General features: G+C 70.9%; 36 protein-coding genes and 3 pseudogenes. 13 read left to right on the plus strand and 26 right to left on the minus strand.

The features are described 5' to 3' along the window. Positions 1-584: 584 nt before the first annotated feature. Positions 585-848 (minus strand): hypothetical protein, encoded by a 264-nt coding sequence (locus tag K7G59_RS32960; RefSeq protein ID WP_225840370.1) that lies wholly within the window; start codon positions 846-848, stop codon positions 585-587. 276 nt (positions 849-1,124) lie between these two features. On the opposite strand from K7G59_RS32960, the gene K7G59_RS32965 reads away from it, so the two are divergent. Continuing rightward, positions 1,125-2,624 carry a S1 RNA-binding domain-containing protein gene (locus K7G59_RS32965; RefSeq protein ID WP_225840371.1) on the plus strand — a complete coding sequence of 500 codons (1,500 nt, stop codon included), beginning with the start codon at positions 1,125-1,127 and terminating at the stop codon, positions 2,622-2,624. 9 nt (positions 2,625-2,633) lie between these two features. On the opposite strand, the pseudogene K7G59_RS32970 reads toward K7G59_RS32965, so the two are convergent. From K7G59_RS32970 to K7G59_RS32980, 3 genes and pseudogenes are all read right to left on the minus strand, one after another. Beyond that, positions 2,634-3,065: pseudogene (locus tag K7G59_RS32970) on the minus strand (3'-5' exonuclease); the annotation flags it as partial. Between the two features lie 133 nt (positions 3,066-3,198). Then, positions 3,199-4,104 (minus strand): hypothetical protein, encoded by a 906-nt coding sequence (locus K7G59_RS32975; protein ID WP_225840372.1) that lies wholly within the window; start codon positions 4,102-4,104, stop codon positions 3,199-3,201. Positions 4,105-4,230: 126 nt separating this feature from the next. After that, positions 4,231-4,671 (minus strand): hypothetical protein, encoded by a 441-nt coding sequence (locus K7G59_RS32980; protein WP_225840373.1) that lies wholly within the window; start codon positions 4,669-4,671, stop codon positions 4,231-4,233. Between the two features lie 362 nt (positions 4,672-5,033). Between K7G59_RS32980 and K7G59_RS32990 the strand changes: the two are divergent. Continuing rightward, positions 5,034-6,066, plus strand: a pseudogene (locus K7G59_RS32990) (FtsX-like permease family protein); the annotation flags it as partial. 212 nt (positions 6,067-6,278) lie between these two features. Here K7G59_RS32990 and K7G59_RS32995 read toward each other — a convergent pair. Both K7G59_RS32995 and K7G59_RS33000 read right to left on the minus strand, forming a co-directional pair. Next, positions 6,279-6,581, minus strand: coding sequence for a hypothetical protein (locus K7G59_RS32995; protein WP_225840374.1), 303 nt, complete (start codon positions 6,579-6,581; stop codon positions 6,279-6,281). 70 nt (positions 6,582-6,651) lie between these two features. Next, the gene (locus K7G59_RS33000) at positions 6,652-8,094 is read right to left on the minus strand and encodes a PLP-dependent aminotransferase family protein (protein ID WP_225840375.1); all 1,443 of its coding nucleotides are present in this window, start codon (positions 8,092-8,094) and stop codon (positions 6,652-6,654) included. Between the two features lie 46 nt (positions 8,095-8,140). Between K7G59_RS33000 and K7G59_RS33005 the strand changes: the two genes are divergently transcribed. From K7G59_RS33005 to K7G59_RS33020, 5 genes and pseudogenes are all read left to right on the plus strand, one after another. Further along, a complete protein-coding gene (locus K7G59_RS33005; protein WP_225840376.1) occupies positions 8,141-9,331 on the plus strand; it encodes an MFS transporter in 1,191 nt (396 codons plus the stop codon). A 503-nt stretch (positions 9,332-9,834) separates the two neighbouring features. After that, positions 9,835-9,933: pseudogene (locus K7G59_RS35175) on the plus strand (GNAT family N-acetyltransferase); the annotation flags it as partial. Positions 9,934-9,936: 3 nt separating this feature from the next. Beyond that, the gene (locus K7G59_RS35180; protein ID WP_308295118.1) at positions 9,937-10,059 is read left to right on the plus strand and encodes a hypothetical protein; all 123 of its coding nucleotides are present in this window, start codon (positions 9,937-9,939) and stop codon (positions 10,057-10,059) included. A 162-nt stretch (positions 10,060-10,221) separates the two neighbouring features. Then, the gene (locus K7G59_RS35185) at positions 10,222-12,486 is read left to right on the plus strand and encodes a VCBS repeat-containing protein (RefSeq protein ID WP_308295119.1); all 2,265 of its coding nucleotides are present in this window, start codon (positions 10,222-10,224) and stop codon (positions 12,484-12,486) included. A 1,006-nt stretch (positions 12,487-13,492) separates the two neighbouring features. Continuing rightward, entirely contained in the window at positions 13,493-14,425 is a 933-nt protein-coding gene (locus K7G59_RS33020; protein ID WP_225840377.1) for a sigma-70 family RNA polymerase sigma factor, read from the plus strand. 94 nt (positions 14,426-14,519) lie between these two features. Here K7G59_RS33020 and K7G59_RS33025 read toward each other — a convergent pair whose 3' ends face one another. Both K7G59_RS33025 and K7G59_RS33035 read right to left on the minus strand, forming a co-directional pair. Then, complete coding sequence (locus tag K7G59_RS33025) at positions 14,520-14,699, minus strand: hypothetical protein (RefSeq protein WP_225840378.1); 180 nt, start codon at positions 14,697-14,699, stop codon at positions 14,520-14,522. A 783-nt stretch (positions 14,700-15,482) separates the two neighbouring features. Then, positions 15,483-16,400, minus strand: a complete 918-nt coding sequence (locus K7G59_RS33035; protein ID WP_225840379.1) for an aromatic prenyltransferase — start codon at positions 16,398-16,400, stop codon at positions 15,483-15,485. A 513-nt stretch (positions 16,401-16,913) separates the two neighbouring features. Between K7G59_RS33035 and K7G59_RS33040 the strand changes: the two genes are divergently transcribed. The 3 genes from K7G59_RS33040 (at position 16,914) to K7G59_RS33050 (ending at position 21,592) form a co-directional block, all read left to right on the plus strand. After that, positions 16,914-17,888, plus strand: a complete 975-nt coding sequence (locus K7G59_RS33040) for an AfsR/SARP family transcriptional regulator (RefSeq protein ID WP_225840380.1) — start codon at positions 16,914-16,916, stop codon at positions 17,886-17,888. Positions 17,889-18,213: 325 nt separating this feature from the next. Beyond that, positions 18,214-19,983 (plus strand): FAD-dependent monooxygenase, encoded by a 1,770-nt coding sequence (locus K7G59_RS33045; RefSeq protein ID WP_225840381.1) that lies wholly within the window; start codon positions 18,214-18,216, stop codon positions 19,981-19,983. A gap of 109 nt (positions 19,984-20,092) precedes the next feature. Continuing rightward, positions 20,093-21,592, plus strand: coding sequence for an MFS transporter (locus tag K7G59_RS33050; protein WP_225840382.1), 1,500 nt, complete (start codon positions 20,093-20,095; stop codon positions 21,590-21,592). Between the two features lie 550 nt (positions 21,593-22,142). On the opposite strand, the gene K7G59_RS33055 is transcribed toward K7G59_RS33050, so the two are convergent. Together K7G59_RS33055 and K7G59_RS33060 are read right to left on the minus strand one after the other, a co-directional pair. After that, on the minus strand, positions 22,143-23,423 hold the full coding sequence (locus K7G59_RS33055) for an MFS transporter (protein WP_225840383.1): 1,281 nt from the start codon (positions 23,421-23,423) through the stop codon (positions 22,143-22,145). Between the two features lie 49 nt (positions 23,424-23,472). Beyond that, positions 23,473-24,027, minus strand: coding sequence for an XRE family transcriptional regulator (locus tag K7G59_RS33060; protein WP_225840384.1), 555 nt, complete (start codon positions 24,025-24,027; stop codon positions 23,473-23,475). Positions 24,028-24,209: 182 nt separating this feature from the next. On the opposite strand from K7G59_RS33060, the gene K7G59_RS33065 reads away from it, so the two are divergent. Further along, a complete protein-coding gene (locus tag K7G59_RS33065) occupies positions 24,210-24,395 on the plus strand; it encodes a DUF6059 family protein (protein ID WP_225840385.1) in 186 nt (61 codons plus the stop codon). 130 nt (positions 24,396-24,525) lie between these two features. Here K7G59_RS33065 and K7G59_RS33070 read toward each other — a convergent pair whose 3' ends face one another. The 3 genes from K7G59_RS33070 to K7G59_RS33080 all read right to left on the minus strand — a co-directional run bounded on the left by K7G59_RS33070 (position 24,526) and on the right by K7G59_RS33080 (position 29,452). After that, positions 24,526-26,226 (minus strand): cytochrome bc complex cytochrome b subunit, encoded by a 1,701-nt coding sequence (locus K7G59_RS33070; RefSeq protein ID WP_225840386.1) that lies wholly within the window; start codon positions 26,224-26,226, stop codon positions 24,526-24,528. Between the two features lie 298 nt (positions 26,227-26,524). Continuing rightward, on the minus strand, positions 26,525-28,048 hold the full coding sequence (locus K7G59_RS33075; protein WP_225840387.1) for an NAD(P)/FAD-dependent oxidoreductase: 1,524 nt from the start codon (positions 28,046-28,048) through the stop codon (positions 26,525-26,527). Between the two features lie 336 nt (positions 28,049-28,384). After that, entirely contained in the window at positions 28,385-29,452 is a 1,068-nt protein-coding gene (locus K7G59_RS33080) for a polyprenyl synthetase family protein (protein ID WP_225840388.1), read from the minus strand. 650 nt (positions 29,453-30,102) lie between these two features. Between K7G59_RS33080 and K7G59_RS33085 the strand changes: the two genes are divergently transcribed. Both K7G59_RS33085 and K7G59_RS33090 read left to right on the plus strand, forming a co-directional pair. Then, a complete protein-coding gene (locus K7G59_RS33085; RefSeq protein WP_225840389.1) occupies positions 30,103-30,522 on the plus strand; it encodes a hypothetical protein in 420 nt (139 codons plus the stop codon). After that, positions 30,519-30,698: a hypothetical protein gene (locus K7G59_RS33090; protein ID WP_225840390.1), complete on the plus strand. Its 180-nt coding sequence runs from the start codon at positions 30,519-30,521 to the stop codon at positions 30,696-30,698. Before K7G59_RS33085 ends, K7G59_RS33090 begins: the two co-directional genes overlap by 4 nt. Before the next feature lie 118 nt (positions 30,699-30,816). Here K7G59_RS33090 and pcaB read toward each other — a convergent pair whose 3' ends face one another. The 13 genes from pcaB to K7G59_RS33155 all read right to left on the minus strand — a co-directional run. Beyond that, positions 30,817-32,256: a 3-carboxy-cis,cis-muconate cycloisomerase gene (gene pcaB, locus K7G59_RS33095; protein ID WP_225840391.1), complete on the minus strand. Its 1,440-nt coding sequence runs from the start codon at positions 32,254-32,256 to the stop codon at positions 30,817-30,819. After that, complete coding sequence (locus tag K7G59_RS33100) at positions 32,246-34,231, minus strand: FAD/NAD(P)-binding domain-containing protein (protein WP_225840392.1); 1,986 nt, start codon at positions 34,229-34,231, stop codon at positions 32,246-32,248. Before K7G59_RS33100 ends, pcaB begins: the two co-directional genes overlap by 11 nt. Before the next feature lie 91 nt (positions 34,232-34,322). Beyond that, positions 34,323-35,294, minus strand: coding sequence for a 3-oxoacyl-ACP synthase III family protein (locus K7G59_RS33105; RefSeq protein ID WP_225840393.1), 972 nt, complete (start codon positions 35,292-35,294; stop codon positions 34,323-34,325). A gap of 372 nt (positions 35,295-35,666) precedes the next feature. Then, a complete protein-coding gene (locus tag K7G59_RS33110; protein ID WP_225840394.1) occupies positions 35,667-36,842 on the minus strand; it encodes a hydroxymethylglutaryl-CoA synthase in 1,176 nt (391 codons plus the stop codon). A gap of 4 nt (positions 36,843-36,846) precedes the next feature. Further along, positions 36,847-37,908, minus strand: a complete 1,062-nt coding sequence (locus K7G59_RS33115; protein ID WP_225840395.1) for a hydroxymethylglutaryl-CoA reductase — start codon at positions 37,906-37,908, stop codon at positions 36,847-36,849. Then, positions 37,905-38,996 carry a type 2 isopentenyl-diphosphate Delta-isomerase gene (gene fni, locus K7G59_RS33120; RefSeq protein WP_225840396.1) on the minus strand — a complete coding sequence of 364 codons (1,092 nt, stop codon included), beginning with the start codon at positions 38,994-38,996 and terminating at the stop codon, positions 37,905-37,907. Before fni ends, K7G59_RS33115 begins: the two co-directional genes overlap by 4 nt. Continuing rightward, a complete protein-coding gene (locus K7G59_RS33125) occupies positions 38,993-40,111 on the minus strand; it encodes a phosphomevalonate kinase (protein WP_225840397.1) in 1,119 nt (372 codons plus the stop codon). The genes fni and K7G59_RS33125 overlap by 4 nt, the downstream gene beginning before the upstream one ends. Then, on the minus strand, positions 40,111-41,163 hold the full coding sequence (mvaD, locus tag K7G59_RS33130) for a diphosphomevalonate decarboxylase (protein WP_225840398.1): 1,053 nt from the start codon (positions 41,161-41,163) through the stop codon (positions 40,111-40,113). Before mvaD ends, K7G59_RS33125 begins: the two co-directional genes overlap by 1 nt. After that, positions 41,153-42,133 (minus strand): mevalonate kinase, encoded by a 981-nt coding sequence (gene mvk / locus K7G59_RS33135; protein ID WP_225840399.1) that lies wholly within the window; start codon positions 42,131-42,133, stop codon positions 41,153-41,155. The genes mvaD and mvk overlap by 11 nt, the downstream gene beginning before the upstream one ends. A 573-nt stretch (positions 42,134-42,706) precedes the next feature. Beyond that, positions 42,707-43,168, minus strand: coding sequence for a hypothetical protein (locus tag K7G59_RS33140; protein ID WP_225840400.1), 462 nt, complete (start codon positions 43,166-43,168; stop codon positions 42,707-42,709). A 170-nt stretch (positions 43,169-43,338) separates the two neighbouring features. After that, positions 43,339-44,349 (minus strand): methyltransferase, encoded by a 1,011-nt coding sequence (locus K7G59_RS33145; RefSeq protein ID WP_225840401.1) that lies wholly within the window; start codon positions 44,347-44,349, stop codon positions 43,339-43,341. A 189-nt stretch (positions 44,350-44,538) separates the two neighbouring features. Further along, the gene (gene metF, locus K7G59_RS33150) at positions 44,539-45,405 is read right to left on the minus strand and encodes a methylenetetrahydrofolate reductase [NAD(P)H] (protein ID WP_225840402.1); all 867 of its coding nucleotides are present in this window, start codon (positions 45,403-45,405) and stop codon (positions 44,539-44,541) included. Beyond that, positions 45,402-45,657 (minus strand): vitamin B12 dependent-methionine synthase activation domain-containing protein (locus K7G59_RS33155; RefSeq protein ID WP_225840403.1); only part of this gene is annotated, 256 nt, incomplete at its 5' end. The genes metF and K7G59_RS33155, both read right to left, overlap by 4 nt.

Consider the following 45,657-nt stretch of genomic DNA (forward strand, 5'->3'; position numbering starts at 1 on the left):
GTCGTACGCCTGTGGTCCATCCCCGCCGCCGTGGCCCTGTGGGGGTACCATCGCGCTGCGCGCGATGCAAGCGAACTCGGGTGCTGCGCACCCGAGTTGCGCTCCCGCTCCGCGGGAGCGTTGACGGTTCGCTGCGCTCTCCGCTCAATTCACGGGCGCAGCCCGTGAATTGCCACTCCTTCCGCTTTGCTCCAGGAGTGGCCGGCCCGCAATGCGGGCCGGAGCCCGGGCTGCGCCCGGCTGATGGCTTCCGCTGCGCTCCAGCCATCCCGCGCTACCGCGCGGGTGACGGGCCTTCGGCCCGCGCGGCGGCTGGAGAAGTGGGATGGGTTGCTCGCCTTGCCTAGTACGAGCAGATCTGAGGCTGAGTCAGAGGCGGCTCTTCGGGATGCGGTGTGACTGTGAAGGGGCTGGGGTTGTGCTCTCTCCGGTACGGTGGAGATCCGAGCGGGCACTCTCGGCTGGCGCTTCAAAATGACATCTGGATCGATTCTGGATCAGGGCTTCCTTGCCTCTACCCTGGCGCGCTGCTGTCGCCGACCGCTGAATCCGGGTGACGCCTTGCTGCTCGCTTGCCGGGGGTGTCAGCTGCCCAGCCTGCTGAAGGCCCAGCGGAGCATTTCCTGGTCCTGGTGGTCTCGGCCTGTTCGTTCAAGTGCGGTCATGGTGTGGGCGGTGAGCCGGGCCCAGTTGCGGAAGTTGCCGTGTGCCGCGTGGCGGTCGGCAAAGGCGATGTCCGCCGGATCGGTTCTCGCCCAGATCGGATGGTAGAGCGGGATGACCTGCTGAACTTCCTCCAGGTGGAGCTTGGTGATGTGCTGCCAGATGAAGATGCGGGAGGAGGGCATCTGCTCCTTCCGCAACACGGTGTGTGCTCCCTCGCCGCCTGCGAAGATAATCGCGATCTGCGTGTACGGGTCATCAGGTCGATCGATCAGCGACGGTCGATGCGAGTGACGCGATCGCACTGGTCGGCTGCCTTGGATAGACCAGCCCGGTATCCCGCTTGCAGAAGGTGATCTCGATGGCCATCCTCGAAGGCGGCGATGCGCCGCCCCCGCCCTACGCTCCCGATCACGAGATCGGCCGCTGAGCGAGCATCGTCAACAACCACGGGGAGCAACGTGCCGCCTTTCATCTACCGGATCACCAAGTACGACCCTGCCGACCGCGACGAGCACGGCAGCTACGTCGGCGCCGAAGCCTCGACCAGCGACCACGGACCGGTCGAGGCTGCATATCTGCAAGCGATTGCCGCCTTCGCCGAGGACACCGGCATCGACCACCTGGCCATTCGCGAACCGGGGATCTCCGGCCTTGCCCACTTCGGCCTGGAGCCGACGGTCGACGGCCACGGCCTTGCCGGGCTCTTCCCACCCGACCTCAGCGGGTTCCACGATGGTGCAGAGGTGCCCGTCTCCCTCGGCCTGGAGCTGGTCAGGAGCATGCTCCGCGACAACGGTGCCTGGTGCCGTCTGGCGGTGGAGGACAAGTTCGACGTACAGGTCGGTTGGGACCAGTACGTCTACATCAGCAGCGACAAGCCCTGCGAGCGCGCCCTTGCCCGCACCCGTGCTCTCGGTCTCTTCCCGGAGCGGCTGGAGGCCTCGCCCTACGACACGGACTTCGACGAGCCCGGCGTGCAGCGACCCGCCGACGAGGACTTCTGGGCCAGTCTGCGCTGGTCCATCGCCATGCGGCAGGCAGCGATATTGGAGGAGGGGTACCTCCACAATGCCTCCCGCTGGCATCGCCTCACCGAGGGCACCCTCGATGCTGTACGCGCCCGGCTCACCCCTCGTGCCCGGTTGACCATCTGGCCGGACCTGTCCACCGATGTCGACGCGGTCCTTGCCTCGCTCCCCGAGGAAGGTCCGGTGGAGTTCGTATGGGAGGACGAGAACGGGGTTGTCTCCAGCACAATGGCCGACGAGTCCGAGTACCGGGAACTGGTTGCCCAGGTGGCTGGCGCCCGTGCGGCTATGGCCCTCCCCTTGGCACTCGACGACCGCCACCCGCTGTTCACCGCGGTCCTGCCCGACAGCGACGGCGTCCTGCGCGCGCGGTGGCAGACCGAGCCGACGCCGAGTGACCGGAACTGGGCCTTTCTGAAGAGTCTCCGCCGTGGACAGACCATCACCGGCACAGTCACGGAGATCGCCAGCTTCGGTGTGACCTTTGTGGACATCGGCGGATTCACGGCGATGATCAACATCCCCGAGCTGTCCTGGCGCCGTTTCGATCACCCTTCCGACGTCGTCGCCGTCGGCCAGGAGATCTCGGCCGAGATCCTCGACGTCGACCTGGTGCGCGAGCGTGTGCCGCTGTCCTTGAAGGCACTGCAAGAGGACCCGATGCCGCCGTTCGTACAGCAGGTCGGCCAGACGGTGACCGGCGTCGTGACCAAACTCGTACCGTTCGGCGCCTTCGTCCGCATTGAAGACAGGGAGGACGGCCTCGAAGGCCTGGTGCACCTCTCCGAGCTGGCCGAAGGACACGTGGTTCGGCCCGAGGACGTGGTCCAGGTCGGAGACACACTCACGGTGAAAGTCGTGGAGGTCGACCTTCCACGGCGTCGGATCACCCTCTCCCACCTACAGGCGCTCGCCCCCGGAGAGCGCTGACCGCCGCGGTCATCGCCTCCGGGGAATGAGCGGCCAGGCCGGCTCGACGACTGCCGTCGGATCCGCGGTACGCCGCAGATAGGCCTGCAAAGAGGCCGACTGTTCAGCCGCCGCACGCACCTGAAGGCCGTGCAGATCCGCCAATGGCATCAGGCCGACGGGCTGGTGCTTCACACCTCTGCGTCGCACCACGCGGGCGGCAGCCACGGCATCTGCCCTCGCATCGTGCGCATCATCGAGCGACACCCCGTAGTGAGCACACAACGCGTGGAGGGCCCGCTTGCCCTTCCGGTACTCATCGATGTGCTTGTCGATCACGAGCAGACCGATGACGGGCGAAGGCACCCTGCCCATCCGCTCGCTGATCGACTCGATCTCGTAGCGTCGACACTCACGGTCCAGCAGCGACAGGTCGTAGCGCGCGTTCATCACCACCAGAGGCGGGGGCCTCCCCCTGAGTGGTGGACACGCTGATACTGGATGGCACCGCCTTGGCCGACACCAACAACCGCGCACTGGCGGAGTACGCCGGGGAGTGAGGGCACAGGACCGCAGCGCGGCCCGCCAGATGCGGTCAGCGGCTGGCCAGCTTGGTGACGAGCTGCTCGATCTGGGCGGCCTGCGCGTCACGCTCCGCCTTGAGCTTGGCGAACGCCTGCGGATGCTGGGCGATCGCGGCCTTTTGGTAGTCGGCTTCGACGGCGAACCAGATCCCGACCAGGTTGGTGCGCGTCTTGCAGTTCACATCGGCCTGCGCCATGCGGATCTCAGCGGCGTCCGGCTTGGGCTTCTTCACGGACGGCAGATCCGCTCCGGCCTCCATCGGGTTCGGCGCGCTGAACCCGTCGCCGCGCATGCACTCCGACCAGCGCCCGAAAACCTCCTGCACGCGCGGATCAGCCATCGAGTGAGCGAAACTCTCTCCCTTGGTCCGCGCGGCGAGTTGGGACGTGCCGCCGCTTGAGCCCTGCCCGCCCGTATGAAGTGAGCTGAGCTCAGAGTTGACCTTGCCCTGGCATCCTCCGGTCGGCACCGCCTGCCCGTTCGATCTGGTCATCGGCTTGCCGACGGCGTCCCGGCCTAGCAGCACGGCGTTCTCCGCCGGGGAGAGCGTGGCTTGCGGGGCAGCAGTGCCGCGTCTGGGCAGGTGGTATCCCCAGGTGCTGACGCTTGCCGGATCGGTCACGCCGTAGCGACGGAACATGATGGAGTCGGAGGGCGAGACGACCGGACTCGGCGCGACTGGCAGGTCGAAGCCGTACTGCTTCATGCACACAGCGACCTTCTCGGCGTTCAGCCACTTCAGTTCGGCCGCCTGCTGGGGTGTGAGCATGTAGTCCGCGATCGGCAACCGGAGCGTGGCAACCTGCTTGGGGCCGGGAGTGGGCGTCGGTACCGCAGCGGGTGGCAGCGCGGAGGCGGGCGGCGACACCGCCTTCTCGGCGGAGCACCCACTTGCCGCCAAGGCGATCAGCGCCATCGCCAGGAGCCGCCTTCGGCGGACTCTCGCTGCGGCAGTCACGGTTCTTCTTCTCCTCCGAGTCGCGAGGCGCCCTGCCCGCCGGTGTCAGCCGACGGGCAGGTCTTGGGCATGGGACGGGGACCGTCAGACGGTGGGGCAGTAGGAGCGCGAGGCATCGTCCATGGCGATCGACGCTTCGTTGTTTCTCAGCCACGAGTTGAGGTTGCCGCCCATGTCGGGGCTCAACCAGTTCTCGTCTCCCACGTAGTTGGGGTAGACCCAAATGCCCACGTCGCAGGCGCTCGCGTTCTCGGCGGATGCGGCGTCGTTCCTCACGGGGTTACCGTCACTGAAGTTACCGGACAGCGTGGGAACGCCCAGGGCGCTGCTGGACCAAATGCCGCCGCCAGCATTGGGGCTGTAGTAGAGACAATAGTAGGCCCCCGGCCTGTTGTAGCAGGTGTACGTGTGCCAGCTGTCGATGTTGACGTAGCTGGCGTTGGCCTGCCCGGCCAGGCCGCCGAGCGCAAGCATGGCGGCCGCGCCGACCACGGCGACGCGTGACCCTGTCTTTTTCACGGACATTTCGAGTTCTCCTCCGTTGGGCAGGTCGGGTGGTGCGGCGTCCGGTTCCTGGGCTCAAGAGGGCAGGCTGAAGCGGCCCCCCTCGGTGGGAACAGTAGATCTTGAATCGAACCGGTGTATGTACGGTTTCGGCCAATCCGGTGGCCGATCCGATGGTCAGCGCGGTCCCCGGCGCCGAGGCAGAATTGCTGCTCCCGATGTGCCTCACCGGGCAGCGTCAGGACCGCTGACGGGCGGAGGCGATGCTCGCGCAGGTCGGCCTCGCCGACAAGGCGAAGCGCCGGCCCAGCGAACTCTCCGGCGGCCAGCAGTAGCGCGTGGCCATCGCCCGCGCTCTGGTCACCAGCCCGGGCGCGGTGTTCGCCGACAAGCCCACCGGCGCCCTCGGCACCGCCGCCGAGGTCCACGGCCTGTTCCGGCACGCGGTGGACACCCCCCGGGCCACCGCCGTCATGGTCATCCACGACCCGGCTGCGGCGGCCTGGGCCGACCGCCTGCTGATCGCCGCCCTGGTCACCATCTTCACGGCGTCCGGCACGGTCGCGCTGTTCCTCGCCCGGCGCGCCCGGGAGTTCGCGCTGCTGCGCGCCGTCGGTGCCACGCCGCGGCAGATCCGCCGTGCGGTCGCCGCCGAAGCGCTGCTCCTCGCGCCCGCTGCCGGGCTGGTCGGCTGCCTGCCCGGGATCGGGCTCGCGCACTGGTGGTATGTCTCCTGAATCCCGCTCGTCGTCACCGTCGGCATGGGGCTGCTGACCGCGCTCGCCGCCGGCTCCCCGCCGCCTGTTGGGCCGGGATGAGGCGGCCGACGCCGCCCTCGGCGTCGTCATGCTGTTCATGCTCGCCGTCGCGCTGCTCGGTCCGCGGGTGGCGCGGCTGTGCGCGGCGCTGTTCGGTCTTGCGCTGCGCGGCCGCGGTGCCGCGGCCGCGCTAGCCGCCGCCAACTCCCGGACGAATGCCCGTCGGCCGGCCTCCGCGATCACCCCGATCGTGCTGGCCGTGGCCTTCGCCTCGACGCTCGTCTTCATGCACACGAGCGAGAGCCACGTCGCCGCCGAGCAGCTGCGTGCCGGCGTCACCGCGGACCCCGTCGTGACGGCACCAGGCCAGCCCCGAGGTCGTCGCCGTGTACGGCCGCGGACTCGGCCTCGCGGGCGTGACCATGGATCGCGCGTCGCTGACCGCCCATGTCACCTCATGCTTCGACAGCACGCTGCTTGGTACGTGACGGACACGCGCCCCACTGGACAAGGTCGCCGCCGCGTCCAGCTACGCGGTCGCGCAGATCACCGACCGCGAGCTCAACGCCTGGTCGACTACACGATGGCCGCAGGCCTGGGCGGCTTCGCCGTCGTCGCCGTCAACACCCTCGTGATGACCGTCCTCGACCGTCGCCGCACTACGATGCGCGCCTGACCGGGGGAGGCCCCGTACGTACGTGCCTCCGCTGGTGTACGCAGCTTTCGTCGGGGGCGCGGTGGAAATGGGTTCCGCCTCGCTGGTGAGGAACTCCCGGCTGCTTCGCGGCGGAGTCGGTGGAAAGCGATACACGGCCATGTCGGCGGGGGCGGCGGTGGGTGAGCCGGGCCGTGAACACCGACTTGTCGACGTCAGCGGCTTCCGACCGGGCGGGCGAGTTCGGCGAACATTCCTGGGCGGCCGGGGTCGGTTGTGCCCAGGTGCGCGGCGAGGGCGTGAGCGAGCTGGGCATCGACGTCGGCCTGGACGTACGCCTCGGTTCGGCGGGTCAGTTCATGGCCGGGCAGCGTCATCACCCTGGCGGAGCGGCTTCCAGCGGGTCGAGCTCGCACGCGGCGGCGGCCTCGGGCCTGGACGGCGTCGTCGGTGTCCGAGTCGTAGACGGTGCCCGGGGCCGCGGTGGCGAGCAGTTGGTCGATGCGTTGCCGCTCCACGAGCTCCGCCCGGCCGCGTTCGAGGTCGTGCTCAACGCGGGTGATCTGGGTGGTCGGTGTCGGCTGGTGTTCACGCTCGGCCCGTGTGGCGGTCCCGCGGACCCGTTGCGGTGCCCGAGAGCAGGTCGCCCACGTCGGCGACGGCGGCGGTCACGGCGTCGTCGCCGACGTTGCCGAAGCCGAGGACGAGTTGCGCGGGCGCGGTGTTGCCCGAGGCGCGGCACGCGCTCATCCCGTACAGGCCGACGGATCGTTGCCGGGCCTCGGCCACGACGGCCTGCTCGTCGGCCGCCGCACCGAGGTGGGCGACCAGATGGAAGCCTGCCGCCGCCCCTGTCACCGTGACCTGCGGCGCGTGCCGGGCGAGCGCCGCGACCAAGGTGGCGCGCCGGGCCGCGTACCGGGCGCGCATCCGGCGCAGGTGCCGGTCGTACCGCCCGGACTCGATCAGCCGCGCCAGGGCAAGCTGATCCAGCATGGGTGAGCCGCGGTCGCTGAGCTGCTTGTGCTCCGCGACCGCGGGAACGAGCGCCGGCGGGCACACCAGCCAGCCGAGCCGCAACGCCGGCGCGAGCGACTTGCTCACCGTGCCGGTCGCGATCACCCGGTCCGGGGCGAGCCCCTGGAGTGCGCCGACCTGAGCCCGGTCGTAGCGGAACTCCGCGTCGTAGTCGTCCTCGACGACGAAGCCGTCCCGGCGCACTGCCCAGTCGATGAGTGCCAGCCGCCGTTCGGGGGCGAGTACGACCCCGGTCGGCCACTGGTGCGCGGGGGTGACGACGACCGCGCGGGCGTCGGTGGCGGCGAGCGCGTCGACGTCGATGCCGCGGTCGTCCACCGGCACGGGGACCGCCGACATGCCTGCCCATGCGGCGGCGGAGCGGATGGCTGCGGGCGAGCCCGGATCCTCGAAGGCCACCGTGCGTATCCCCGAGCGGGCCAGCGCGTGCAGTGCCAGAGCGAGACCCTGCGCGTATCCGGAGCAGACCAGGATCTGCTCGGGGTCCGCCGCGCAGGCCCGCACCCTGCGTAGATATCCGGCCAGGACGTCCCTGAGTGCGGCGCTGCCCCGGGCGTCGCCGTAGGCGAGCGCCGAGCCGGGGGCGGCCCGGGCGGCCTCGCGCATGGCCCACAGCCAGTCGGTCATGGGGAAGGCGCGCAGGTCGGGAACGCCCCACCGGAAGTCCGCCAGCAGTTTCGGCGGCTCGTCGGTCGGCTCTGTGCGCGGCTGCGGGTCCTGTGCGCCGGCGGCGACCCGGGTGCCGGAGCCCGCCCGGGTCACCAGGTAGCCCTCGGACTGCAGCTGCGCGTAGCACTCCTGCACCAGTCCCCGGGACAGGCCCAGGGTGCGCGCGAGGGCCCGGGAGGACGGCAGGCGTTCGCCGCTGCGCAGCCGGCGGCTCCGCACGGCGTCCCGCACCTGCCGTTCCACCTGGGAACGAAGCGGCTCACGGCTGTCCCGGTCGATCGTCAGCAAGAGGTCCGGAGCGCAACCGGACCATTCCAAAGACATGGAACTGGAGCTTACTGACGGGCAGTACGCCTCCTAGGTTCGCCGCATGACCTCCTCCGTCCACCGGCAGCGGGAGGCCGCCGGCGTCCGGCCGCGGCTGGTGACTCCCGCGCTGCTGCTGCGTTTCGTCACCGTCATCGGCTCGTCGGCCAGCTTCTTCCTGCTGCTGTCGGTCGTCCCCATGTATGCGCAGAGCGCGCCGGGCCGGGGCAGTGACGAGGCCGGTGTGGTCACCGGTTCCCTGATGCTGACGACGGTCGTGGGCGAACTGGCCACCCCCTGGCTGGTCGGCCGCTGCGGCTACCGTCTGACGCTCGGGGCGGGGCTGTTGCTGCTGGGTGCTCCGGCGCTGGTGCTGACCGTCTCGCGGAGCATGGTGTGGATCGTGGCGGTGTGCCTGGTGCGCGGTCTCGGCTTCGCGCTCACGGTGGTCGCGGGCGGGGCGCTGACGGTGTCCCTCATCCCGCCTGAACGGCGTGGGGAGGGACTGGCGTTGACGGGCATCGTGGCGGGCGTGCCGTCGCTCGTCGGGCTGCCGCTGGGGGCCTGGTTCGCCGCGCGCACGGGGTACGGGCCGGTGTGCGCGGCGGCGGCCGTGTTCGCGCTGGCCGCCATCGTGGCCGTACCGGGGCTGCCCGACCGTGGGCCGACGTCGGGACCGTCCCCCGGGTTCCTCGCCGGGGCCCGTACTGCCGGGCTCCTGCGCCCCACGGCTGTTTTCGCGGTGGCCGCGCTGGGAGCGGGCACCGTCGTCACGTTCCTGCCGCTGGCCGTGCCGTCGCGGTACTCGGCGTGGGTCGCCGCGGCCCTGTTCGTTCAGCCCTCCGCCGCGACCGTGGCCCGCTGGTTCGCCGGCCGGCACAGTGACCGGCACGGGGCCGCCGGGCTGATCGCGCCGGCGCTGCTCGCTTCGGCGGCGGGGATACTCGTCACCGCCCTGACGGACGTGCCCGTCGCGGTCGTGGCGGGGGTGGCCGTGTTCGGGGTCGGCTTCGGCGTCCTGCAGAACGCCACCATCACGCTCATGTACTCCCGGGTGCCGTCCTCCGGGTACGGCACGGTGAGTGCCTTGTGGAACTTCGGCTACGACGCGGGCATGGGCGTGGGAGCGGCCGGGTTCGGGGTGGTGGCCGGTCTGACGGGCTACCCGTGGGCGTTCGCCCTGACCGCGCTGCTGATGCTCAGCGCCCTGGGCACGGCGTGGAGCGACCGTGCGGCGGCGCGGGAGGAGCGGTGACGGCCGGCGCCAGTGGGGCGGTGGTACGCCCGCCCTCCTGCTGTCCTCTGCGTGCAGCAGAGCGCCCGCATCAGGAAATCCATCGAAGCCTCGGGCGGCTTCGCCGTACGGCATCGGCGCCGCGGAACAGGCCGAGTCCGCCTGCTGGTTCGCGGACCGGGACCGGCCGGCCGGGGCGGACAGGTCCACCGGGGTCGGCGGCGGAAGTCCCGTCGACCGGCCACCCGCGGGGGTGACGGCCCGCCTCCATGAGGACACCTCCAGGAAGGAACAGCTGGTGACCGCCGTACGTGTTCGTGAACTCCGCGAGAGCGACTGCCCGGCACTGATCCACCGGGTCGACGACTGGTGGGGGCGACCGGTCTCCTCCATGCTTCCGCGGCTCTTCCTGCGCCACTTGCACGCGACCAGCCTGGCGGCGGTCGGCGACAGCGGGGAGCGCGTCGGATTCCTGGTCGGCATCGTCTCGCCCTCCGAGCCGGGGGGAAGCCCACACCCACTTCATCGCGGTCTCCCCGGAGCACCGTCGGTCCGGTCTCGGCCGGAGCCTGTACGAGCGGTTCTTCGCACTCGCCCGGGAGCGGAACTGCCGAACCGTCACCGCCGTGGTCTCCCCCGTGAACACCCGGTCCCAGCGCTTCCGTCTGTCGACGGGTTTCCAGCCGGTCCCGCTGGAGGGCTGGGACGGCCCGGGCGAGGACCGCATCAGATTCTCGTACGCCCTGTGAGAAGACCCTGCGCAGCCGGGGACCGCAACCGTCCGGCCTCGGAAGGAGATCCCGCCACGTCCTCACAGCGGTCGACCGGGTGCCGTGAAGTCCGAGCTTCACTCCGTTCATATAAGATCCACCCACTTTGATCACCAAGTCTGGAGTCTGGGGGGCCAGATCGTGAACTCGCATGTCTTCAAAGGGGCTTTCGCCCTCGTGCTGAGCGGCAGCCTGGTGGGGGCGCTGTCCGTCGAGGCGGTGGCCGCGCCGGTCGCGGGTACTACGGCCGGGTCCGGGGTGGATGCGGCCTCGGTGGTCACCGATCCTGTGCAGCCCGGCGTCTGGGGTACGGCCGGCCAGGTCGCCCCTACCGCTCAGCACCGCGTCCTGAGCCTGCAGGCCCGGGCCGACGGTGCCCTGGTCGCCCTGCGTGACGAGCCGCAGGATCCCGCGCAGAGCGTGGAGGTGCGCCGGCTCACCGTCCAGGTCCGTCCGGCGGGCAGCACCGCATGGGCCGCGCCCCAGACGCTGTCCACCGCCGCCGACTACGTCCTCGACGACGGCAGCACCCTCGCCCAGCAGGCCGACGGCTCCTTCGTCGCCTACTGGCGCGAACGTCTCGGCGGAGGCAAGAACATCCTCAAGGCCGCCACCCTGGCCCCTGGCGCCACCCGCTGGTCCGACCCGGCCACTGTCGGCACCCTCAGCTGGATCGACGCTCCTCCCGTGGTCTTCGGCAGCGCCACCGGCCGGCTGACCGCCGTCTGGGCCACTCCGGTCGTGGGCGGCCGGGAGCTGCTCATGTCCGAGCGGCCGGCTCCCGGCGAAGCCTGGTCCGAGCCCACCGTGTTCGACACCGTCAAGAGCGACAGCGGCACCGAGGACGGGGAGTGGACCCTGACCGGGCTGCACGCCGCCGTCGACAAGGCCGGCAACGAGGCCGTCGCGTGGAACCTCGACGACGGCCTGCGCGAGGGCGGCGGCCTCACCTCCGCGGACGGAACCTCGTACTACTCGCGGATCATGGAGCGCAAGGCCGGTGCGACCACGTGGGGCGCTGCCGAGGACCTGACCCCCCTCAGCGGCACCCGGCCCGGGGCCCTCCGCCTCGACGCCGACCCGGCCGGCGGCCTCACTCTCCTGTGGGCGAGCGGCGGCAACGGGCCCATCCGCTTCGCCCGCAAGAGCGCCCCCGGTGAGGCGTGGAGCGCCTCCGAGCAGACGCCGCTCACCGGCTGGTACGGCACTCGCGCGCTGCCCCGTCCGCTGACCGCCCCGAACGGCGACGTCACCCTCGTCGACGGCGCCAGCAACGCGGTGGTCTCCACCACCCGCTCCGCCCGCACCGGCGTGTGGGGTGCCGTCGAACAGGCCGACGACCGGCGGCCCGTCGGCTCTGCCCACTATGCCGTCAGCTCCGGGATCGCCGCCGACGGCACCGTGCACGCGGGCTGGGCCGTGTCCATCGGCAACGGCACGTACCGGTTCGTCTCCGGCTTCCGCACCCGAGGCGGCTGGTCGGCCCCCAGGACGCTGGGCACCACCACCGGCTACCGGACCATCGGCGGCGCCGTCACGGTCGCGGGCACCCGCCCCACCGCGCTCTGGTACGACAGCTCCGCCCTCGGCGGCCCGCTGTACACCGTCTCCGGCACCACCCGCCCGCTGCCCCGCGCCCGTGACTACGGCGACGACCGCCGGGCCGACGTGCTCGGCCTGAGCGGCAGCACCCTGACCCGGTACGACGGCGACGGCGCGGGCCACCTCGCCGCGGGCTCCGTACACAGCGGTGCGGTCACCGCCGACTGGCCCTCCGGCACCCGGTTCACCGGCTTCGGCGACCTGAACGGGGACCGCCTCAACGACGTCCTCGCCGTGCTGCCCACGGGCGAGGCCCGCATGTACGAGACCCCGGCGGGCCGGCTGCCCGCGCCGACGTCCCCGTACAAGAAGACCGGCAGCGACTGGCGCGGCTACGACGTGCTGACCGCCCCCGGCGACCTGACCGGCGACGGCCGCACCGACCTGCTGGCCCGCTCGGCCGCGACCGGGGACATCTACCTGTACGCGGGTGGCGGCAGCGCCGGTTTCGCCGCGCGCGTGAAGATCCGGTCCGCCTGGAAGGGGTACACCCGGGTGATCGGTGCCGGGGACCTCAACGGCGACGGGCACGGGGACGTGCTGGCCCTGGACGGCTCCGGTGAGCTGTGGCGTTACAACGGCACCGGGACCGGCAAGCTCGCCGACCGCGTGCTGGTCTTCCGCGACTGGGGCAAGACCTACCGCCAGGTGCTCGGCGCCGGCGACCTGAACGGCGACTCCAGGGCCGATCTGCTCTCCGTCGACTCCGACGGGGTGGCCTGGCTCAACCCGGGCACCGGCCATGGCACCTTCGGCAGCCGGGTCCGCGTCGGCTCGGGCTGGGGCAGCCGCACCCTTTCCTGACCGGCGGCCCCCCTCGCGGGACGTCGTCGGACGGTGCAGCGCCGTCCACGGCGAGGGCGGCGCCGGTGGCACAGCCCCCCCGGGGCCTGGCCCAGGGCGGTGAGGGAGCGCTGGAAACCGACCGGCGCTTCGCCGTCGGCCTCGTTTCCCGGGCAGGTCCCTGGGGCAGCCCGACGAGCGCGGAACCGGCCATCGCCTGCAGGCCGAAGTCCGAGCCGGCCGGGTCCGTTGATGCCCGAGCCGATGCTGCTCTCCGGCCGCCCGCGCCCGTGCGGCGGCCGGCGGCCTGGGCAGCGAGGAACACCGAAGGGACGTCCACGGCGAGCATCCGGCCCGGTCCGGCGGCGGACACCTCCGCCGGCGGGCCGTGGGCGAGGAGCCGCGTTGCTCACCAGGATGCCGGTGGGCCCGGTTCTCGGGCAGCCGGGGCGGTTCGCGGCACCACGACGGGGCCCCAGTCGGCGGACAGTCCAGCGTCTGTCATCCGGCCGTTTCCCGGAGCGCTGAGCAACTGCTGTCGAAACCCGTCCACACAGCCACCGCGCCGGTCCGGCGGCTGCCCCGGTCACGAGTGCCGGTGCCGGTCAGGTCCTTCGTCGCTCCGGCGTGGACGGGCTCGTTCGACGACTCCGCCTCGTCCAGGGCCTGGAGCCCCGTGAGTTGGCGTACGGGGGCCCGGTGGGATAGAGTCGATCTTGAGCGCGGCACCCGGAACCCGGGACTACGCGCCTCGCGTTGGTGGTCCAAGGAAAGATGCCCCGCTTCCTGCGGGGAGATGCAGGTGCAAGGCCTGCCCGGCGCTCCGATCGAGCCCCATTCCGCTGTGTGCGGGGTGGGGCTCTTTGGCGAGGGCAGGGATGCAGAAGCGTGCGAGCAGGGGCGGGACGTCCGTCTGGTAGCGTGCGTTCGCCCGCCCGGGCAGGTCACAGTTGCCGGTCCTCGCCTGTCACATTGCCAGGCTCCGGCCTGTCAGACATGTGAGGGACCGGTGGGAGAGTGTGACCCGATGAACGAAAACGAATGGCTGGCCGCACGGTTCGAGTCCGACCGTCCCCGGCTGCGGGCGGTGGCGTACCGGGTGCTCGGCTCGGCGGCGGAGGCGGACGACGCCGTCCAGGAGGCCTGGCTCCGGATCAGCCGCTCGGACGCCGCCGCGGTGGAGAACATGAGCGGCTGGCTCACCACCATTGTGGCCCGGGTGTCGTTGAACATGCTCCAGTCCCGCAAGTCGCGCCGCGAGGAACTGGTGGACGTCCCCGAGGACGGCGGCTCGCACCGCCCGGACACGGTGGCGGACCCTGAGCAGGAGGCGTTGCTCGCCGAGTCGGTCGGCACCGCCATGCTCGTCATCCTCGACACGCTGACGCCCGCGGAGCGACTGGCGTTCGTACTGCACGACATGTTCGCGGTGCCCTTCGAGGAGATCGCGCAGATCGTGGACCGTACTCCGGCCGCGGCCCGCCAGTTGGCCAGCCGCGCCCGCCGCCGCGTCCAGCGGCAGAGCGTCGTCGACCCAGCCGCCCCGGATGCGGGCCCGAGGACCGTACCGGTCCAGGAGGAGGGCGTCGACACCTTCCAGGAAGGCAAGGCCGACTTCATCCGCGCCTTCCTCACCGCCTCCCGCGAAGGCGACTTCGAGGCGCTGCTGGCCACGCTCGCCCCGGACATCGTGGTCCGTTCCGACCAGGCGGCCATGCGGATGAGTGTGGCCACGGGGATGGGCGTGGCCGAGGAGATCCGCGGCTCCGACGCCGTCACCCGCGCCTTCGCCAAGCTCTCCTGGGCCCCGGTGCCGGCCCTCATCGACGGCTCCGACGGGCTGGCCTACGTCCAGGACGGCGTGCCACGGGCCGCGTTCCGCTTCGGCATCGCCGACGGCCTCATCACCAGCATCGACATCCAGGCCGACCTGACCGGCATCGACATCGTCCTGTGCTGAACCGCCGCGGCACCTCGCCCGGCGGCGCGAGAAGGGGCGGTCCGCACCGGGCCGCCCCGCACCTTCTCGGCGGCGCACTGTCCCTGTCGCCCCGTCAGTCCTGCTCGACCTCCATCACGCGCGAGAGGGCGCCCTGTACGTGCGGGCCGGGTACGGGGCGCACGTACAGCCTGAACCCGAACCGCTTCTCGTACGCCGCGAGCACCTCGGCGTCGTCGGCGAGTTGCGAGATCTCCCGCTGATCGCCGCTGACGACCGTCAGCACGTCGTCCATCGTCGAGCAGGTTCCGGGCCTGTCCGAGGGGCACCGCCGCTCCAGCAAGGGGCTGACGGGCTGGCTGCGGTCAGTCGCGACCGAACTCGTCGGACGCCCGGCTGTGCCGCCGCCCGCGGGTTGTCGCCGGCCGGACCCGGCTGCAGGCCGGCTGTCCGCCGTATGGCTCCGCCGAGGCGGCGATCGACAGCTCCGCCGCAACGACATGCTGTCCGGGAGCACGTGTGGAGCCGGACGGGCGGTGGCGTGTCCATGCGCCCCATGGTCCTGCCGAACCCGGTGCTCGCGCCGCCCTTCGCCGCCCTGGAGGCCGCCCCGTCCTGAGCCGCGGTCCCGTTCGCGCGGGGCGGGGAGACTCGTACGGCGAAGGCGCCGGAGAACCGTGCCTGCCAGGGCGCGCACCCCGGTCGCCGGCCTCGTCGGTGACGTCATCGGCGCCGACTGCGTCCGGCCGGTGGCCGTGGGCACGGTGCACCATGCACCGCGCGGCCGAGCAGGCCGACCGGGAGGACACGGGACCACCGCTGGAGATGCCCCGCGGCGCCGGCCAGCAGCTCAGCCGGGCCGCCGTCTCCCTGTCCGTCACAGCAGGGCGGGGCCACGGCACGGACGGCACGCGGGACCTCCGGCGCGCGGACGCGCGGCGCCCCAGGGACGCCGCGCGAGCCGACGAAGTCCTCGAGGTCCTCGAAGTCCTGGAAGTCCTCGTAGCTTCAGTCCTCGGGAACTTCCGTCCGCGGCGGGCACGCGGCCCGCCGCGGTGACCGCTCGTGGGACCAGCCGTCAGTCCTCGAGCGAGTCGAACGCCTTCAGCAGCCGCCGCTGGACATCGGTGATGTGGTAGTAAGCGCCGAGCTTGTAGTACTCCTCCTCGGGCGCCAGGGTGAGCCCGTAGACCAGGGTGCGCTTCTCGCCCACATAGGCGTACGGCGCCTTGGTCGCGTAGTTGCGGAACTTCTCGATGTCGGCCGGGTCCTGGGAGGGCACCCGCGTGGGGTCGGTGGTGATCACGGCGAAGCACAGCCGGTCGATCTTCCCGGTGTCCCAGCTGAGGGTGGGGTAGACCGAGAACGCGCGCTTGCAGAACTCCAGCCCCTGCTCGTTCGGGATGTGCAGGCCCAGCTCACGGACCAGGGCCAGGACGGACTCCGGCTCCAGGTACTTGCGGTTCAGGTTGCTGAAGTAGAGGTTGACCTGCCGCTTCTTGTAGTCCATCGAGGTCATCTGGACCTTGTCCAGGCCGTAGCGGGCGAACAGCTCGGCGTTCTCGGCCAAGGCCTTCGGCATGGAGGGGATGGCGCTCAGCTGGGCGACCCCGGGCATGTCGTCGGTGGGGAAGAACGCGTACGTCTTCTTGAAGCCTCCGGTGACCTCGCCGTCGATGGCGAACAGCGAGATGGGAAGCTGCTTCCGGGTGTCCGCGAGCAGGTCGTCGATGGGGTGGCCCGTCGCCGGGAACAGGCCCTTCTCCAGCACGGTGGCGTACGGGTCGCCGTGGCTCGGCGGCACCGAGATGCTGAAGTCCAGCTCCGTGGAGTGACGCCCGCTGGCCATGGAGAAGACGACCACGCCCTCGGTGAGCGTGTCCTGGAAGGTGGTCAGCAGCGGATAGATCTTGTCACGTGCACAGGTCACGTCCAGCAGCCCAGCCGCTTCCTCCATGGCCGCATACACGCGTTCGACATCAGCGGCTCCGGACATTGAAACCTCCACGCGTCGATACCTGACGGTCTGTGTGAGTGTGATCGGTTCATGGGCACTGCACGAAGCGATGCCGTCCGCGGCCGCCCCCCGCTGCTCCCCGCGCACCACCGTTGGCCACGCACCCTGAATGTGACTGGAGAACCGCTTGGTGCCGACTTGGCGCGCAGTTCTTCGGCGCATAGGGTACTGGCACAGCGGCAAAGGCATTGCTTGGCCGACGCCGCGGAAGGAGAAACCGGCGGGCTGTTGATAGTCGGACACCCGCTCGGAATCCATAAAAAGTGAAACACACAACGGGGGGTCGGAAAGTGCGTGTCCTAGGTTCCTGCCCATTCCCGGTCGTTAATTAACGAGTGCACTCGACAAGTCGTCTCATTCAGGCCGTTCGCCACGCTCTACTGGGCGTTCGGTGACCGGATACTGCCTGGCAGGGCCGCCCGGCAGCCGGCCAGGGCACCGTCCGGTGCCGGCCAGGCGACCAACCAGGCCGTGGAAGTGGGGAGTTCACGGATGGCGAACGAGAAGGTCGGGCAAAGCGTGAAACCCGGCAATCCGGAAGCGTGGCGCATCGCGGAGTTGGAACGCGAGGTTCGGGAGCTTCGCCGCACCAACGAGGCGCTGCGGGTGTACGTGGCCAGAGAGCTCGAACCCGGTCCCGAAATACCGGCGTCGGCGCGCTCGACGGTGAAGTTCCGCGCACTGGGCCCGATCGAGGCCGTCGTCGGCGGTCGCGTCGTCGACCTGGGGGCGCCCAAGCAGCGCGCACTGCTGGCACTGCTGGTCAGCAAGGTGGGCCAGCCCGTGGCCGTCGATCTGATCGTCGAGGAGCTGTGGGACGGGAAGCCGCCGCCGTCGGCGCTCACCTCGCTCCACGCGTACGTCGCCAACCTGCGCAGGGTGCTGGAGCCCGGCCGCGCGCCCCGGACCCCGCCGACGGTGCTGCGCACCTACGGACGCGGCTATCTGCTGGACAGCCGGGCCGCCGAGGTGGACGTGCACCGCTTCAGCGAACGGGCCGTCGCCGGCTGGCAGGCACTGGACTGGGGGGATCCGCAGTACGCGGTCAACGAGTTCGAGGCGGCGTTGGCGATGTGGCGCGGGCAGGCATACTCCGAGGTGGCCGACACCACCTGTGTACGGCCGGACGTGGCACGGCTGGAGGAGCTGCGGCTGTCGGTGGTCGAAGGGCGCTGCGCGGCACTGCTCGCGGCCGGCGCCCACGAAATCGCGGTGGCCGAGCTCGAGGCCTTCCTCCAGACCCATCCCTTGCGCGAGTATGGCTGCGAACTGCTGAGCCTGGCCCTCTACCGGGCGGGCCGGCAGGCCGACGCACTGGCGGTGCTGCGTACCAACCAGAAGCGGCTGGCGGACGAGCTGGGGATCGATCCGCGGCCGGCGCTGCAACTGCTGGAGAAGCAGATACTCAACCATGCGCCGTCCCTGGACTGGCAGCCACACCCCAGGGCAGTCGCGAAGTCGGCCTGACAGTAGGCAAGTCGGGGCTCCGCTGCGGGGCGGCCTGTCTGGTCGCCCTTGGCGGCGGAGCCCTTGCGACCGCACGGGTCCGGGGGGCAGCCGGTGCCAAGCCGGCGCCAAGCGCACGCCAAGCCGCGCAGTAGTGCAAGCCAATGGCCCTGGCGGATGCTGGGGACCGCAGCATGCCGAAAAACGTCGTCATGGTGGCGTCGACCGTCATATTCCGCGACGACGCATCGGTTGAACCGTTTCCCGGCCCGCCCGCCGGAGACCGGCGTCGTTCATGATCGTCTGGTGCCCCGCATGCGGGCCCTCACTTTATGAAAGGCCGAATATGAAGGTTACCGAGGTTCCGGTCCTGATTGTAGGTGGCGGTGGATGCGGCCTGTCCGCCTCCATTTTCCTGTCGGACCACGGTGTGGGGCACCTGCTCGTGGAACGGCATGCGGACACGTCAATTCTACCCAAGGCGCATTACATCAACCAGCGCACGATGGAAATCTTCCGCCAGCACGGCCTCTACGACACCGTCGCCGAACCCGCCGCGGAACCGGGCCAGTTCGGCCGGGTGCGCTGGCAGACCACGCTCACCGGCGAGGGACCGCTGGACCGACAGGTGATCCACGAGATGGACGCCTTCGGCGGTGGCGCGATGACCGAGGTCTACGCGGCGGACGGCCCCGTGCTGCCGTTAAAACTGCCGCAGTTGAGGCTTGAGCCGATCCTGCGTCAGAAAGCCGAGGAGCGCAATCCCGGCGGAGTGCTCTTCTCCCACGAACTGGTCTCCTTCGCCGAGGAGGACGACCGCGCCGTCGCCGAGATCCGTGACCTCGAGAGCGGCGAGGTCACCAAGGTCGTCGCACAGTACGTCATCGCCGCCGACGGCGGTCGCACGCTCGGCCCCCAGCTCGGTGTGCAGATGCAAGGCATGTTCGACATGGCCAACGTCACCACCGTGTACTTCTCCGCGGACCTGTCGAAGTGGTGGAACGAGGGCAGCCTCATCACCTGGTTCGTCAACCCCTACCGCGCCGACCTCAGCTGCGGGCTGCTGGAGATGGGGCCGACCTGGGGCAAGAACTGCGAGGAGTGGGGCCTGAGCTTCCTCCTGGGCGACGTCGACAGCTCCGACGAGGAGGCGCTCGCCGAGCGGATGCGCGAGGTGCTGGGCGTGCCCGACCTCGAGCTGACGGTGCACAAGGTGACGCACTGGACGGTCGAGGGAGTGCTCGCCGACCGTTACCGGGCCGGCCGGGTGCTCATCGTCGGCGACGCCGCCCACCGCCAGCCGCCCACCACCGGGCTCGGCCTGAACGGCGGCATCCAGGACGTGCACAACCTCGCCTGGAAGCTGGCCGCGGTGCTCTCCGGCCGCGCCGGCGACAGCCTGCTGGACACCTACGAGTCCGAGCGGCGGGCCATCGGCAAGCGCAACGTCGAGTGGGGCCTGGCCACCTGGTTCCACCACCGGACCATGACGGATACCGCGATCGGCCTCGGCCCGCACGTCCCGCCGCAGCTGCGCCCGTCCGTGTTCGAGAGCTACTTCGCCCCGTCCCCGGTCGGCGCGGTCACGCGCGCCAGGGCGGCGGAGTTCTTCGAGACCCACCGCGCCGAGTGCCGGGCGCACGACATGGAGATCGGCTTCGCCTACGAGGACGGCGCGCTCGTCCCCGACGGCACCGAGCCGCCGGCCCGCTCGCCGATGGGCACCGACTACCACCCCACCACCCGCCCCGGGCACCGGTTGCCGCACGCGTGGATCGAGCGGGACGGACAGCGCCTGTCCACCCATGACCTGACCGGGGCCTCCGCTGGCTTCGTCCTGATCACCGGCGCCGCGGGCACCCCGTGGGCCGAGGCGGCCGAGCAGGTCGCCGACAAGCTCTCGGTCCCCCTGACCGTGGCCCGGATCGGCGACGGCGCGCAGTACGCCGACAGCGGCTGGGCGGCCGTACGGGAGATCGCCGACGACGGCGCTGTCCTGGTACGCCCCGACAACCACGTGGCCTGGCGTTCCATGGGCGCCTGCGAGGACCCGGCAGACGCGCTGACACAGGCGTTGTCCCGGGTGCTGGGCCACCAGGCCGCCGACAGGCGTTAGCCCGGCGGTCCCCGCTGACGGGCCGCCGCGGCGGCCCGTCACATCTGGCTGCCCCGGCCTGTCATACGGGCGGAGCCTGAAGTCTGACAATGCAATTAGGAGACAGCTCATGTCCACAACCAGCGCCGTGCCTGCGGCCGGGCAGCATCCACGGCGGTGGATGATCCTCGCCGTCATCTGCGTCGCCTACCTCATGCTGACCCTCGACACGACGGTGATGAACCTGGCGCTGCCGTCGGCGCAAAAGGCGCTGCACTTCTCGGACGCGGACAAGCAGTGGGTCGTGACGGCCTACGCGCTGTGCTACGGCAGTCTGCTGCTGTTCTGCGGCCGTCTGGCCGACCTCATCGGGCGCAAGGAGACGTTCATCGTCGGCCTGGTCGGCTTCGCGGGCGCCTCCGCCGTCGGCGGCGCCGCCAACAGCTTCGGCATGCTGGTGACCGCCCGCGCCTGCCAGGGTGTCTTCGCCGCGCTGCTGGCGCCCACCGCCCTGTCGCTGCTGGCCACCACGTTCACCGACCCCAAGGAGCGCGGCAAGGCGTTCGGCGCCTTCAGCTCGGTCGCGGCCAGCGGCGGCGGCCTGGGCCTGCTGATCGGCGGCGCGCTGACCTCCGGCCTGAACTGGCGCTGGTGCATGTACGTCAACCTGATCTTCGCCGCCTTCGCGCTGATCGTCGGCTCCCCGCTGCTGACCCGGCAGCCGCGCACGGGCGCCCGGATGGACATCCCCGGCGTGGTCCTGGTGTCCAGCGGCATGTTCGGCCTGGTCTACGGCTTCTCCAACGCGGCGACGCACAGCTGGCACACCCCCTCGACCTGGGTCTTCCTCGCGGCCGGCGGTGTGCTGGTCATCCTGTTCGCCCTCTGGCAGCGCCGTGCCCAGAACCCGCTGCTGCCCCCGCGGGTCGTGCTCGACCGCAACCGCGGCGGCGCCTACATCACCTCGCTGGTCGTCGGCGCCGGCATGTTCGGCGTGCTGCTCTTCCTCATCTACTACATGCAGACCGACCTGGGTTACTCGGCGTTCAAGTCGGGTGTCGCCCTGCTGCCGATGGTGGCCGTCATCGCCGTCACGAGCAACGTGGGCAACATCCGGCTGATGCCGAAGTTCGGCCCGAGGCCGCTCATCCCCCTCGGCATGCTGTTCAACGCCGGCGGCATGGCCTGGCTGACCCGGATCGAGCCGGACTCGCACTACGCCTCGGCGATCCTCGGACCGATCATGGTGATCGGTGTCGGCATGGGCTTCATCTACTCCGCCGCCCTGAGCACCGGAACCTCCGAAGTGCAGCCGCAGGACTCGGGTATCGCCTCGGCGACCTTCAACGCCGGCCAGCAGCTCGGTGGCGCCATCGGTACCGCGCTGCTCAACACGATCGCGGCCAGCGCCGCCACCGACTACCTGACCAGCCACGCCCACGGGAAGCCGGGGCCGGGGCTGTTCCAGCTGGCCGTGGTCCACGGCTACCACCAGGTGTTCTGGGTGTGCGCCGGGATCTTCGCGGGCGGCGCCCTCATCGGCGGCCTGCTGCTGCGCAGCGGCCCGCTGCCGGTGCCCGGCCAGCACAGCCCGAAGCCGGCCACCGAGCCGGAGAAGGCGCACTCCTGACAGTCCGTCCGCCGTGCCCGCGGGCGCGGCGGCAGCGGCACACGCGAGCATGAGGGCCGGGTCACCCGGCCCTCTTCCGTGCTCCCCGGGCGCCGAGCGGGACACGGCGGTTCGGTCGGTGGTCCGGCGGCAGCGGGTTTGTGCCGTGGGGGCCCGTGGGATAGAATCGATCTTGAGCGCGGCGCCCGGGATTCGGGAGATGCGCCACGCGTTGGTGGTCCAAGGAAAGACGCCCCGCTTCCTGCGGGGAGATGCAGGTGCAAGGCCTGCCCGGCGCTCGGCGAACCCCGCCCCCCTTCTCAGGGGGGCGGGGTTCTTTCATGTGCGGGCGGCAGCCGGAGCGGGGTCGGTGGTCCGGCGGCAGCGGGTTTGTGCCGTGGGAGGCCCGTGGGATAAAGTCGATCTTGAGCGCGGCGCCCGGGATCCGGGAGATGCGCCACGCGTTGGTGGTCCAAGGAAAGACGCCCCGCTTCCTGCGGGGAGATGCAGGTGCAAGGCCTGCCCGGCGCTCGGCGAACCCTGCCCCCCTTCTCAGGGGGGCGGGGTTCTTTCATGTGCGGGCGGCAGCCGGAGCGGGGTCGGGGGCCGCGGCGGTCCAGGGCAGCAGCGCGGCGCTGGCCAGGCAGAGAGTGCCGGCGACGAGGAGGGCGGGGCGTACGCCGACCTGGGACGCCAGGAGACCCGCCGCCAGCATGCACGCCGGCTGTGCCGTCTTGGCGCTGACCGACCAGGCGGTGACGACCCGGGCTATCACGTGGTCGTCGGTCACCGCCATGCGGTAGGCAGCGAAGGCCGGGTTGAAGACCCCGACCGCGAACAGCAGTCCCGTGTCGATCGCCACGATGGCGACGAGGCCGAGCCGGCCGAGCGGGACGAAGGCCAGCAGCAGGGCCCAGGGCGTACGCAGCACACCGAAGGCGAGCAGCACCCGGTGCGCGCCGAGGCGGCGGGTGAGCGGGAGGGTGCAGCGCGAGCCGAGGATGCCGCCCAGGCAGGGCAGGCCGAGCGCGAGGCCGTACTGGATCGGTGTGAAGTGCATGTCCTGCAGCATCAGAACGGCCAGGAGCGGGACGGTCGCCATCACCGGGCCGCCGAAGAGCAGTGCGTTCCAGAACAGGGGGCGCAGGCCCGGGTGGGCGAGTATGGTGCGCCAGCCCGTGCTCACGCCGGCCGAGGAGCGGGAGGCGGGTACGGGCGGGGGTTCGGGTTCGGGGGTCTGCAGGCGGCTGATGCCCAGGGCCGAGAGGGCGAAGGAGAGGGCGTCCACGGCCACCGTGGCCGTCGTGCCCAGGGCGCCCACGAGGAGGCCTCCGCTCGGGGGTCCCGCGCTCTGGCTGAGCCAGTCGGTCGTCTCGAAGCGGGCGCTCGCGCGCAGCCGGGCCTCGGGGGCTACCAGTGCCTTGAGATGGGCGGTGCTCGCCGCCAGGAACGCTGTCGTGGCCGCCGCCTGCACGACTCCGACCGCGCACAGCTGGCCGAACGTGAGCAGGCCCAGGGCCGCCGCGAGGGGGACGCTGGCCAGGGCGACGGCGCGGGCGAGGTCCGCCGCGATCATGACGGGCCGCTTGGTGCGGTGCTCGATACGGCCGCCCAGCCACAGCGCGATGACGGCACCGGGGACCGAGGACAGCGCCGCGAGCAGCGAGACCTGTAAGGCCGTGGCGTGCAGCGTGGTCACCGCCACCAGCGGGAGGGCGCCCGCGCCCACGGCCGTGCCCGCCGCGCTGACCGCGTAGGCGTGCCACACGCGGGTGAAGTCCCGCTGTCGTGACGGCAGGTGAGGTCTCGGGGTGGGTTGCCGGCCGGTTCGGTCCGCGCCTTTGGTGATCACGGCGAGGAATCCTACGGCGGGCGGCGCCGGCGCACGGCAGGAATCAGGATCAGAAGTCGAGGTCCAGTTGCTCGATGCCGGTGAACTCCACCGACAGGCCCTGCGCGCGGCGGCCCCGGTCACGGAAGTACATCTCGCCCAGGCCCTCGGCGAGGATGGCCTGGAGTTCCCTCTCCGGTGCGCCCGTCTCCTGGGCGGCGAAGAGGCGGGCCGCGTACTCGGGCGGCAGGGCCTGGTTGATGTGGCGGACGCGGGGGTCGTCGGTGGTTCCGGGGGCCGCGGTGAAGCCGAAGCGGGCGCGGGCGGAGACGAAGATGCCGCCGGTGGTGGCCGCCTGCTGCCGGGCCCGCTCACGCACCCGCGGCTGCCAGCGCCTGCGGGTCTCCGCGAGGAGCCGTTCGGCGAGGTCGCGACGGGGGTGCTTGATCTGGTCGCGCACATAACGCTCGACCGTGCGCTGGGAGATGCCGAGGAGGTCGGCGACCGGCCTGGTGCCCTTGAGCCGGCGGACCAGGAAGCGCATCTGTGCGGGTGCCGTCCTGGGGACCGGGCGGGTGAAGTGGCCGGCTGCGGCGACGTCCAGCGTGTCCCCGATACCGACCATCGTGCCGCCCTGCTCTCTTCCGTCCGGCCGTCGCCCGTGTACGGGCCCAGGACGACGTTACAGCGGGCCTGGAGGGCGCCTCCAGCGGGGCGCCCCACAGTGGGGGCGTTTGGCAGTGACGGCACGTTCGACGGTGCGACCGCTGAAGGAGGCCCGCCGTGTACCTGCTCCACGCTCGTCGCATGCTCCGTGGGTTCTGGCGTTGTCTGGCGTTGTACGGCACGTTCTACATCGGGCCCCTGCCCGGGCCCGGCCCGCTCACCGGTCCTGCTCCGGGTCATCCTGAGCGGCTGTGCGCCGATGTGCCGCTGTCGCCGCTGGAACGCCGGCTGGGTCGGGACCTGAAACGGGACCTGGGACCCGTCTAGCGGCCTGGCGCCCCGCTTACGCGCGCGGGACGGCCCCGCAACACAGAAAAAACGCCGCTGCCGGGGCCCTGGTCGGGCCCCGGCAGCGGCGTTCTGGAGGCGGAGGTGTGTTCGGGCGTGTGCCTCCAGGTCAGTGGAGTTCCTGGACCGGCTCCCGTTCCTCGGCGGGGCCGCTCTGGTGGCCGATCGCCGCGTGCCCGTCGGAGGAGTGGCCGTGGTGTTCCAGGGCGTGCTGCAGTTCCTGCGGGGTCGGTGTGGCGACCTGGCCGCCGTTCAGCCAGCGGTTGAGCTTGAAGCGCAGGGCCTGCTTGCGGAACTCGGGGTTGCGGACGCCGTCCTGTTCCCGCACGGGCGCCGGCAGCGCCTCCGCGGACTCCCGGGACAGCAGCATGTACTCCGTGCCGCGCTCCAGGCGCTCGTGCACCTCGATGAACTCGCCGTGCGGCAGCCGCTTGATGATGCCGGTCTCGCGGCCGTGCAGCAGCTTGTCGCGGTCCCGCAGCTGCAGGCCCAGGCAGATCCGGTAGGTGATGACGTACGCCAGCGCCGGGATGACGAAGACGCCGATCCGGACCACCCAGGTGATCGAGTTGACGGACAGATGGAACTTCTCGGCCAGGACGTCGTTGGCACCGCCGAAGAACAGCACCAGGTACAGGGCGCAGAAGGCGACGCCGAACGAGGTGCGGGCGGGCCGCTCGCGCGGGCGGTCCAGGAGGTGGTGCTCACGCTTGTCGCCGGTGACCCAGGCCTCCAGGAACGGCCAGAGGGCGAGCGACAGGGCCATCACCGTGGGCAGGAGGACGGCCGGGATGATGACGCCGAGGTTGACGGTGTAACCGCCGACGGTGAACTCCCAGGCGGGCATCGCTCGTAGTGCGCCTTCGAGGAAGCCCATGTACCAGTCGGGCTGGGAGCCCTGGGAGATCTGGTCGGGTCGGTACGGGCCGAAGTTCCAGATCGGGTTGATCTGGGCGATGCCCGCCATGAGCGACAGGATGCCGAAGACCACGAAGAAGAAGCCGCCGGCCTTGGCCGCGTAGTTCGGCATCAGGGGCTGGCCGATGACGTTGTTCTCGGTGCGGCCGGGGCCCCGGAACTGGGTGTGCTTGTGGTAGAAGACCAGGATCAGGTGGACGGTGGCCAGGGCCACCAGGATTCCCGGCACCAGCAGGATGTGGATGCTGTAGAACCGGGAGATGACGTCCTCGGCCGGATACTCGCCGCCGAAGATGAACATCGTCAGGTACGTACCGACCAGCGGGATGGCGAGGGTGACGCCCTCCAGGATGCGCAGGCCGGTGCCGGAGAGCAGGTCGTCGGGGAGCGAGTAGCCGACGAAGCCCTCGATGATGGCCAGGACGAGCGTCAGGAAGCCGATCAGCCAGTTCATCTCACGCGGCTTGCGGAACGAACCGGTGAAGAAGTGCCGCAGCGTGTGCAGGCTGAGCGCGGCGACCATGGTCAGAGCCGCCCAGTGGTGCAGCTGGCGGATGAACAGGCCGCCGCGCACCTCGAAGCTGATCTTGACGGTGGACTCGTATGCCTCCGACATCCGCGCACCCTGGAGCGGGACGTACGGGCCGTGGTAGACGACCTCGCTCATGCCCGGCTTGAAGAACAGGGTGAGCCAGACCCCGGTGAGAAGCAGGATGATCAGGCTGTAGAGCGCGATCTCACCGAACATGAACGACCAGTGCTCGGGAAAGACCTTGCGGGACAGCTTGCCCCATTTGTAGATCGCGAGCCGACCGTCCATCCAGTCGGCGACTCGCTCGCCGTGCGACGCCTGGTTGCGCTCGCTCTGCGGCGCCCTCTCGGTCGTGCTCATACCCGCGCGCTCTCCCCTCGCGTGCCGTGAAGCGGCTGGAACGCTATCGGCGCAAACCGCGTCCGGACAACCGCATTCAAGCCATTACATGCCCTCAACTGGACGGATTCTCGAGCGCGGTGCGAGCGGTCGGCCAGCACGTCGGTTCCCTCCGTACCTAACAGGCCGGGCCCAAGGACCCGTCTATCGGTCCCTACCCGCTCCCGGCAACTCAAGTCGCCTTCCGTGGCGGCTAGTTGCTCCACTCTTGTCATACCAGAAAGCGTAATGGCCGCGTCTTTCGGCTTGACGACCGGGTTCACCGGCCGGTGCCGCTCCAGTGGACCGAGGAGCTCGCGGCCCGTGGACTGGCGGAGCCGATCGAGACCCCGAAGGCGGGTGTGGCCGGCGTGGCGAGGCGGCGCCGTCGGGTGTCGGCGTGGGTGGTGCTGGGCGGTGTCGCGGCTGCCGGGCGGCGCGGGGCGCGCAGCAGGGCCCGCAGCTCACGCGGCCGGGGCAGGGCGGGGGGCGGGTTGACCGCCTGGAAGCGTTCGAGCAGCAGCGTCGCCGCGTGGGGGTCGGTGGTCGCGGCGGCGGCGAGCCGGGCCGCGTAGCGCCGGCCGAGGCGGGCGGCCGGTCCGTCGGGCAGGTCCTGGCCGGTGCCGGCCACGCCCAGGTTGCGCAGGCTCGACCGCCAGGCGGGAGCCAGGTGCTGGGCGAGGGCCTGGCGCAGCCGGTAGCTGATGCCCACGGCGGTGCCGTGGCCGGCGAGCAGGTGGTCGAGGACGAGCGCGCCCTGCACGGCGAGCGTCATGCCGTGCCCGTGGGCCGGGTCGACGGCGACGAAGGCGTCGCCGACGACGACGAACTGGTCGGGCCAGCGGCGCAGCTTCTCGTAGTGGCGCCAGCGGTTCTCGGTGCCGGCGCAGGTGTAGACCGGGCCGAGGGGGGTGGCGGCCTCGATGACCTCGCGCAGCAGCGGGTGGCGCAGCTCCCCCGCCGCGGCCAGCAGGCCCTCGTGGTCGGTGGGGGGCCGTCTGCCGTCGCCGAAGCTGAGCGTCACCGACCAGCGTCCGCCCTCGATGGGCTGGAGGATGCCCTGGCGCGGGTGGTCGGCCGAGCCCATCAGCAGCAGGCCGCTCCAGTCGGCGACATGACCGATGGGCGGCGCGAACACGGTGGAGGCGTACGTGGTCCGGGTGCGGGCCACCGATTCCCTGGGCGTCTGGTAGCCGAGCTCGGCCAGCCAGCGCGGGGCGCACGAGCCGCGCCCGGAGGCGTCGACCACGAAGTCGGCCTCGATCAGGCGCCGGGGGCCGAAGCCGTCGGAGGCCCGCCGGTCCCGGCCGCGCGCCCACACGCCGACGACCGTGTCGCGGCGGCCGGGCTCCAGAGCGACGACCTCGTGCTCGGAGAGGAAGGTAACCTTCGGGTCGGCGCGCAGCCGGTCGCGTACGACACCGTCGATCAGGTCGCGGCCGGCGCTCAGTGCTAACAGGCCGCAGTCCTGGCGGGGCAGCCAGCCGGCCGGGCCGAGCACCAGCACGTCCTCGGGTATCCGCACGGGAACCGCTCCGGCGCGGGTGAGATCCGCGACGATGCCCGGGAACAGCTGCTCCAGGCCCTGGTGTGCGGTGGGCATGAGGGTGTGGGTGTGCCGGGCCTGGGGCACGCCCCGGCGCCGCCCGGATCCGCGGGGCAGCCGGTCGCGCTCGATCACGGTGACCCGGTCCATGAAGTCGGCCAGGGTCCGCGCCGCGGTGAGCCCGGCGAGGCCGGAGCCGATCACCACCGCGTGGCCGTGGCCGCCGGCCCTGTCGATCGCCGTTGCGTCCAGGCTCATCTCCCCCGCCCCTCTTGCGTGTTGTGCATGCATCATGCGGTGCGCGGGCGTCCGAGCGGCAGGGCTTTCTCAGCCGGGCGTGGGATGCCGGGCGCGGGGTGCGCCGCCGTGACGGTGCCCGGGGCGCCCGTGTTCCGGGCGTTTGGCTCCGATGTGCCTGGTGGGGTGCTTACGCCCGCCTGTGCCTGTGGTGCCGGGCGGGGCGGGGGGTTCCAGCGAGGGTCCAGTGAGCCACGAAACGGGCTCTGGCGGGAATCGAGCCATGAGGTGCCCCGCGGGTGAGCCGGGGGGCGGTGGGACCGGCCTGGCCGCCCTGGCCGGGCCGGTCCCGCCGGCTCACGCGTTGCGGTAGGCGACCCGCCTGGCCATCTCGGCCAGTTCGTCGCGCCAGACCTGGTCGACGGGCGCGTCGGCGATGGCCTTGCAGCCCCGCTCGACGAGGCCGTCGATGTGCTTTTCGACATCGGCGGGAACACCGGTGTCCAGCAGGCGGCGGCGCACTTCGTCGGGGGTGTGTCCCGGCTCCGTGATCAGGGTGTGGATGTGCTCGTCGCGCTGCATCGCCCAGCCCAGCAGCAGCGTCATCTTGTGCTGGGTGAAGTCGAGGCCGGCGGGCTTGCCGGTGTCCGCGGAGTCGCCGAAGGCGTCCAGCAGGTCGTCGCGGAGCTGGAACGCCTCGCCGACGGCCTCGCCGTACTCCGCGAAGGCGGGAGCGAGGTCGCCGCGGCCCGCCGCCTTCGCCCCCACGACCAGGGGCCGGTGGATGGTGTAACGGCCCGACTTGATCTTGGCGATCAGGCGGGAGAGCCGGGGGTCGACGGAGAACTCGGCAGCAGCGTGGACGTCCGCGTACTGGCCGATCATCACCTCGGAGCGCAGCTTGTGCCACTCGGGGAGGGCCGACGCCGGCGCCTCGGACATCAGCTCGTCGGAGTAGGCGAGCGCGAGGGCGCCGACGAGGATGGCCACGCCCTCGCCGAACCGGCGGTCCTCGCCCTGCCAGTCGTTGCTCCGGTGCACGTCCATGTGCTTCACGTGGACGGTCGGCAGTCCGCGCCGCTGGCTGGAATCGTCCAGGACGTCGTCGTGGATGAGAAGGGCCAGGTGCAGCATCTCCAGGGCCGCACCGGCGGCCACGATCCCGGGGTCCTCGGGGTCGCCGCCCGCGGCGAGGTAGCCGGCGATGGCGAAGGCGGGCCGGATGCGCTTGCCGCCGGAGGCGATCATCTCGGACAGCGCGTCGACGGGGATGACCGCGCGTTCGTCCACTTCCGCCCACGTCTCACGCTCGGCCGAGAGCAGGGAGCGCAGCCGGTCCTCGACTCGCTGGAGCAGGCCGGTGCTGGTGCGGCGCGCGAAGTCGGCCGCCTCCTGACCGCTGCCGGTGGTCACGTCCGAAGTCACACGTATCTCCTTGAGTATAGATGTAAAGGGCACCTTGAGGCGGAAGCACCGAGGGCGGCTGAGCAGGCTACCTGTGGCTCCGGCCGATCGCGTACCCGACCTCATCAGGTGACTGCGCCGACATGGGGCGAATCTCGAGTTCCCCTTTAGGGACGATCGACTGCGAATGACGAACGTTGACACCCTGAACGGCCCCGTGGAAGCCTCCCTGTGCACCCATAGGTTACGTCTGGGCAGCGTCGGGGGGTATGGAACGCAGGTGACGCGCTGTATCCGGCAAACACGTCTGGGTTCTTTCAGCGATTTCGGCGTGGGATCCGGCCGTACCGGCTCTCCCTCTCTCCAGGGGCCATCGATCCGACCATAACTGCGCAACCCGCATAGGGCATTCGTGTGCTCCTTGACGGTTGCCGGGCGAGCCACCTCGTGAAGGAGATTGAATGGAGTTTCACGCATGCCCCGGAACTCACACCCAGGAACGTCGCACGGCCACCGGGGCCGTGCTCTGCGTCCCGTGCATCAGGCAGGTGCAGAGTAACCTGCGCGCCCTCCCCGGTCTCTACCAGGAGAGCCTGCACCACATAGCGCCCATATCCAGACGAATGAACCAGACGAGAGTGTCCGGGAGCCGCAGTCGGGATCACCTGAACATGGCCGCACTCGACACCCGGCACAACATCCTGACCATTCTCGAGTCGTGGTCGGGATTCGTCGTCGAAAAGCTTGGAAAAAGCGCACCCACGCGCACGGTCCCGGACTTGACGCGATTTTTGCTGATCCACTTGGAGTGGCTCGTCACACAGCCACCGGCCGTTGATTTCGCAGAGGAAATTGACGGTCTCAGGCTGGAACTGCTGCGCACCATCGACCCCGGCCCGAGTGAACGTCATGCGTTCCACAGGGAGTGTGTCGTGGACAACTGCACGGGGACGATCAACACCTCGGCGCAGCACATCGGCAACACGGAGAGGAGAAGCATCCGGTGTTCGTCGGGACACAGTTGGGAAATGCACGAATGGATCACTCTACGGCCGCTCATGGAACGGCAGCGGAAGGCGGTCAGCGCATGAAGCCGCCACGCCACCGGCTCGTACCCACGAACGTGGCCGCGCTGGCCGCGGGCGTCTCGGAGGCGACGATCCGCAAGTGGGTGAGCCGCGGGAAGATCACCCGGTACGGCACACCGGGCCGCTCGGAGTTCGACATAGACGAACTCACGCAGATCGCGCTGCAGCGAAGGCGCTGATCCAGCAGCCGCACATCGTGGCCGTCACAGCATGCGCGCAGGTCGGCGGGGTACCTGCGGATGTGAAGCGGCCTTTGTGAGCGTCGGGCGCCGGTGGACGGCACCCGACGCTCACGGCTCATCGCCTGCGGGTCGGGGGCAGTGACCGGGTCAGCGCGCGGTCCGTCAGCGGGCCCGCGGCCCCGGTGTACGCCTCCGGCTCGAACAGGTCCGACAGCCGGGCGTCGGCGAGGACGGCCGACGCCCGGCTGTCCTGTCTGAGAACGTCGGCCAGCGGCTCACCGGTCCGCGCCGAGTGCGCGGACGCCTCGTTGAGCAGATCGCGTGCCTGGGCCTTGCCGAGCAGCGGGGCGAGGACGACGGCGATCCGCTCCGAGACGATCTGCCCCCCGGTGATCTCGGTGTTGGCGCGCATGCGCCAGGGATCCACCGACAGCTGGGAGACGAGTTCCACCGCCTGGTGCGCCGCGCCGCCGGCCAGCCGCAGCAGGGCGCGCAGGGATTCCCATTCGGCATGCCAGGCGCCGGCCGAACGCTCGTCCTCACTGGGCAGGCAGCCCAGCACCGTCGCGGCGAGCTGCGGCGCCTGCAGCGCGGCGGACCTGATGGCCGTGGCGAGCACGGGGTTGCGCTTGTGCGGCATCGCCGAGGACGCGCCCCGGCCGCTGGGGGCCGGTTCGTGCACCTCACCGACCTCGGTGCGGGTCATCGACAGCACATCGACCGCGATCTTGCCGAGGGCACCGCACAGGAACGCGGCTGCCGTGGCCACATCCACCACCGGCGTGCGCAGCACGTGCCAGGGCAGGAGCGGGGCGCGCAGCCCCAGTTCGGCCGCGAACGCCTCCGTCAGCTCCTGGACGTAGGCGGCCGGGTCGGCGTCCGGCGCGAACTCGAGGTAGCCGGCCAGGGTGCCGGCCGCGCCGCCGAGCTGGACGGGAAGTCCCTGCTCGGCGATCGCGTCCAGCTTCTGGGCAGCGTCCAGGAGGAGGTGGCGCCAGCCCGCCGCCTTGAGACCGAAGGTCGTCGGCACCGCGTGCAGGGCCAGGGTGCGGCCCGCCATCAGGGTGTCGCGGTGCTCCGCGGCCAGAACGGCCAGCGCCTCCTCGGCACGTTCCACGTCGCCGCGGATCAGCTCCAGGGCCCGCCGGGCGACCAGGATCGTCGCCGTGTCGAGGATGTCCTGGCTGGTGGAGCCGCGGTGCACATACCGGGCCGCCTCCCGGTCCTCGTCCGCCACCACCGCGGTGAACTCCCGTACGAACGCCACCACCGGGTTGGCGGACTCGCGTGCCCTGTGGGCCAGGGAGACGAGGTCGAGCCGGTCGGCCCGTGCGGCCTCGGTGATCACCCGCGCGGCAGCCGCGGGCACCGTGCCGAGCCGGGCCTGGGCCCGGCTCAGCGCCGCCTCGGCGTCCAGCATGGCCTGCAGCCACGCCGCGTCGCAGACCGCGGCCACGACAGGGGTGCCGGCCCAGACCGGTGAGAGCAGACCGGGGTCCGCCAGCAGCGCCGGGCCGGGCCCCGCCCCGACGGCGAGGCCGGTGTCAGTGTGCATGGGTGAATCCTCGTCCGGTGGGGGCGTCGGGTCCGCCTGTGGCCGGCCCGGCCTCGTCGTCGCGGGCGAGGGCGGCTCGGGCGATGGCGTCGGAGTCCGTGAGCGTCACCGAGTTGACGCCGGGCCGGATGCCCGCGGCCGTCACCCAGTGCACCGACTCGGTCGGCACGCCGAAGGCGAAGCGGCGCGGATGCGGCCGGCCCTGCGCGTCGAGCAGATGGAACGGCCGCTCGGTGACGGCCAGTCCGTCGGTCTCGTGCGCGCCGCCGGAACGGGTGCGGATGCGGTAGGCGGTGCACTGCCCGGTGGCCAGCAGATGGCTCAGCAGCGGGTCCTGCGTGCGGCGCAGGGTGATCTCGGGCAGGCGCGCCTCGACCAGCGCCTCCACCCGGACCTCGGAACCCGGCACGAGCGGCGAGCGGACGGAGTATCCGCCGGCACCGGCCTCGACGCGCAGGTCCGGCCCGACGACGTGAAGCACACCGGCCTCGATCAGGGCGGTCATCTCCTCGACTCGGCGCGCCGGCGGGCCGATCGACAGGAACGCGTTGAGCGGGGTGTACCAGCCGTCCAGGTCGGTGCGGTACGAGTCGCCGTGCAGGCCGCCGTGGTCGACGGCGAGACGGATCTCGTTGCGCAGGTCCCGCAGGACGTCGAGGGCCGCCTTGCGCGGGCCGCTGACGTTGCCCGCGCCGGCCTCCTCGACGTCGTCGCGCAGGTAGTCGAGGAGCCAGGTGGTGAAGTCCTGGGGGCTGAGGAACTCCCGGTCCTGGTAGGGGCGGGCGAGCAGCTCCCAGTCCCAGCGGTACTTCTCGCCGATGCCGTACGAGTCGAGAACGGCGACCTTGTCCTCGTCCCCCGGTCCGGCCGCCAGGAAGTCCTCGTAGAGCTGCTGTGCCCTGCCGATGTGTCCGCGTGAGGTGAACAGCGTCCGGTAGTAGACGCCCTCGACCTCGCGGGCGATCAGCGGCCACAGGTGTTCCTTGAAGTCGAGCCCGGCGTGCCCGTGTTCGCGGCGCAGTTCGGCGATACGCTCGGCGGTGAGCACCAGCGGCTCGTGACGGCCGTGCGGGCCCTTCTCGTTCTCGCCGCGGGCCTGGTAGGGGATGCCGCGCCGGGACCCGGCGTAGAGCTGCGGTTCCCGGCCGGAGGGGCGGTAGACGAGCTCGCCGTAGAGCGTCTCGAACGAGCCGCCGCGGCCGACGGTGAGCTGGGCCATGTAGTCGAAGAAGTTCAGCCCGAGCCCGCGCAGCAGCACCTTCGTGCCCGGGGCCAGCACCTCGAGGTCGACGTCGGCCGGGTTGGCCGGCCCGATGTAGGTCAGGCCCGCTTCCTGGGCCCGGGAGGCGAACTCCTGCTCGGCGGCGTCCGCGCGGGCCGGCAGGTGGCCCTGGCACAGGATCACCGCGTCCAGGTCCTCCAGCACGGTTCCGTCGGCGAGCCGCACCCGCTGGCGGGAGCCGTTCCGCGCGTCCTTGCCGTCGCCCGGGACGTCGTCCAGGGACACGGCGAGCGAGGCGTGCGTGGTGACCCTCAGCCCGGACGGCGCGCCTTCGACGATGCGCTGGTAGGCCCACCGCAGGTAGTGGCCGTAGAAGGCGCGGGTCGGGTAGGTGTCGGGTCCCAGCGCGCGGGCCTCGTCCAGGACGTGTGCCGGATGGTCGTCTCCCCACTCGCCCGCGACGAGGGCCACGGACCACTCGTGCAGGCTCGGCCCCGGCTCCAGGGGACCCCGCAGGTCCACGCTGGCATCGGTGAACACGGAGATCTGGCCGGCGACGGTGTTCATGAGCAGGTGACGGGACTGGTCGGTGCGCCACACCTTGCCGGGTCCCGGCGGGTAGGGGTCGACCACATGGACGTGGACGGAGCGGCCCTCGGGCTGCGAGCGCGCGTTGGCACACAGTCGTTCGACCACCGAGAGCCCTCGCGGACCGGCGCCTATCACGCACACCGTGTGATGTTTTGTCGTCATGATTCCTCTTTCTGCCGATATCGGGCAATGGAAGGAGGGCCGTGCGGGTGCGGCGGGAGTCCGGTGGGACGGCGGCGGATAAGCAGTGGTCTCACCACTCGACCAGGGCGAAGCCCGCCGCCATGCCTCCGCCGAAGCCCGCAAGGAGGATCAGATCCCCTCGGGTGAAGGCGCCCGCGCGGGCGGCTTCGTCCAAGGTGATCGGGATGGAGGCGGCCCCGGTATTGCCGTAGTGGGTCAGCGAGAGGTGCATGGTGGCCCGGGACAGGGCCATTTCGGCGAAGACGGTGTCGAGCATGACGCCGTTGGCCTGGTGCGGCACGAAGTGCCTGATGTCGTCGGGGACAACACCGGCCTCGTGGAGGAACTGCTTGGTCAGCCCCGGCAGGTGGTCCTCGACGAAGGCGCGCACGGCCCGGCCGTCCATGGTGAAGTACTGCCGGCCGGCCGCCAGGGCCGCCGGGTCGCAGGGCATTCTGCTGCCGCCGGCCGGCACCTCGATCAGGCCCGACAGTTCACCGAAGGTGTGCACGTCGATGTGCCGTACGCGCGAGCCGCCACGGCCGAGGACCATCGCACCGGCACCGTCGCCGAACAGGACGACGGTCCTGCGGTCGGCCGGGTCCAGGATGCGCGAGTACACGTCGGCGCCGATGACCAGCGCGTGGCCGCCGCGCCGGGCGAGGACGCCCTCGACCGCGGTGAGCGCGAACACCTCGCCGGAGCAGACGGCGTTGACGTCGAACGCCGCCGCGTCCACCGCGCCGAGCAGGTGCTGCACGTAGGCGGCGGTGGGCGGCTGGGGCCGGTCCGGCGTGGACGTGGCGACCACGATCACGGACAACTGGTCGGCGGTGATGCCGGCCGACTCCAGGGCAGCTCGTCCCGCCGCCGCGGCCAGGTCCGACGTGGCCTGCTCGGGGGCGGCCCAGCGCCGTTCCCGGATGGCGGTCTTGCGGATGACCCAGGCGTCGTCGACCTGTGCTCCGGCGCCGACTTCGTCGTTGGAGACGACCCGGTCCGGCACATAGGCACCCGTACCGAGGATTCCGAATTCGGTCATGCGCCTGCCTCCCCCCTCACTCAGATGATCTTGACACAGTGCGATCGGCCGCGGCTGCGCGGGGCCGTCGTCGGCAAGAAGCCGAACCGGGCCCCGGCATGCGGCCGGGGCCCGCGAGCCGGCAGGGCGCTGCCTGCCGGCTGTGCTGTCGGTGTTCCGTGTGCTGTCTGTGTGATCCGGGCCGGCCGGGCTGATGGTGGTTGCCGGCGGGCTCGCGGATGACGGTGTTCGTCCGGTCGGTGCCGATGAGGGTGATCGGCACCACCTGTGCGACCAGGGTGGGGCGCATCGAGGGAAGTGACGGAACGGATCGGTGAAAGTCCGGCGTGCCCGTGGGTTGCGGACGGTACGGCGAGCGGGCCCCGACGGACCTCAGCGGGTCTCGTAGATGCGCTTGTGTCCGCGCAGGGCCGCCAGCCGGAAGGCTCCGGTGGTCTCGGCCGGGGTGGGGTGGTCGCCGCCGTCGGCCGGGAAGGACCGCTCGTGCAGCTCGCGGTAGCGGGCGTAGTCGACGGCCTTGCGCCGGTCGATCGCCTCGCGGTGCGCTTCGGTGCGCAGGTGCTCCCGGTAGCCGGGTACGACGGTGCCGGCGAAGAACTCGGCGACGCTGCCGGAGCCGTAGCTGAGGAAGGCGACGGCCTTGCCGGTCAGGTCGTCCGCCTGGTCGAGCAGGGCGGCGAGGCCCAGGTAGACCGAGGCGGTGTAGCTGTTGCCGATGACGGTGTTGTAGGCCGTCGTCAGGCCGAGGTCGCGGGTGACCCTGTCGTCGTCGGTGTCGTGCCCGGTGACGTTCAGCAGGTGCCGGTGGGCCTTGTAGGCCATCTTCGTGAACGGCTGGTGGTAGCAGAACGCGGCGAAGTCGTCGAGCGGGCGCCCGCCCTGCTCGGTGTAGTCCTTCCAGCTGCCCTCCACCGCCTGGAGGTAGGCGGTGATGGACTCCTGCCCGTCGACCAGGGCGGCGTCACGGTAGTTGGGCCGCCAGAAGTCCATGACGTCGGCGGTGAACACGCCCGAGGGCTCCTCGATGCGCACCAGCGCGGGGTCGGCGCTGACCAGCATGGCCACGGCGGCCGCGCCCTGGGTGGCCTCGCCCGGGCTGTCGAGCTCGTACTTGGAGACGTCGCTGGCGATCACGAGGACCCGCTGCGCGGGGTCGCGGTGCACGAGGCCGATGGCGAACTGCAGGGCCGCGGTCGCTCCGTAGCAGGCCTGCTTGAGTTCGACGACCCGGGTGGCCGAGGGCAGCCCGAGCAGCGAGTGGACGTAGACACCGGCCGCCTTCGCCTGGTCGATCGACGACTCCGTCGCGAAGACGACCGTACGGATCCCGTCGCTGCCGTGCCGGGCGATGATGGGCGCGGCGGCGGCTGCGCCCAGGGTCACGATGTCCTCGTCGGCGGCGGGCACGCTCATGGACAACTGTCCGATGCCCTTGTGGTACTTGCCGATGTCCGTGCCGTTGTACTCCGCGAGTGCCGTGTGCGGCAGGACGAACTCCGTGGTGGCGAAGGACAGATCGTGAATTCCTATGGCGGAAGCGTTGGCCATTTGTTTAAACACCGACCTTTGCTGTCTGGTTGTCGCGTTCCAGCTGGACGTGTGCGCGCATCAGTTCGCCCGGGTTCGTCTGGGCCGCGAGCAGGGAGAGTTCGCCGCACAGCACCGTCGCCGCCGCGATGACGGCAAGCCGGCGGGCGTTCTCGCCGGGTTCGCGTTCCTCCCGGCAGCCGAGCCGGGCGAGGTTGGTCTCCACGAAGGCGAGCCCCTTGCCGTTGCCGACCGTGCCCATGATCAGGTTGGGCAGGGTGCAGGCGAAGTAGAGGTCGCCGTCGCGGTCCTCGGCCATGACGACGCCCTGGGAGCCCTCGACGATGTTGGCCGCGTCCTGGCCGGTGGCCAGGTAGAACCCGAGCAGCATGTTCGCGAAATGGGCGTTCGCCGAGCGGATGCCGCCGGCGAGCAGCGTGCCGAGCATGTTCTTGCGGATGTTCAGCTCGACGATCTTGGCGGCCGTGGTGTGCAGGACGTCCTCGACCACGGTGCGCGGGACGAGCAGTTCCGTGACGACGTTCTTGCCGCGGCCGAGGATGCCGTTGATCGCGGTCGCCTTCTTGTCCGTGCAGTAGTTGCCGGAGATCGATCCGTAGGAGATGCCCGGGATCGTCTCCAGCAGGTGCTTGAGGAGCACGTCGGAGGCGAGGGTGGCCATGTTGTGGCCGGAGGCGTCGCCGGTCCTGAACTCGAACCGGATGAACAGCAGGTTGGCGTTGATCTCGTGGTGGATCCTGATCAGCTCGGCGAAGCGGCTGCAGGTGCGCACCACTTCCTGCAGTTCGCTCATGCGCGCCTCGATGGTCCGCGCGGCCGTCAGCGCGGTCTGCGCGTCCACCGCCTCGACCAGCACCGAGCGGGTCATCCGCTCGTCCACGAGGGTGGCGACGATGCCCTTCTCGGCCAGCATGGAGACCTTCGCGCCACGGCCCACGGAGGGCCATAGCGGGGACTCGTAGGTGGCGAGCGGGACCTGGGTCTCGGTGGTGGCGACGTTCCCCGAGATGCGCAGGGGTCCCACCCAGCGCATCGGAACCCCGGCGATCGCGTGTGCCTCAGTCATCGTGTGCTTCCCGTCGTGTCGTGGGGGGCGGCCAGGCTGCTGGAGCGTCGGGCCAGCGGCCGTGTGTCGATGCCCCGGTCGGTGCAGAAGTCGCGCAGGTCGCCGTGGATCAGCAGATCGCAGCGCGTCAGGTCGGCAGGGGTGTGCGCGCCGAGCATGGTCTGCAGCGCGGCGAGCTGGTCGAGCCAGGCCGACAGCAGCGCGATCAGCGCGTCGACACCGCCGTCCATCAGCGTGCGCAGGAACTTGCCGGACGCGCCGACGCCAGAGGCGCCGAGCGCCAGGGCGCGGGCGACGTCGAGCGGGTTGCGTACGCCGCCGGAGGCGAGGACGGGGATGCCGGCGCCCTGTGCGTCCAGCAGGCAGGCGGCGGTGGACTGGCCCCAGTTGTGGAGGTAGCCGTAGTCGGCGATCTCCCGCCGGCCGTTCTCGATGCGGGCGAAGTCCGTGCCGCCCCGGCCGCCGAGGTCGGCCACCTTCACGCCCAGCTTCTGCAGCAGCAGAACCGTTTCCCGGCTGAGTCCGTTGCCGACCTCCTTGACGATCACGGGGACGTCGACGGAGGCGGCGATCTTCTCGATCTGCGGGACCCACGACGAGAACGACCGGTCGCCCTCCGGCATCGGCGTTTCCTGCGCGGTGTTGATGTGGATCTGCAGGGCGTCGGCCTTCACCAGGTCGATGGCCCGCTGCGCCTTGTCCACGGAGGCCGTCGCGTTGACGTTGGCCATGACGAACCCGTCCGGGTTCTTCTCGCGCAGCACGCTGAACGTGCCGGCGCAGGAGGGGTCCTTGAAGTACGCACTCATGGAGCCCGACGCGATGGGTACGCCGGTCTCGCGGGCGGCGATGGCCAGGTCCCGGTTGATGATGCCGGTCTTCTCGCTGCCGCCGGTCATCGCGTTGATGTACAGCGGCACCTGCCAGGTGATGCCGGCGAACGTCGTGGCCAGGGACACGTCCTCGCGGTCGATGCCGGCCAGGGCGTGGTGGACGAACGACACCTCGTCGAACTGGTTGCGTCCGGTGTGCTCCCGGTGCTGTTCGACGGCGAGCCGGACGTGGTCGTCCTTGCGTTGTGCGATCATTCCTCGTTCCCTTCCGCAGCGGGCCCGATCGGCAGGGGCAGCACCCCGTCCGCGGCCCACCGTTCCCGCAGGTGAGCGATGTCTCGTGACGCGTCGGCGTCGAGCAGGGCGATCCCGCAGTCGCCGCCGCCCGCCCCGGAGGGCTTGGCCGCGCCACCGACGGCTTCGGCCGCGTCGCACAGCGCCGTCAGCCTGGTCGTGAAGATTCCCAGGCCCACCTCGTGATCCAGTCGAGCCAGCTCCCGCCGGGCCCGCCGGATCTGGTCCAGCAGGCTTGCGCGGTCTCCTTGCTCGAGTGCGGCTTCGGCGGCGCGTACGCAGTCGGTGGTGGTCCGGACGAACCTTCGGTGGGACTCGCTGCCCCGCCAGGCCCGCCGCCGGTCCAGGTCGGAGACGAGGGCCGCGGTGGAGGCGGGGTTCCCGGTCCAGCCGACCTCCAGTGCGAGGCCCTGGGGCGCCGGCAGCCGGCGTACCGCGAAGCCCGGCCAGGGTGTGCGCAGCGCCTCCTCGACGCCCTTGGTGCGGGCGAGGTCGAGCACGGCGGGCCGGTCGGGCGCCTGGTAGGTGATCCAGCCGCCCCAGGTGCTGGCGGCGAGATCGCCGCCGGAGGCCCTGGGTTCGAGCGCGGTCGTGGCGAGCATGGCCAGGCGGTAGCGCTCCTCCAGCGAGAGCCGCAGGCCCGCGAAGGCGGCGACGGCCGCGACGGTCGCCACGGTCACCGCACCGCTCGAACCGAGGCCGTACTTCCTGCCGTCGTCGTGCAGGCCGCTTTCGACCGAGAGGCTGAACGCCGGTACGGGAAGGCGGCGTTCGGTCAGCAGCCGGGCCACCGTCTCGATCGCCGACACCACGTGGGCCAGGCGGATGCGCGCATCCTGCTCGTCGTCGGTGCCGCAGGGGCTGAGCCTGCCTTCCTGCCACTGCCAGCGCACACCGCGCGGGCCGAGGTCGGAGGAGATCTCCACGTCCGCCTCGGCGGTGCCGGACACGGTGACGGTGATGTACCGGTCGACGGCGACCAGGATCGCCGGGTTGCCGGGGTCCACCACCGCGTACTCGCCCGCGACGAACAGTTTGCCCGGCGCCCGCCGGACCACCGTGTGCTGACGGGTCATCATCCGCCCTCGGGCAGCAGCCGGGCGCCCGGCCCCGGCCCGGCGATGTGCACCTGGCCGTCTCCGACGGCACCGCGCAGGGCCTCGGCGACCCGCTCGGCGTCCGCACGGCGGCACAGCACCTTCACGTTCGGCCCGGCGTCCATGGTCGCGTAGGCCAGGACGCCGTCCTGCCGGAGCTGCAGCACGCTGTCGAGCACGGTGATCGTGGGCGCCGACAGGTAGCGCACCGCCGGGCGCGCCGCCAGCATCGTCGCGTGCATGCCCAGCGCGTTGCGCTCGGCGATCTCGCCGACCGCTTCGAGGTCGCCGCGCAGCAGCGCCGCGCGCATCTCGGCCAGGTCGTCCTTGCTGGAGACGGCCCACGGCTCGTACAGCGGCGACGTCTGAACGGTGCGCCGCATGGCGGCCCGGCTGGAGACGGCCTTGGGGCCGGCGTTGACGACCGCGATGACGAGTGCGGGGTCCAGGTCGGCCGCGGGCACCGGCTCGGCGTAGGAGCTGAGGTCGGCCTCCTCCTCGGTGCCGGTGGTCAGACCCGCGTGCCACATCACGAAGCCGCCGAAGAGCGACCGGGACGCCGACCCGGATCCGCGCCGGGCCAGACGGGAGAGCGCGGTGGCGTCGAGGTCGAGCCCGTACGCGGCGGCGCCGGCGACGGCGAGAGCGGCGAACCCGCTCGCGGAGGAGGCGAGGCCCGCCCCGGTGGGGACGGTGTTCTCGCTGTCCACGACGGCCCGCCCGGCGTGCCCGGCCCGTTCGCGCACCAGGTCCAGGAAGGCGACGACGCGGCGCAGCGCCTCGCCCTCGGCGGGCCGGCCGTTGAGGGTGACCCGGTCGTGCTCCGCCTCGGGGTCGAGGCGGACGCCGGTGGTCGTCCGGAAGACGTCCAGCGTCATCGACAGACTGTCGGTCCGCGGCAGGAAGAGCTTCTCGTCGCGCTTGCCCCAGTACTTGATCAGCGCGATGTTCGGGTGCGCGACGGCGGTGGCGCCGTGCGCGGTGTCCGCCTCCTGCGCGCGCACCAGCGTGGTCCGGTGTTCAGTGTGCATGCTTGGCAAGCCCTCTCAGCGGTACGACCCACGTCTGCACGGCGCCGGCCTCGTGGAGCTGCCGGGTGACCTCTCTGGCCTGCTCCGGCTGGGTCATGGCGAGGACGCAGCCGCCCAGCCCGCCGCCGGTGATCTTGGCGCCGAGGCTGCCTGCGGTGAGCGCTGCCTCGACCAGCGCGTCGATCCCCTTGGTGCTCAGGCCGGCCGCCCGCAGCAGCTCGTGGTACTCCGTCAGCCGCGAGCCCACCTCTTCCGCCTTGCCGTCGCAGAGGGCGTCCCTGACCTCTTCGGTCAGGCGCGAGGCGCGGTGCACGAACCTGTCCTGCGCTCCGGCGTGCCGCTGGAATCCCTCCCGCAGCAGCTCGACCGCGTCCTTGGTGCGGCCCACGACACCGCTGTCGGCGATGATGAACAGGCCGTCGCAGCCGATGTTCAGCTCCTGGACCCTGCCCGCCTGGAACAGCAGCGGGGCGGACGCGCCGACGGTGCGGGCGTCGACGCCGCTGGAGCGGCCGTGCGCCACGTTCTCGGCCGTCTGCACGAGGTCGAACTTCTCTTCCTCGGTCAGGTCGCGGCCGTAGAGATCGGCGAGGGCGCAGACGACCGCGCGCGCACAGGCCGCGCTGGAGCCGAGGCCCCGGCCGTGCGGGATCGCACCGTCGATGATCACGTCGAGGCGCGGGCTGCCGTCGACGCCCATGGTCGTCGTGAATTCGGTGATCAGCCGGTGCAGGCTGTCGGAGGCCTCCGTGACCATCGGCCGCGACGGGGAACCGGTCATCGTGAAGGACACGTCGCCCTGGCCGTCAGAGGTGTGGGAGGCCCACCCGGCGCTCGCGGTGACCGTGAGCTGCGGAATGGGAAGAGCGAGTGCCGGAGCCCCGTACACGACGGCGTGCTCCCCCAGCAGAATGGCTTTGGCGTGGGCACGTCCGATGCCGACTGAGCGGGCACGGCGGTGTTCTGACACCCCCTCCGCTGAGGTCGGTAGAGTCAACGCACTCAACTCCCCTTGTCGTTTCTGCGGTGAGATCGCATCGTCCAGCGTTTCAGGAAGAGAACAGCGAAGCCGCCGCCGTGGTTGCGGCCTGCGGACCTACGCGTTCGGGCACAGACCCGCACCGCCCGTGGGCTCCCCCTGGGGGGTGGTGCGGGTGTTTCGGCTCGGTGAGCCATGAGGGGGCGACGGCGCTGCCGGCGAAGGCGATGAGCATCGCCGCCGACGGGGACTGGCCGAGCGCCTCCTGCCGGTACAGGCCGGCAGGAAGGCGTACAGGGGGAACGCGGCGAGCGAGAGGACCCTCACGCCGTTGGCGGTCACACGGGTGCGGTTCCGGCCACAGGAGACTCGCCGGTGCCGCAGACCGGCGCCGGCGAGTCGTCCGCTCCGCACGTGTGCGGGATGGTGTCCGTCCCGGCAGCCGGCGCATCAGCTTCCCCGGGACGGGACACGGTGCCTCGGACGGGTCCGCGGTCCGGGAAGGGGCACACGGCAGGACGCGCCTGCGCCCTGCCGACGGGACATACGCCGACTGACGCGAGGTCAGCCCAGGTAGTTCTGGATGGTCGGCTTGATGAGGCCGATCAGCTCCTCCGGCGACGCCGACGCGATCGGCTCCAGCTTCACGATGTAGCGCAGCAGGACGACGCCCCAGACCTGCGCCGTCGCCGCGTTGATGTTGATCGCCGGTACCTTGATGGTCTCCGCGGCCTGGTAGATGTCCATGTCGGCGATGCCGATGGCCTTGCCGGCCTGTGCGAAGAGCTGGTTGGCGAGGAACGCGCGCATCTGCTCGGCGCCCTCCTCGCTGTTGACCGCGCCGTGCAGGATCCCGAGCAGCTTCGGCCGCACCTCCGGGTTCTCCCACAGCTCGAAGGCCGCACGCAGAAGGCCCTCGGCCAGCTGCTCACGCGACCCGGCGAGGGCCGTCGCGCCGGCCTCACCGAGGGCGCCACCCAGCGTGTCGAGGGCTGCGCTCTGTTCGGCCTCAGTGGCTTCGGACATTTCCCCTCCTGATATCTCTGGTGTTCTTCATGAATTCCGAGATTTCCGGGTGACCGTACCAGTCCGCCGTCGTCCGGGCCATGCGCTCCGCTCGATATCCGCTTGACATCGACTCGAAGTGTTCCGCTTTACCGGGACCCGGCAGGTGGTGCGTGTCTTCGATCCGCCCGTCAGTCGACCTTCGTCGCGGAGAGAACGGCCTCCACGGTGAGGGCGTGCGGTGGCAGATTCGCCGGGTCGTCGGTAATCGCCTTGGTGACCCGGAATCCGGATTCCTCGAACCAGCTCTGCCACGTCGACAGCTTCTGCGGACCGCCCTGTCCCATGGTGCAGCCGATGAAGAAGCTGGGGTAGAAGTCCACGGTGTAGTTCTCGGTGTCCTGAAGGTTCTCGGGAAATACCGGAACCAGCGCGTGGACTTGTGCACCGACTTCCAGCGACTTGTGGACGCCTTCCAGGATCCGGAGCACGTCACTCTTGTCGAACATGGGCAGGAAGTGCTTGATGAGTACGACGTCGAAACCCCTGGGGACTTCTTTGAAAACGTCACCACCGATGAAGGAACACTGGTCCTCGACGCCATGGGCCCGGAAATTCTCCAGGCTCTCCATTTCCTTCTCGGGCAGGTCGAAGGTGGTCACCCGAAGGCCGGGTGAACCCTTCAGTCTGAGGGTGTTGATCGCCCCGAGACCGGTGTTGCCGGCGAGGTCGAGGACCTTGGACCCGGCCGGGATGTCGACGTTGCCGAAGAACCAGGGGTCGACGTGGGCGGTGACGGTGTTCATCAGCTTGGCCCACGGCTCGCGCAGTTCCGGCAGCGCGCCCAGTGCGCTGTACAGGTCGCCGTCTAACCCGTACAGCTCCTTCAGACCGGCGACCGTGCCGGTGCGCACGCTCTCGGTGAGGTAGAACAGCTGCCGCAGCGTGACGGCCTTGATCATGTTCAGGTCGGCGAGCGCCTGCTCGAGCAGCTTGTCGGAGACGCCCGCGAGGCCGTCGAGGGAGTAGGCGCCGGAGGCCTCGTCGTGAGCGACGAAGCCTTCCTTGACCAGCAGAAGCAGAAGCTGTTCCACGGCGTCCGGCTTGACGCCGGCCACCTCGCCCAGCTCGGCCGCCGTCATGCGGGGCTCGTCGCGGAGCGCGTCGATGATGCCGAGCTCGAAGCAGGACAACAGGGTCATGAACCTGGAGGGTCCGACCATGTAGTCACGAAACCGCCGCAGCGTCGCTTCCGGTGTCATTGCAACAGACCTCTCTCAGTAGCGGTACTGTCCGGCTTGCACGAGCCCTCCGCCTTGACGCGGATGCGCGCCTCCTGCTCCCGGCGCAGCCTGGTGGGCCTGCCGCCGAAGGCGTCGGGATCGATGGGCTCAGACACCATTGAGGACCTTCGCGCTTGGCGAACACATGACGTCCCGGTGGATGTCCAGTGCCGCCGTGGATCTGTTGAGCGTGATGTAGTGCAGGCCGGGGGCACCCTCGGCCAGAAGGCGGTCGGCCATGGCGGTGGCGTACTCCACACCGATGCGGTGGCCGTCCTGCGGGTTGTTCCGGGCCGCGTACAGGCGGCCGGCGAGCTCCCCGGGGAATGCCGCGTCGGAGAGTTCGGCGAAGCGGGCGATCTGCTTGTGATCGGTGGCCGGCATGATCTCCGGGATGATCGGGATGTCGCAGCCGGCCGCCGCGACCCGGTCGCGCAGCCGCAGGTAGTCCTCCACGTGGAAGAACATCTGCGTGATGGCGTAGTCGGCGCCCGCCCGGCACTTGGCGACGAAGTGCCGGATGTCGGAGTCCCAGTCCGCCGAGCGCGGGTGCTTCTCGGGGAAGGCGGCCACCCCGATCCTGAAGTCGCCCAGTGAGCGGACCAGTTCGACCAGTTCGTACGCGTAGCGGAAGCCCTGCGGATGCGGCGTCCAGGCCCCCTTCGGGTCGCCCGGCGGGTCACCGCGCAGCGCCAGGACGTCGCGAATGCCCGCGTCGGCGTACTGGCCGATGATGTGGCGCAGCTCGGCCACCGAGTGGCCGACGGCGGTCAGGTGGGCGACGGGGCGCAGGGTCGTCTCGGCGGCGATGCGCCGGGTGACGGCCACGGTGCGGTCCCGGGAGGAGCCGCCGGCGCCGTAGGTGACGGACACGAAGTCCGGCCGGAGCGGCTCGATCCGGCGGATCGCCTCCCACAGCGTCTGCTCTCCCTTGGCGGTTTTCGGCGGGAAGAACTCGAAGGAGAACGTCGTCACGAACGGCCTCCCGCGTTGAAGTAGTTGGCCTCCGGGTGGTGCACGACGATGGCGTCCGTGGACTGCTCGGGGTGCAGCTGGAACTCCTCGGACAGGTGGACGCCGATCCGCTCGGGCTTGAGCAGCCCGGCGATCTTGGCGCGGTCCTCCAGGTCCGGGCAGGCGGGGTAGCCCAGCGAGTAGCGGCAGCCCTGGTACTCGGTGCGCAGCATGCCGGCCAGCCGGCCCGGGTCGTTGCCGCTGATGCCGAGT

This window comes from Streptomyces sp. NK08204 (assembly GCF_020400585.1).
Taxonomy (GTDB): Bacteria; Actinomycetota; Actinomycetes; order Streptomycetales; family Streptomycetaceae; genus Streptomyces.

Bases quoted from the DNA above. Each gene is read 5' to 3' on its own strand.
- K7G59_RS33085 (WP_225840389.1), top strand. From the start codon at position 30,103: ATGGCCGCACTCGACACCCGGCACAACATCCTGACCATTCTCGAGTCG.
- K7G59_RS33090 (WP_225840390.1), top strand. From the start codon at position 30,519: ATGAAGCCGCCACGCCACCGGCTCGTACCCACGAACGTGGCCGCGCTG.
- K7G59_RS33070 (WP_225840386.1), bottom strand. From the start codon at position 26,226: ATGAGCACGACCGAGAGGGCGCCGCAGAGCGAGCGCAACCAGGCGTCG.
- K7G59_RS32960 (WP_225840370.1), bottom strand. From the start codon at position 848: ATGCCCTCCTCCCGCATCTTCATCTGGCAGCACATCACCAAGCTCCAC.
- K7G59_RS32975 (WP_225840372.1), bottom strand. From the start codon at position 4,104: ATGGCGCTGATCGCCTTGGCGGCAAGTGGGTGCTCCGCCGAGAAGGCG.
- K7G59_RS33035 (WP_225840379.1), bottom strand. From the start codon at position 16,400: ATGTCCGGAGCCGCTGATGTCGAACGCGTGTATGCGGCCATGGAGGAA.
- fni (WP_225840396.1), bottom strand. From the start codon at position 38,996: ATGATCGCACAACGCAAGGACGACCACGTCCGGCTCGCCGTCGAACAG.
- K7G59_RS33000 (WP_225840375.1), bottom strand. From the start codon at position 8,094: ATGTCTTTGGAATGGTCCGGTTGCGCTCCGGACCTCTTGCTGACGATC.
- K7G59_RS33140 (WP_225840400.1), bottom strand. From the start codon at position 43,168: ATGTCCGAAGCCACTGAGGCCGAACAGAGCGCAGCCCTCGACACGCTG.
- K7G59_RS33115 (WP_225840395.1), bottom strand. From the start codon at position 37,908: ATGACTGAGGCACACGCGATCGCCGGGGTTCCGATGCGCTGGGTGGGA.
- K7G59_RS33040 (WP_225840380.1), top strand. From the start codon at position 16,914: ATGGCGAACGAGAAGGTCGGGCAAAGCGTGAAACCCGGCAATCCGGAA.
- K7G59_RS33110 (WP_225840394.1), bottom strand. From the start codon at position 36,842: ATGGCCAACGCTTCCGCCATAGGAATTCACGATCTGTCCTTCGCCACC.
- K7G59_RS33100 (WP_225840392.1), bottom strand. From the start codon at position 34,231: ATGACGACAAAACATCACACGGTGTGCGTGATAGGCGCCGGTCCGCGA.
- K7G59_RS33025 (WP_225840378.1), bottom strand. From the start codon at position 14,699: ATGGACGACGTGCTGACGGTCGTCAGCGGCGATCAGCGGGAGATCTCG.
- K7G59_RS33005 (WP_225840376.1), top strand. From the start codon at position 8,141: ATGACCTCCTCCGTCCACCGGCAGCGGGAGGCCGCCGGCGTCCGGCCG.
- K7G59_RS33065 (WP_225840385.1), top strand. From the start codon at position 24,210: ATGCTCCGTGGGTTCTGGCGTTGTCTGGCGTTGTACGGCACGTTCTAC.
- K7G59_RS33020 (WP_225840377.1), top strand. From the start codon at position 13,493: ATGAACGAAAACGAATGGCTGGCCGCACGGTTCGAGTCCGACCGTCCC.
- K7G59_RS33125 (WP_225840397.1), bottom strand. From the start codon at position 40,111: ATGACCCGTCAGCACACGGTGGTCCGGCGGGCGCCGGGCAAACTGTTC.
- K7G59_RS33075 (WP_225840387.1), bottom strand. From the start codon at position 28,048: ATGAGCCTGGACGCAACGGCGATCGACAGGGCCGGCGGCCACGGCCAC.
- K7G59_RS33060 (WP_225840384.1), bottom strand. From the start codon at position 24,027: ATGGTCGGTATCGGGGACACGCTGGACGTCGCCGCAGCCGGCCACTTC.
- K7G59_RS33050 (WP_225840382.1), top strand. From the start codon at position 20,093: ATGTCCACAACCAGCGCCGTGCCTGCGGCCGGGCAGCATCCACGGCGG.
- K7G59_RS33045 (WP_225840381.1), top strand. From the start codon at position 18,214: ATGAAGGTTACCGAGGTTCCGGTCCTGATTGTAGGTGGCGGTGGATGC.
- K7G59_RS32980 (WP_225840373.1), bottom strand. From the start codon at position 4,671: ATGTCCGTGAAAAAGACAGGGTCACGCGTCGCCGTGGTCGGCGCGGCC.
- K7G59_RS33105 (WP_225840393.1), bottom strand. From the start codon at position 35,294: ATGACCGAATTCGGAATCCTCGGTACGGGTGCCTATGTGCCGGACCGG.
- K7G59_RS33145 (WP_225840401.1), bottom strand. From the start codon at position 44,349: ATGACCCTGTTGTCCTGCTTCGAGCTCGGCATCATCGACGCGCTCCGC.
- pcaB (WP_225840391.1), bottom strand. From the start codon at position 32,256: ATGCACACTGACACCGGCCTCGCCGTCGGGGCGGGGCCCGGCCCGGCG.
- mvaD (WP_225840398.1), bottom strand. From the start codon at position 41,163: ATGCACACTGAACACCGGACCACGCTGGTGCGCGCGCAGGAGGCGGAC.